The 55,933-nt window shown below is 68.0% G+C and carries 50 protein-coding genes (2 of these 50 running past the window's edge); 31 read left to right on the plus strand and 19 right to left on the minus strand.

Going from position 1 to position 55,933, the window contains the following annotated elements:
* Both WFQ67_RS24025 and htpG read left to right on the plus strand, forming a co-directional pair.
* Positions 1–600: the 3' portion of an MFS transporter gene (locus tag WFQ67_RS24025; RefSeq protein WP_337058409.1), read on the plus strand. The gene continues 648 nt to the left of window position 1, outside the view; the window shows 600 of its 1,248 coding nt (coding positions 649–1,248); its start codon lies off the left edge, out of view; its stop codon occupies positions 598–600.
* 135 nt (positions 601–735) lie between these two features.
* Positions 736–2,640 (plus strand): molecular chaperone HtpG, encoded by a 1,905-nt coding sequence (gene htpG / locus WFQ67_RS24030; protein WP_337058410.1) that lies wholly within the window; start codon positions 736–738, stop codon positions 2,638–2,640.
* 196 nt (positions 2,641–2,836) lie between these two features.
* Here htpG and WFQ67_RS24035 read toward each other — a convergent pair whose 3' ends face one another.
* Together WFQ67_RS24035 and WFQ67_RS24040 are read right to left on the minus strand one after the other, a co-directional pair.
* Entirely contained in the window at positions 2,837–3,424 is a 588-nt protein-coding gene (locus tag WFQ67_RS24035; RefSeq protein WP_213629220.1) for a hypothetical protein, read from the minus strand.
* Positions 3,421–4,023 carry a hypothetical protein gene (locus tag WFQ67_RS24040; RefSeq protein ID WP_213629221.1) on the minus strand — a complete coding sequence of 201 codons (603 nt, stop codon included), beginning with the start codon at positions 4,021–4,023 and terminating at the stop codon, positions 3,421–3,423. Before WFQ67_RS24040 ends, WFQ67_RS24035 begins: the two co-directional genes overlap by 4 nt.
* A 264-nt stretch (positions 4,024–4,287) precedes the next feature.
* Here WFQ67_RS24040 and WFQ67_RS24045 point away from each other — a divergent pair, with 264 nt between their 5' ends.
* From WFQ67_RS24045 to WFQ67_RS24055, 3 genes are all read left to right on the plus strand, one after another.
* Entirely contained in the window at positions 4,288–5,013 is a 726-nt protein-coding gene (locus WFQ67_RS24045; RefSeq protein ID WP_213629222.1) for a dienelactone hydrolase family protein, read from the plus strand.
* A gap of 150 nt (positions 5,014–5,163) precedes the next feature.
* Positions 5,164–8,862, plus strand: coding sequence for a PAS domain S-box protein (locus WFQ67_RS24050; protein ID WP_337058411.1), 3,699 nt, complete (start codon positions 5,164–5,166; stop codon positions 8,860–8,862).
* Positions 8,859–9,866 carry a two-component system response regulator gene (locus WFQ67_RS24055; RefSeq protein ID WP_337058412.1) on the plus strand — a complete coding sequence of 336 codons (1,008 nt, stop codon included), beginning with the start codon at positions 8,859–8,861 and terminating at the stop codon, positions 9,864–9,866. Before WFQ67_RS24050 ends, WFQ67_RS24055 begins: the two co-directional genes overlap by 4 nt.
* A gap of 40 nt (positions 9,867–9,906) precedes the next feature.
* On the opposite strand, the gene panB is transcribed toward WFQ67_RS24055, so the two are convergent.
* On the minus strand, positions 9,907–10,734 hold the full coding sequence (gene panB, locus WFQ67_RS24060; RefSeq protein WP_173179488.1) for a 3-methyl-2-oxobutanoate hydroxymethyltransferase: 828 nt from the start codon (positions 10,732–10,734) through the stop codon (positions 9,907–9,909).
* Between the two features lie 85 nt (positions 10,735–10,819).
* Here panB and WFQ67_RS24065 point away from each other — a divergent pair, with 85 nt between their 5' ends.
* A complete protein-coding gene (locus tag WFQ67_RS24065) occupies positions 10,820–11,620 on the plus strand; it encodes an AraC family transcriptional regulator (protein WP_337058413.1) in 801 nt (266 codons plus the stop codon).
* Here the strand turns inward: WFQ67_RS24065 and WFQ67_RS24070 are convergent.
* The 4 genes from WFQ67_RS24070 to WFQ67_RS24085 all read right to left on the minus strand — a co-directional run bounded on the left by WFQ67_RS24070 (position 11,617) and on the right by WFQ67_RS24085 (position 15,420).
* A complete protein-coding gene (locus WFQ67_RS24070; RefSeq protein WP_337058414.1) occupies positions 11,617–12,480 on the minus strand; it encodes a pirin family protein in 864 nt (287 codons plus the stop codon). The two genes, WFQ67_RS24065 and WFQ67_RS24070, sit on opposite strands and share 4 nt — an antisense overlap.
* A 66-nt stretch (positions 12,481–12,546) precedes the next feature.
* Entirely contained in the window at positions 12,547–12,966 is a 420-nt protein-coding gene (locus WFQ67_RS24075; protein ID WP_184490820.1) for an OsmC family protein, read from the minus strand.
* 79 nt (positions 12,967–13,045) lie between these two features.
* The gene (locus tag WFQ67_RS24080) at positions 13,046–14,434 is read right to left on the minus strand and encodes a methyl-accepting chemotaxis protein (RefSeq protein WP_213629226.1); all 1,389 of its coding nucleotides are present in this window, start codon (positions 14,432–14,434) and stop codon (positions 13,046–13,048) included.
* Between the two features lie 128 nt (positions 14,435–14,562).
* Positions 14,563–15,420 carry a substrate-binding periplasmic protein gene (locus WFQ67_RS24085; protein WP_213629227.1) on the minus strand — a complete coding sequence of 286 codons (858 nt, stop codon included), beginning with the start codon at positions 15,418–15,420 and terminating at the stop codon, positions 14,563–14,565.
* Between the two features lie 121 nt (positions 15,421–15,541).
* On the opposite strand from WFQ67_RS24085, the gene WFQ67_RS24090 reads away from it, so the two are divergent.
* Positions 15,542–16,573 carry an amidohydrolase family protein gene (locus WFQ67_RS24090; protein WP_337058415.1) on the plus strand — a complete coding sequence of 344 codons (1,032 nt, stop codon included), beginning with the start codon at positions 15,542–15,544 and terminating at the stop codon, positions 16,571–16,573.
* 153 nt (positions 16,574–16,726) lie between these two features.
* Here the strand turns inward: WFQ67_RS24090 and WFQ67_RS24095 are convergent, their stop codons facing one another.
* Positions 16,727–17,068 (minus strand): BRO-N domain-containing protein, encoded by a 342-nt coding sequence (locus tag WFQ67_RS24095; protein ID WP_173177670.1) that lies wholly within the window; start codon positions 17,066–17,068, stop codon positions 16,727–16,729.
* 660 nt (positions 17,069–17,728) lie between these two features.
* On the opposite strand from WFQ67_RS24095, the gene WFQ67_RS24100 reads away from it, so the two are divergent.
* From WFQ67_RS24100 to WFQ67_RS24125, 6 genes are all read left to right on the plus strand, one after another.
* Complete coding sequence (locus WFQ67_RS24100; protein ID WP_173178321.1) at positions 17,729–18,193, plus strand: DUF3859 domain-containing protein; 465 nt, start codon at positions 17,729–17,731, stop codon at positions 18,191–18,193.
* Positions 18,194–18,584: 391 nt separating this feature from the next.
* Positions 18,585–20,540, plus strand: coding sequence for a DUF1302 domain-containing protein (locus tag WFQ67_RS24105; RefSeq protein WP_337058416.1), 1,956 nt, complete (start codon positions 18,585–18,587; stop codon positions 20,538–20,540).
* 55 nt (positions 20,541–20,595) lie between these two features.
* Positions 20,596–21,966, plus strand: a complete 1,371-nt coding sequence (locus WFQ67_RS24110) for a DUF1329 domain-containing protein (RefSeq protein ID WP_337058417.1) — start codon at positions 20,596–20,598, stop codon at positions 21,964–21,966.
* A gap of 198 nt (positions 21,967–22,164) precedes the next feature.
* Positions 22,165–22,884 carry a response regulator gene (locus WFQ67_RS24115; RefSeq protein ID WP_111263457.1) on the plus strand — a complete coding sequence of 240 codons (720 nt, stop codon included), beginning with the start codon at positions 22,165–22,167 and terminating at the stop codon, positions 22,882–22,884.
* 309 nt (positions 22,885–23,193) lie between these two features.
* A complete protein-coding gene (locus WFQ67_RS24120) occupies positions 23,194–26,019 on the plus strand; it encodes a hybrid sensor histidine kinase/response regulator (protein WP_173178324.1) in 2,826 nt (941 codons plus the stop codon).
* Between the two features lie 91 nt (positions 26,020–26,110).
* On the plus strand, positions 26,111–26,842 hold the full coding sequence (locus WFQ67_RS24125; RefSeq protein WP_337058418.1) for an isoprenylcysteine carboxylmethyltransferase family protein: 732 nt from the start codon (positions 26,111–26,113) through the stop codon (positions 26,840–26,842).
* Between the two features lie 253 nt (positions 26,843–27,095).
* On the opposite strand, the gene WFQ67_RS24130 is transcribed toward WFQ67_RS24125, so the two are convergent.
* The 4 genes from WFQ67_RS24130 to WFQ67_RS24145 all read right to left on the minus strand — a co-directional run bounded on the left by WFQ67_RS24130 (position 27,096) and on the right by WFQ67_RS24145 (position 32,805).
* Positions 27,096–28,721 carry a methyl-accepting chemotaxis protein gene (locus WFQ67_RS24130; RefSeq protein WP_337058420.1) on the minus strand — a complete coding sequence of 542 codons (1,626 nt, stop codon included), beginning with the start codon at positions 28,719–28,721 and terminating at the stop codon, positions 27,096–27,098.
* A gap of 204 nt (positions 28,722–28,925) precedes the next feature.
* Positions 28,926–30,143 (minus strand): beta-ketoacyl-ACP synthase I, encoded by a 1,218-nt coding sequence (fabB, locus tag WFQ67_RS24135; protein WP_111263461.1) that lies wholly within the window; start codon positions 30,141–30,143, stop codon positions 28,926–28,928.
* Positions 30,144–30,154: 11 nt separating this feature from the next.
* Positions 30,155–30,670 (minus strand): 3-hydroxyacyl-[acyl-carrier-protein] dehydratase FabA, encoded by a 516-nt coding sequence (gene fabA, locus WFQ67_RS24140; RefSeq protein WP_021220691.1) that lies wholly within the window; start codon positions 30,668–30,670, stop codon positions 30,155–30,157.
* Positions 30,671–30,876: 206 nt separating this feature from the next.
* Positions 30,877–32,805 carry an ATP-binding protein gene (locus WFQ67_RS24145; RefSeq protein ID WP_337058421.1) on the minus strand — a complete coding sequence of 643 codons (1,929 nt, stop codon included), beginning with the start codon at positions 32,803–32,805 and terminating at the stop codon, positions 30,877–30,879.
* A gap of 330 nt (positions 32,806–33,135) precedes the next feature.
* On the opposite strand from WFQ67_RS24145, the gene WFQ67_RS24150 reads away from it, so the two are divergent.
* The 13 genes from WFQ67_RS24150 (at position 33,136) to WFQ67_RS24210 (ending at position 44,911) form a co-directional block, all read left to right on the plus strand.
* Entirely contained in the window at positions 33,136–34,158 is a 1,023-nt protein-coding gene (locus tag WFQ67_RS24150) for an NAD(P)H-dependent glycerol-3-phosphate dehydrogenase (protein WP_111263463.1), read from the plus strand.
* A 30-nt stretch (positions 34,159–34,188) separates the two neighbouring features.
* Positions 34,189–34,536 carry a DUF4389 domain-containing protein gene (locus WFQ67_RS24155; protein WP_111263464.1) on the plus strand — a complete coding sequence of 116 codons (348 nt, stop codon included), beginning with the start codon at positions 34,189–34,191 and terminating at the stop codon, positions 34,534–34,536.
* Positions 34,533–34,997 carry a phosphohistidine phosphatase SixA gene (sixA, locus tag WFQ67_RS24160; protein ID WP_213629236.1) on the plus strand — a complete coding sequence of 155 codons (465 nt, stop codon included), beginning with the start codon at positions 34,533–34,535 and terminating at the stop codon, positions 34,995–34,997. Before WFQ67_RS24155 ends, sixA begins: the two co-directional genes overlap by 4 nt.
* Before the next feature lie 24 nt (positions 34,998–35,021).
* Complete coding sequence (locus WFQ67_RS24165; protein ID WP_111263466.1) at positions 35,022–35,456, plus strand: hypothetical protein; 435 nt, start codon at positions 35,022–35,024, stop codon at positions 35,454–35,456.
* Positions 35,457–35,710: 254 nt separating this feature from the next.
* Entirely contained in the window at positions 35,711–37,378 is a 1,668-nt protein-coding gene (locus tag WFQ67_RS24170) for an AMP-binding protein (protein WP_337058422.1), read from the plus strand.
* A 55-nt stretch (positions 37,379–37,433) separates the two neighbouring features.
* A complete protein-coding gene (locus WFQ67_RS24175; protein ID WP_111263468.1) occupies positions 37,434–37,877 on the plus strand; it encodes a hotdog fold thioesterase in 444 nt (147 codons plus the stop codon).
* A 76-nt stretch (positions 37,878–37,953) separates the two neighbouring features.
* Positions 37,954–38,763, plus strand: coding sequence for a helix-turn-helix transcriptional regulator (locus tag WFQ67_RS24180; RefSeq protein ID WP_213629238.1), 810 nt, complete (start codon positions 37,954–37,956; stop codon positions 38,761–38,763).
* Positions 38,764–38,875: 112 nt separating this feature from the next.
* On the plus strand, positions 38,876–39,685 hold the full coding sequence (locus tag WFQ67_RS24185; RefSeq protein WP_111263470.1) for an alpha/beta fold hydrolase: 810 nt from the start codon (positions 38,876–38,878) through the stop codon (positions 39,683–39,685).
* Positions 39,682–40,545: an alpha/beta fold hydrolase gene (locus tag WFQ67_RS24190; RefSeq protein WP_111263471.1), complete on the plus strand. Its 864-nt coding sequence runs from the start codon at positions 39,682–39,684 to the stop codon at positions 40,543–40,545. Before WFQ67_RS24185 ends, WFQ67_RS24190 begins: the two co-directional genes overlap by 4 nt.
* A gap of 50 nt (positions 40,546–40,595) precedes the next feature.
* Positions 40,596–41,258: a glutathione S-transferase family protein gene (locus tag WFQ67_RS24195; protein ID WP_337058423.1), complete on the plus strand. Its 663-nt coding sequence runs from the start codon at positions 40,596–40,598 to the stop codon at positions 41,256–41,258.
* Positions 41,259–41,266: 8 nt separating this feature from the next.
* Positions 41,267–42,085: a DUF4892 domain-containing protein gene (locus tag WFQ67_RS24200; protein WP_337058424.1), complete on the plus strand. Its 819-nt coding sequence runs from the start codon at positions 41,267–41,269 to the stop codon at positions 42,083–42,085.
* 75 nt (positions 42,086–42,160) lie between these two features.
* Positions 42,161–43,234, plus strand: a complete 1,074-nt coding sequence (locus WFQ67_RS24205; protein WP_337058425.1) for an AI-2E family transporter — start codon at positions 42,161–42,163, stop codon at positions 43,232–43,234.
* 153 nt (positions 43,235–43,387) lie between these two features.
* The gene (locus WFQ67_RS24210; protein ID WP_337058426.1) at positions 43,388–44,911 is read left to right on the plus strand and encodes a YdgA family protein; all 1,524 of its coding nucleotides are present in this window, start codon (positions 43,388–43,390) and stop codon (positions 44,909–44,911) included.
* 242 nt (positions 44,912–45,153) lie between these two features.
* Here the strand turns inward: WFQ67_RS24210 and WFQ67_RS24215 are convergent, their stop codons facing one another.
* From WFQ67_RS24215 to WFQ67_RS24225, 3 genes are all read right to left on the minus strand, one after another.
* Positions 45,154–45,951, minus strand: coding sequence for an EF-hand domain-containing protein (locus tag WFQ67_RS24215; protein WP_337058427.1), 798 nt, complete (start codon positions 45,949–45,951; stop codon positions 45,154–45,156).
* 112 nt (positions 45,952–46,063) lie between these two features.
* On the minus strand, positions 46,064–47,089 hold the full coding sequence (locus tag WFQ67_RS24220) for an ATP-binding protein (protein WP_442969624.1): 1,026 nt from the start codon (positions 47,087–47,089) through the stop codon (positions 46,064–46,066).
* A complete protein-coding gene (locus WFQ67_RS24225; protein WP_337058471.1) occupies positions 47,089–47,838 on the minus strand; it encodes a response regulator in 750 nt (249 codons plus the stop codon). The genes WFQ67_RS24220 and WFQ67_RS24225 overlap by 1 nt, the downstream gene beginning before the upstream one ends.
* Positions 47,839–48,155: 317 nt before the next feature.
* Here WFQ67_RS24225 and WFQ67_RS24230 point away from each other — a divergent pair, with 317 nt between their 5' ends.
* Positions 48,156–48,893, plus strand: a complete 738-nt coding sequence (locus WFQ67_RS24230; RefSeq protein WP_213629245.1) for a ZIP family metal transporter — start codon at positions 48,156–48,158, stop codon at positions 48,891–48,893.
* Positions 48,894–48,975: 82 nt separating this feature from the next.
* Positions 48,976–49,674: an orotidine-5'-phosphate decarboxylase gene (gene pyrF, locus WFQ67_RS24235; protein ID WP_213629246.1), complete on the plus strand. Its 699-nt coding sequence runs from the start codon at positions 48,976–48,978 to the stop codon at positions 49,672–49,674.
* A gap of 287 nt (positions 49,675–49,961) precedes the next feature.
* Here pyrF and WFQ67_RS24240 read toward each other — a convergent pair whose 3' ends face one another.
* Positions 49,962–50,966: an NADP-dependent oxidoreductase gene (locus tag WFQ67_RS24240; protein WP_337058428.1), complete on the minus strand. Its 1,005-nt coding sequence runs from the start codon at positions 50,964–50,966 to the stop codon at positions 49,962–49,964.
* A 229-nt stretch (positions 50,967–51,195) separates the two neighbouring features.
* Here WFQ67_RS24240 and WFQ67_RS24245 point away from each other — a divergent pair, with 229 nt between their 5' ends.
* Positions 51,196–51,960, plus strand: coding sequence for an SDR family oxidoreductase (locus WFQ67_RS24245; RefSeq protein ID WP_111264108.1), 765 nt, complete (start codon positions 51,196–51,198; stop codon positions 51,958–51,960).
* A gap of 141 nt (positions 51,961–52,101) precedes the next feature.
* Complete coding sequence (locus WFQ67_RS24250; protein ID WP_213629247.1) at positions 52,102–52,986, plus strand: bile acid:sodium symporter family protein; 885 nt, start codon at positions 52,102–52,104, stop codon at positions 52,984–52,986.
* A gap of 280 nt (positions 52,987–53,266) precedes the next feature.
* Here the strand turns inward: WFQ67_RS24250 and WFQ67_RS24255 are convergent, their stop codons facing one another.
* Together WFQ67_RS24255 and WFQ67_RS24260 are read right to left on the minus strand one after the other, a co-directional pair.
* Positions 53,267–54,478, minus strand: coding sequence for a benzoate/H(+) symporter BenE family transporter (locus WFQ67_RS24255; protein ID WP_213629248.1), 1,212 nt, complete (start codon positions 54,476–54,478; stop codon positions 53,267–53,269).
* Positions 54,478–55,089 carry a LysE family translocator gene (locus WFQ67_RS24260; RefSeq protein WP_337058429.1) on the minus strand — a complete coding sequence of 204 codons (612 nt, stop codon included), beginning with the start codon at positions 55,087–55,089 and terminating at the stop codon, positions 54,478–54,480. The genes WFQ67_RS24255 and WFQ67_RS24260 overlap by 1 nt, the downstream gene beginning before the upstream one ends.
* A gap of 154 nt (positions 55,090–55,243) precedes the next feature.
* On the opposite strand from WFQ67_RS24260, the gene WFQ67_RS24265 reads away from it, so the two are divergent.
* Positions 55,244–55,876, plus strand: coding sequence for a hypothetical protein (locus tag WFQ67_RS24265; protein WP_337058430.1), 633 nt, complete (start codon positions 55,244–55,246; stop codon positions 55,874–55,876).
* Here the strand turns inward: WFQ67_RS24265 and WFQ67_RS24270 are convergent, their stop codons facing one another.
* On the minus strand, positions 55,877–55,933 hold the 3' portion of the coding sequence (locus WFQ67_RS24270) for a MarR family winged helix-turn-helix transcriptional regulator (protein ID WP_173178345.1). 402 nt of this gene lie beyond the right edge of the window; 57 of the gene's 459 nt are visible here — the last part of the coding sequence; its start codon lies beyond the right edge, outside the window; it ends in the stop codon at positions 55,877–55,879. It lies immediately after the preceding gene.

A 55,933-nucleotide genomic window follows, 5' to 3' on the forward strand; every position in this document is an offset into this window, starting at 1 on the left:
CTGAGCGGTGAGGTCGAGCTGTTCACCGACCGCCTGCGCTACCGGGACGGGCAGGTCGACCTGCGCCACGACTCCATGGACACCCTGCACTACGTCGCCCGCGACTACCTGCAGCGCCGTTTCGCCACCCGCCAGGTCGAAGTGGCACGGCTGCCGACCGCCAGCCTGCCCGCGCGCGAACTGGAGCTGGAAGTCGACGCCCGCATCGACGGCACCGCCCAGCGCCTGCCGCTGCAGTTCATCCGCAGCGACCTGCGCGGCTGGGCCATCCGGGGCGACCGCTTCCCGGCCTTGCCAGCGGTCGAAGCCAAGCCCGAGACCGCCAGCGCCAAGGCCGAGGACGCCCCGGCCGAACGCACCTCGCGTCCGGCCGACCGGCGCCAGCGCTTCTCCCTGGAGCGCCTGCTGAACAACCCCAACCACTACCAGAACCTCGCCATGCGCGTGCAGACCCAGCGTGGCAGCCTGGCCGAAGGGCGCTTCAACGGCATCAACGGTGCCGGCCAGATCATCATCCGCCGCAACATCTCCGGGCAGGGCGAGGCCAGCTTCGTGCTGCGCCCCGAAGAGATCGCCCGCATCGAGCTGCTCGAGCCCTGACCCCCGCCGTCACGGCCGCCCGCCCGGGCGGTCGTCGACGCCCTCCATGCAAGCCCTTGAAATTGAACAGCAAGCCCCCATCTGGATGACATCCGCCGCAGTCGCGGCCTATATCATCCGTGGAGTTAGACGACCATGAGTGTGGAGACTCAAAAAGAAACCCTGGGCTTCCAGACCGAAGTGAAGCAACTGCTTCACCTGATGATCCATTCCTTGTACTCCAACAAGGAAATCTTCCTGCGCGAGCTGATCTCCAACGCCTCCGACGCCGCCGACAAGCTGCGTTTCGAAGCGCTGGCCAAGCCGGAGCTGCTCGAAGGCGGCGCCGAGCTGAAGATCCGCGTGAGCTTCGACAAGGATGCCAAGACCGTCACCCTCGACGACAACGGCATCGGCATGAGCCGCGATGAAGTCATCGCCCACCTGGGCACCATCGCCAAGTCCGGCACCGCCGACTTCCTGAAGAACCTGTCGGGCGACCAGAAGAAGGACTCGCATCTGATCGGCCAGTTCGGCGTGGGCTTCTACTCCGCCTTCATCGTCGCCGACAAGGTGGACGTGTTCACCCGTCGCGCCGGCCTCTCCGCCGCCGAGGGCGTGCACTGGTCGTCGAAAGGCGAGGGCGAGTTCGACATCGCCAGCGTCGAGAAGGCCGAGCGCGGCACCCGCATCGTCCTGCACCTGAAAGCCGGCGAGGAAGAGTTCGCCGATGGCTGGCGCCTGCGCAACGTCATCAAGAAATACTCCGACCACATCGCCCTGCCCATCGAACTGCCGAAGGAGCACTACGGCGAAGAGAAGGACAAGCCGGCCGAGCCCGAGTGGGAGACCGTCAACCGCGCCAGCGCCCTGTGGACCCGTCCGCGCACCGAGGTGAAGGACGAGGAATACCAGGAGTTCTACAAGCACGTCGCCCACGACTTCGAGAACCCGCTGTCCTGGAGCCACAACAAGGTCGAGGGCAAGCTGGAATACACCTCCCTGCTCTACGTCCCGGCCCGTGCGCCGTTCGACCTGTACCAGCGTGAAGCGCCGCGAGGCCTCAAGCTCTACGTCCAGCGCGTATTCATCATGGACCAGGCCGAACAGTTCCTGCCCTTGTACATGCGCTTCATCAAGGGCGTGGTGGACTCCAACGACCTGTCCCTGAACGTCTCCCGCGAGATCCTCCAGAGCGGCCCGGTGATCGACTCCATGAAGTCGGCGCTGACCAAGCGCGTGCTGGACATGCTGGAGAAACTGGCCAAGAACGAGCCCGAGCAATACAAGGGCTTCTGGAAGAACTTCGGCCAGGTCCTCAAGGAAGGCCCGGCGGAGGACTTCGCCAACAAGGAGAAGATCGCCGGCCTGCTGCGCTTCGCCTCCACCAGCGACGAAAGCGGCGAGCAGAGCGTCTCCCTGGCCGACTACATCGGCCGCATGAAGGAAGGCCAGGACAAGGTCTACTTCCTCACCGGCGAATCCTACGCCCAGGTGAAGAACAGCCCGCACCTGGAAGTCTTCCGCAAGAAAGGCATCGAAGTGCTGCTGCTCACCGACCGCATCGACGAGTGGCTGATGAGCTACCTCACCGAATTCGACGGCAAGCACTTCGCCGACGTGGCACGTGGCGACCTCGACCTCGGCAAGCTGGACTCGGAAGAGGACAAGAAGGCCCAGGAAGAAGTGGCCAAGGCCAAGGAAGGGCTGGTCGAGCGCCTCAAGGCCGCCCTCGGCGATGACGTCTCGGAAGTGCGCGTCTCGCACCGCCTGACCGACTCCCCGGCGATCCTCGCCATCGGCGAACAGGACCTGGGCCTGCAGATGCGCCAGATCCTCGAAGCCAGCGGGCAGAAGGTGCCGGATTCCAAGCCCATCTTCGAGTTCAACCCCAGCCACCCGCTGATCGAGAAGCTGGACAACGAGCAGGATGAAGAGCGCTTCGGCGAGCTGTCCCACATCCTCTTCGACCAGGCCGCCCTGGCCGCCGGCGACAGCCTGAAGGACCCGGCCGCCTACGTGCGCCGCCTGAACAAGCTGCTGGTGGAACTCTCCGCCTGAGGCGTGTGAAGCACCCCGGAAAGGCCCGCGTAAGCGGGCCTTTTTCATGGGCGCAGCATGACGGTGCTCTTGGTCGGGTGGGTGGAGCGCAGCGAAACCGCGATTGCCAGGCCCCAGGCTCACCCATCCTCCGGCCCATCACCCCAAACGAAAAAGGCCCGCAATTGCGGGCCTTCTTCATGGCCTGGCGGGCGGGTCAGAACACGCCGTTCTTGCTGGCGTCGAGGATGGTCGCCTTGTTGTTGTCGTAGTGGATCTGGTTGATCTTGCTGAACGGGTTGGCAACCACGACGCCGGGGAACAGCAGGATCTGCATCCAGGTGCGCACGCTGTCCTGCTTGGTCACCTCGGCCAGCACCTTGCCGTCGCGGCTGCGGTAGGTGGTCTGGGTGATCACGCGGTCCTCGGCGGTGGACGGCACCACCATCAGGGTCAGGCCGCTGATGAAGGCCAGCGCCATGCTGCCGTGGCCGTCGTTGGTCACCTTCACCTCGGCGGTGATGTCGGCGTCACCGAAGCCTTCGGTGACCGAGGAGAACAGGTTCGATTCCTTGTAGGCCTTGCCGGTGATGTCCGACCAGGCTTTTACGGTGGCCGGCTGCACGGCGCCATCGACGTCGTTCATCTTGACCTTGCCTTCCACTACGTAGCGCAGCGAGGGCTTCTGTTCCCCGGCTTGCGGCCAGTTGCCGAGATTCTCGGTCTCGCCCGAACGGAAGCCGGCACAGCCGGTGAGCAGGGCCAGGCCCAGGAGGAGGGTGGTGATGCGCAGGACGTGGGTCATTTCGTTTGTTTTCCAAGATCGGATTGGTATTGGTCGAGCAGGTCGGCGAGTGCGCCCTGGCGTTCGGGGCCGCCACTGACCGGGCCCAGCGAGTAGAGCGAAATACTGCGCTCGCCGTACTGGCGGGTCTGGTAGCTGTAGAGCAGCTTGCCCTGGGCGTCGCTCACCTGGAGGCGGCCGCTGACGTTGGACTCGTCGATGTGGGTGGTGCCGCCGAACCAGATGTAGCCGGTCAGGGTCACGATGGCGAAAGGGAAGTACCCGCCGTAGGGACGACGGTGGACGTTGTAGGTGTCGAAGCTGAACGACAGCACCTGGTCGTCCGGGGCGATGGCCTGCCCGGGCATGCGCACGTCGCTGAAGCGGTTGCTGGCCTTGAGGTAGTTTCCCAGGCTCAGGGTCATGCCGTTGGACTCGGTCTTCCCGGCGTTCCACTTGACGAAGGTCTTGTCGGTCACCTCGACACGGGCGAGGGCGACGCTTTGCCGGGCAGGGCTGGCGGCTTTGTCGGGGGCGGGGAAGTCGGTGCCCTGGGGCACGGTCACGCAACCACCCAGCAGGGACAGGGAAAGAAGGACAGCGGCGAAAGGCCCCTTCATGTCACGCTCCTTGTGAGAAGAATTCGGTTGGAAGTCATGGATGCCGGAAAACCGGCGGCGGCATGATGCCAATCTGATGGCGGTGTCGCAAGTTGCAGCGCCACCCAGGAACCAGGAACGCGATCGGGCTCACGGCTTCGGGCGCCGCGTCATCGCCATCCAGCCCGTGCGTTCGCCTCCAAGCGCGGCTAAGCTCCTTCGCTCGGGCCAGGAGCCCCAGGCCAGAGCGGACGGCCGTCCCCCTTCCACGATGAGAGGTGATCCATGAGTCAGATCCGCGCCCACGCCATCAGCTATGAAGTCGACGGCCAGGTCTTCGAGGGGCAACTGGTCTATGACCCCAATGTCGAAGACCCACGGCCGGGCCTGCTGATGGCACCCAACTGGTTCGGCATCACCGAAAGCGCCATCCAGACCGCGCGCCAGGTGGCCGAGGAGAGGAGGGTGGTGCTGGTGGCCGACCTCTACGGCGCCGGGGTGCGGCCTGCCGATGCCCATGAAGCGGGGGCCGCCATGGCGCCGCTCAAGGAAGACCGCGAGCTGTTGCGCCGGCGCATGCTCGCCGCGCTGCAGGCCCTGCGCGAGCAACACGCGGTGACGGTCGACCCTCAGCGCCAGGCCGCCTTCGGCTTCTGCTTCGGCGGCACCTGCGCCCTGGAGCTGGCCCGCGCGGGGGCCGATCTCAAGGCCTTCGTCTCCTTCCACGGCGCACTGGACACGCCCGACCCGGCAGTCGCCAGGCGCATCAAGGGCGCAGTGCTGGTGCTCGATGGCGCCGCCGACCCACTGGTGCCCCGCGAGCAACTGCCCGCCTTCGCCGCCGAGATGAGCGCCGCCGGGGTCGACTGGCAACTGCTCAGCTACGGCGGCGCCGTGCACTCCTTCACCGACCCCGACGCCAAGCGCCCCGGCGTCGCCGAATACAATGCGCGGGTCGCCCGGCGGGCCTTCGCGGCCATGGATGCATTGCTGGACGAAGTCTTCACCTGACCGGTCGGACAGGTGGTTTTGCATTCGCACGCGGATGATGGCATTTTGCCGGTTATGCGCGCGTATCCACTGGCCGGCCCGACATTGACTGACGGGCCGCGACCGTGTTGATTCTTCAGACGCCCGCCCCGCCCGCGAGACCCGGATTCGATGCCCGATCTGTCCCCGTTCTTCTTTGATGCCAACCAGCCCAGCCTGCTGGTCTTCGGCCAGCACGACCCCTGGATGGTGCTGCTGTCGGTCCTGATCGCCATCTTCACCTCCGGCATGGCCCTGCAACTGGCTGGCGTCGCGCGCCTGAGCAGCAGTCGCCTGTATCGCCAGGTGGCCATCTTCACCGGCGCCGCCGCGCTGGGCGGTGGCGTCTGGGCCATGCACTTCATCGGCATGCTGGCCTTCCAGCTGTGCGCCGCAGTGCGCTACGACCCGGCTGTCACCGTGCTCTCGGTGCTGCCCAGCCTGTTCGCGTCCTGGGTGGCGCTGAACCTGCTGGCGCGCAACGAGGTCAGCGCCGTGCAGTTCATCGGCGGTGGTGTGCTGGTGGGGGCCGGCATCGGTGCCATGCACTACAGCGGCATGGCGGCGATGCAGATGGCCCCGCTGCTGCGCTACGACCCCTGGGGCTTCGCCCTGTCGATCCTGGTGGCGGTGGTGCTGGCGATCATCGCCCTGTGGGTGCGCTTCGGCCTGCGCCGCCACCTCGGCGGCGTCCCGGCCATCGTCGTCAGCGGCACGGTGATGGGCCTCGCCATCGCCGGCATGCACTACACCGGCATGGCGGCGGCGCGTTTCGTCGGCACCGAGGAGTTCGCGATGCCCCAGGGCGTGCGCGGCAGCTTCTACCTGGCGCTGGCCGTGGCCATGGCCACCATCTCCCTCAGCGTATTCGTCGGCGCCGCCAATGGCCTGCTGCGCTATCGCCACCTGTTCCGCGAGCTGGAGGCCGGGCGCAGCCACCTGTCCTCGCTGCTGGACGCGGCCTTCGAGGCCATCTTCACCATCGACGACGAAGGCGTGGTGCGCTCGGTCAACCACGCGGTGCTCGGCCTGTTCGGCTGGCCCCCCGAGGAACTGATCGGAAAGCACATGAGCGTGCTGCTGCCCAGCGCCTACTCACGGGACCTCGAACGCGCGCTGGAGCAGTACCGCAGTACCGGCGAGAGCCGCCTTTCCGGCTCCGAGCTGGAGCTGGTGGGCCTGACCCGTGACGGTCGCGAGATCCCCGTGCGCCTCAGCCTCGGCGTCTCCCACCGCGAGGGCCGGCCCTGGTTCGTGGTCTTCGTCGCCGACATCAGCGAGCGCAAGGGCATGGAGGCCGCCCTGCGCGACAGCGAGCAGCAGTACCGCTCGCTGATCCGCAACATCCCCGGCGTGTCCTTCCGCTGCCTCCTGGACGACGACTGGACCACCCTGTTCATCAGCGACGCGGTGGAGCGGCTCACCGGCTGGCCGGCCGAGGACTTCATCGCCCGTCGATGCACCCTCGCGCAACTGGCCCACCCCGACGACCGCGAACGTGTCGCCGACGAGGTCTACGCCGCCGCCCGCAAGGGCCGCAGCTATGTGGTGGAGTACCGCCTGCTGGATCGCGAGGGCCAGGAGCACTGGGTATGGGAAAGCGGCAGCGTCGAACTCGACGACCAGGGCCAGTCGCGCTGGGTCGATGGCGTGCTGCTGGACCAGACCGAGACCAAGCTGCGCAACGCCGAGTACGAAGGCAAGGTCAACGCCATCAGCAAGGCCATGGCGATGATCGAGTACGACCTCGATGGCCACGTGCTGGAGGTCAACGAGAACTTCCTCGACCTGTTCGGCTATTCCCGCGAGGAACTGCTAGGCCAGCACCACGGCCTCTTCTGCGACCCCGAGCTGGTGGCCAGCGAGCGCTACGCCCGCTTCTGGCAGGACCTGCGCCAGGGCATGTTCCGCTCCGGCGAATACCGGCGCTTCGGCAAGGGCGGCCAGGACGTGTGGATCCAGGCCACCTACAACCCGATCCTCGACGCCGACGGACGCCCCTTCAAGGTGCTCAAGCTGGCCACCGACCTGACCCCGCGGCGGATCATGGAGCAGGACCTGCGCAACGCCCGCGATCGTGCCGAACAGGCCGCAGCGGCGCGCAGCAGCTTCCTGGCCAACATGAGCCACGAGATCCGCACCCCGATGAACGCCATCATCGGTTTCTCCGAACTGCTCCTGGACACACCGCTGAGCGAGAGCCAGCGCCGCCACCTGCGCACCGTGCAGCACTCCTCGCGCTCGCTGCTGGGGCTGCTCAACGACATCCTCGACACCGCCAAGCTGGATCGCGGCGCCATCGAGTTGGAGCAGCTGGACTTTTCCCTGCGCGAGCTCTGCGAGCAGGTCTGCGCGGCCCAGCGCCTGGGCGCCGAGAAGAAGGGCCTGGCGCTGCACCTGGAGTACGCCGCGCACCTGGGCGACTTCTTCAAGGGCGATGCATTGCGCCTGCAGCAGGTGATCACCAACCTGCTGGGCAACGCCGTCAAGTTCACCGAGCGTGGCCAGGTGCGCCTGGTGGTGGACGGAGCCCCCGGCGCGCTGCGCCTGGCCATCCACGACACCGGCATCGGCATCGCCGAAGACCGCCTGGAAAAGATCTTCGACCCCTTCGCCCAGGCCGACGCCTCCATGAGCCGGCGCTTTGGCGGCACGGGCCTGGGCACCACCATCTCCCGGCAGCTGGTGGAGCTCATGGGCGGGCACATCCGCGTGCAGAGCCGCGAAGGCGAGGGCAGCGTATTCACAGTCGAGGTCCCCCTCGGCCGTGGCGCCCAGGTGCGCCAGGGCGAGCAGCGCCCGGTGGCGATCCCGGTACTGCCGCGCCTGCGCATCCTCGCCGCCGACGACGTGGCGCAGAACCTAGAACTGCTGGAGATCAACCTCAAGCGCCTCGGCCACGAAGTGAGTGGCGTCACTGACGGCCGCGCGGCGGTCGAGGCCTTTGCCGCGCAATCCTTCGACCTGGTGCTGATGGACGTGCAGATGCCCGGCATGGACGGCCTGGAAGCCACCAGCCTGATCCGTTGCTTCGAACGCCGCGAAGGGCGCCCGCCCGTGCCCATCATCGCCCTGACCGCCAGCGTGCTCGACCGTGACCGGCAGAACGCCCTCGACGCCGGCATGAATGGCTTCGCCAGCAAACCCCTGGATGTCCCTGAACTCGTGGCCGAGATGGCCCGCCTGCTGGAGGGCCGACAGGCCGTCGTCATCGACACCGTGCCCCTGGAGCGCGAGGTGGCCGCGCTGTTCGACTGGAACCGCGGCAAGGACCTCTGGGGCGGTCCGGTGCAGATGGCCGCCGCCATCGCCCGCTTCCTCAAGGAGCAGGACGACCTGCTCGCCCAGCTGCGCGCGGCGCTGGAACGCCAGGCCCTGGCGGATGTGGCGGCCATCGCCCACCGCCTGCGCGGCGCCGCCGCCAACCTCGGCCTGGGCCAGATGGCCAGCTGCGCCGGTGACCTGGAGCGCTGCGGGCTGGCCGGCAAGGTGGCCGAGCTGGAGCCGCTGCTGCACACCCTGGAGCGGGTGCTGGACACGGTACGCGACGCGCTGCCGCTGTTCCCCGGCAGCGCCGCGGTGCCGGTCGCCTCGGGCCCGGTGGACCTCACCCCCCTGATCCAGGCCGGCCGGGCCCTGGCCCAGGAACTCGAGCGTGGCGGGCTGGACGACGCCGCGCTGGAGACCCTGCGCCAGGGGCTGGAAGGCCGGCCCGGGCATTCGCGCTTGCAGGACCTGCAGGGTGCCATGGATGATTTCGACTTCGACCAGGCGCTGCGGCACCTCCACGACCTGCTGGCCTGGCTCGAGACGGGAGAGATTTCCGCATGACCGCTACCACCCCGGACAACCGCCTCTGCCTGCTGCTGGTGGACGACGAGCCCACCAACCTCCAGGTGCTGCGGCACATCCTCCAGGACGACTACCGCCTGCTGTTCGCCAAGGACGGGGCCAAGGCCCTGGAGCTGGCCGGGCGCGAGGCACCGGACCTGGTGCTGCTGGACGTGATGATGCCGGGCATGACCGGCCACGAGGTCTGCGCGCGGCTCAAGGCGGACCCCGCGACCAGCACCATCCCGGTGATCTTCGTCACCGCCCTGGCCGACGTCGAGGACGAGGCGCGGGGCTTCGAGGTCGGTGCGGTGGACTACATCACCAAGCCGGTGAGCCCGCCCATCGTCAAGGCCCGGGTGCGTACGCACCTGTCCCTGGTGCGCCTCGACGAGCTCAAGCAGACGCGCCTGCAGATCGTCCAGCGCCTGGGCCTGGCCGCCGAGTACAAGGACAACGAGACCGGCCTGCACGTCATCCGCATGAGCCATTACGCGCGCATCCTCGCCCGTGCCCTGGGCTGGAGCGAGTCGGCCTGCGAAGACCTGCTCAACGCCGCGCCGATGCACGACGTGGGCAAGATCGGCATCCCCGACGCCGTGCTGCGCAAGCCCGGCAAGCTGGATGACGAGGAGTGGCGGGTGATGCGCGAGCATGTACGCATCGGCGCCGAGATCATCGGCGAGCACCCCAGCGGGCTGCTGCGCATGGCCCGCATCATCGCCCTGACCCACCACGAGAAATGGGACGGCAGCGGCTACCCCAATGGCCTGCGGGGCGAGGACATCGCCATCGAAGGGCGCATCGTCGCCATCGCCGACGTCTTCGATGCCCTCACCAGCGAACGCCCCTACAAGCGGGCCTGGTCGGTGGAGGACGCCATCGCGCTCCTGCGCGAGCAGAGCGGCAGGCACTTCGATCCGAGCCTGGTGGAACTGTTCATCAGCCAGATGCCGGCCGTCCTGGAGGTGAAGGAGCGCTGGGCGGAAGGGCAGGTGCAGTAGCCGCCCGGGTGCCGCAGGGCGGGCCGGGCGGCCCTCCGGCTCAGCCCGCCGCCTTCACCCCGAAACAATGGCCCGGCTCCGGGAACCGCCCCGCACGTACATCCCCGGCATAGGCCGCCAGCGCCCGTTCGATCTGCGGCGCCAGCTCCGCGTAGCGCTTGACGAAGCGCGGCTGGTAGTCGCCGAACAGGCCCAGCACGTCCTCGCTCACCAGCACCTGGCCGTCGCAGGCGGGCGAGGCGCCGATGCCGATGGTGGGGATCGCCAACTCCTCGGTCAGCTGCCGCGCCAACGGCTCGGCGGTCCCCTCGACGACCACCGCGAAGGCGCCGGCCGCCTGCATCGCCAGGGCGTCGCGGCGTATCCGTCCGGCGCCGGCGGCGTCCAGCCCCTGGGCCTTGAAGCCACCCATGGCATTGACCTGCTGCGGCATCAGCCCGACATGGGCCAGCACCGGCACGCCACGGCGCACCAGGAACTCCACCGTGGCAGCCAGCTCCTCGCCGCCTTCGAGCTTCACCGCCGGGGCACCGGTTTCGCGCAGCAGCCGCGCGGCGTTGACGAAGGCCTGCTCGGGGCTGGCCTGGTAGCTGCCGAAGGGCAGGTCCACCGCCACGCAGGCGCGGCTGGAACCCCGCATCACCGCCTGGCCGTGGGCGATCATCATCTCCAGGGTCACGCCCAGCGTGCTGGGCATGCCGTAGAGCACCATGCCGACGGAGTCGCCGACGATGATCAGGTCCGCCTGGGCGTCCACCCAGCGCGCCATCGGCGTGCTGTAGGCGGTCAGCGCCACCAGGCTGCCGGCGCCCTTGCGCTGGCGGATGGCCGGGACGGTGAGTCGGGCGATGGGGCAATGGGTGCTCATGAAAGGCTCCTGGGCAGTGCACGGATGGGCGTGGCGCAGGCTAACATCGGCATTTTCCTGCTCACTTGAGCAAAAGGGACAGTCGATGTCGCCAGCGAGACAAGCACCGCCCGCCGTTCCCCCGATCCCCGACTACCCGCGCCTGCCGCGCCCGGTCTACCTGCGCATGTTCGATATCCCGGCGGGCCACCCCATCGAGATGCACAGCCACGACTGGGTGCATTTCACCTATGCCCGCGCCGGGGTGATGCAGGTGCTCACCGAAGGGCACAGCTACCTGCTGCCCCCGCAATGCGCGCTGTGGATTCCCGCCGGGGTCCGCCACACCGCCTACAGCGAGCGGGCCATCGAGTTCCGCAGCCTGTACCTGGACGCCTCGGTGCTGGACGGCTATCAGCGCGAGTGCGCCGTGCTGCAGGTGACGCCCCTGCTGCGCGAGCTCATGGAGCGGGCCTCGGGCTTCCCCCGCGACTACCCGGAGCAGGGCGCCGAGGCGCGGCTGTTGCGTGTGCTGGTGGATGAGGTGCGCAGCCTGGAGGAAGCACCCTTCAGCCTGCCGTTACCGCGCGATGCGCGGCTGCGGCGGATCACCGACGCCTTGCAGGCGGACCCGGCGGACAACCGTGGCATCGAGGCGTGGGCGGGGCAGGTGGGGGCCTCGCGGCGAACCCTGGTGCGGCTGTTCCAGGCCGAGACGCAGCTGTCGTTCCGCGAGTGGCGGCAGCGCCTGCGCCTGCTCGCGGCGCTGCCCCTGCTGGCCGATGGCATGAGCGTCACCGCCCTGGCCAGCGAGTTGGGCTATGACTCCCTCTCGGCCTTCATCGCCCTGTTCCAGCGCCACTACGGCTGCACGCCGGGCGTCTACGGAAGCCGCCTGCGCAGCTAGCGCGGCAGTTCGATGCGCGTGGTCTCGCCGGGCACGTGCGGCCAGTCGCCGGCGGCCCAGCGGGCGCGTGCCGCGTCGATGCGCTGCGGGTCGCTGGACACGAAGTTCCAGTTCATCCGCCTCGGGCCGTCCAGCGGGGCACCGCCGATGATCACCAGGTGCGCGCCGCCACAGGCGGCCAGGCTGAACTGCACGCCCTCGGGCAGCACGGTGAGGGTGTTGATGGCCAGCGGCTGGTCGTCCAGCAGCACCTCGCCGTCCAGCAGGTAGACCGCGCGCTGTGGGTGCTCGGTGGGCACCAGCAGGGTGGCGCCGGCCTCCATGTGCACGTCGGCGTAGAGCGTCGGGGAGAGCACCGGCACCGGCGACTCCAGGCAGAAGCCGCTGCCGGCGACCAGGCGGATGCGCACGCCGAGGGCGTCCTGCTGCGGCAGGCTGGCGGCGCTGTGGTGGCTGTAGCTGGGCGCGCTCTCCTCTTCCTCGCGGGGCAACGCCAGCCACACCTGCAGGCCGTGGATACGCGAGCCGCTGGCGACCCGCTCGGCCGGCGTGCGCTCGACGTGGGCGACACCGGCGCCGGCGGTCATCCAGCTGACATCGCCGGGCTGCACGCGCTGGTCCGAGCCGAGGCTGTCCTTGTGCTGCAGCTCGCCCTCGAACAGGTAAGTGAGGGTGGAGAGGCCTATGTGCGGGTGCTGGCGCACGTCCATGCCCTGGCCGGGCGGGTAGGCGCTGGCGAGCATGTGGTCGAAGAACACGAAGGGGCCGACGCTGCGGCACTGGGCCGCCGGCAACGGACGGAGGATGGGCAACCCGGCGACTTCTTCGGCGCGGGGGCGGAGGGTGAGGATGTCGTTCATGCTGGGCTTCCGGCGCGGTGGGTGCGCAAGCATAGCGCGTCCGCGCGGGAAGCCCAGAGGGGCGGGTTACTGGCTGAAGTCGCCTTCGGCCAGGCGGGTCTCGATCTTCACCTCGGTGGTGGTCATCAGCTTGTGCAGCGGGCACTTGTCGGCGATGCGCAACAGGGTGGCGCGCTGGTCGTCGGTGAGGGCGCCGCGCAGGGTGAGCTTCACGCTCATGCCGTACAGGCCTTCCTTCTCCTTGCTGCTGTCGTGGACCACTTCGACACCGATGCCGGTCAGCGGGATGTCGTGGCTGCGGGCGTAGAGGGTCACGGTGAGGGCCTTGCAGGCACCCAGGGCGACGTCGAAGTAATCGTGCGGCTCCGGCGCGCTGCCTTCGCCACCCAGGGCCTTGGGCAGGTCGGTGAACAGCTGGTGCTCCTCGCCGACCTTGATGCTGTGGCGATAGCCGTCCGCGGATTCGGTGGTGACGGTGATGGTCATTGGCAGTCCTCTGCGTGGTGTGGGTAGGCGGTCCTGTTCGCTTAGAGGCCGCCTACCGCCTGAGTGTTCCCGTGACCGTTCAGAGCAGCGCGCTGAGGCGTACATCGGCGCCAAGCACGCGTTGCAGTTCGCCACGGGGTCCGAAAACCGGCACCGAGACGGTGAAGCAGAAGTCGTCGGTGGCGGACGAACGGTACACCGGCGTGATGTGACTGGCGAGGCCATCGGCGACCGCGCGGAACCAGGGGCGCTGGGCCCAGTTGCGGCCCTTGCAGGAGTCGCCCTGGTGCGGCACGTCGAGGGCGAAGATGTTCTCCGAAAGCTGGGTGCCGGTGCGATCCACCAGGTAGAACAGCTCGATGTGCGCGTCACGCTTGAGCGTCTCGCCCAGCAGGGCCTCGGCCTGTGTGACCTCGCCCAAGAGCGCCGGCTCGCACGCCAGGCGCTCGATGCTGCGCTGGATGTCGCGGTGCATTTCCAGGCGGAAGTCGCCGAGGCCCTGCAGCAGGCGGTCGCCGTCCTCGCGCACGGCCTGGCTGTGGCGCAGCACCTGGCCGGCCTTGCCCAGCAGCTCGGCGGCCACCTGGGCGATGTTCTGCACGTCGCCGTTGATCGAACGCACGGCCTGGCCGATCTGCTCGGTGCCCGAGGCGATCTGGCCGACGCGGCCGTCCAGCTTGTCCATGGCCGCGCGGGTGCTGTCCAGGCCGGCGCCCACCTGCAGCATGCCCTGGTGCCCTTCGGCCACGGCCTGGTGCATGCGCTCACCGGCTTCGGCCAGCTGCGCCATGCCATCGCGGAAGCGTTCGATGATGCCGCTGACCTGGGTGGTGGCGTCGGTGGTGTGCCCGGCCAGGCGCCGCACCTCCTCGGCGACCACGGCGAAGCCACGGCCGTGGCTGCCGGCGCGGGCGGCCTCGATGGCTGCGTTGAGCGCCAGCAGGTTGGTCTGCTGGGAGATGCTGGCGATCACGCCTATCACCTTGCTGACTTCCTCCAGCTGGCCGGTGAGGTTGCCGATCACGCTGCCCAGTTGCTGTTCGCTGGTGCCGATGGCATCCACCTGGCGCAGCACGTCCTGGCCGTTGCGCTGGCACTGGCGCAGGGTGCTGGAGACATCGCCGGAGAGCTTCGCCACCTCGGCGGCGCCGGGCACCAGTTCGGCATCGAGGGTGGTGGTGACCTCTTCGCTGGCGCTGGCGATCAGCTCGGACGACTGCGCCAGCAGTTGCCCGCTCTGCTGGTTGGCAGCGGCGATGCGCGCCAGCTCGGGGGCGTGGGCGGCAATGCCGACGGCGGCGCCGAGGCTGGTGCGGATGCGCTGTTGCAGGCCATCGACGAAGCCGTTGAGGCGGGTCATCAGCGGCGTGCCGGTGGGCAGGCGGGTGGTCAGGTCATGGGCGGTGAACAGCGCGTCGAGCGCGCCTTCGTCCGTGGCGCGGCGTGCGGGGCGCAGAAGCTGCAGCATGGCGATATCCCTCTCGTTGGGTCTGCGGGAGGTGCTGCAAGCGAAGTGCCATTACGGCACGGCCGGGATTTGCCGGGCGAAGGGCCGCCCGGGCTGCACCGGCACGGGTCGGGTGGGGCGTCCAGGCGCTACTTGAGTGCAGCCGGGTGGTACCAGAGCTCGTCGCGCTCGATGGGCGTGCCTTCCGGTAGGTCGGGGTTCACCAGTTCGATCACCCGGCGCCTTTCCATGCGCGCGCGGCGCAGCGTCTCGCCGTGGTAGCGCTGGAACAGGTGCTCGAAACTGCCGTCGGCGATGGCCGCCTCCAGGCCGCGCTGGATGGCGGCGGCCAGCTCGGGGCGCTGGCGCGAGGTGAAGAAGTAGAAGGCGGTGGGGTAATGCAGCACCAGGTGGTCGTCCACGGCCAGGTGCAGGCCGTTGGCCTCGGCGCGGCGCTGTTCGTCCCAGGCCACCACCACTTCGCGGGGGAACAGCTCGAAGCGGCCGGCGTCGAGCATGCGGAACAGGTTCTCGTAGCCCGGCGTGGTCACCACGGTGAGACCGTTGGCGCGCAGGATGTCGGTGTCGGGCCAGTCATGGCGCTGGCCCATGCGCAGGGCCTCGAGCTGTTCGCGGCGGGTGACGCCGGCGAGCAGGTCGCGCTGGTCGGCGCGCACCAGGAACACGCGCCAACTGATCAGGCCCTTGTAGATGGGGATGCGGATCGGCAACAGGTCGGCTTCGCGCTCGCGGGTGGTCATGGTCCACATCAGTTGCACGCGACCGTCGTTGCGTTCCAGGGACAGCTGCGCGCGTGACTGCGGCATGGGTTCCAGCGAGGGCTCCAACTGGTAGTCGCCGCCGCTGTGGGCCAGGGCCAGCCGCAACAGCTCGACCACATAGGCTTCCGGGTCCTCGCCATTGGAGTGCAGGGGATAGACCAGGCGCTCGCCGGCAGAGGTGGCGAGGGCGGCGAAGCACAGCAGGAACAGGACGCAGCGCGGCATGATGGAATTCTTGTGGCGGAGCCTGCTGCAGCATAGTCGCAGTAGGCCATCAGAGCACCCACCTGAACCCGGCGGGCGTGGCGCCGGTCTACCTTTGCCATGACCGTCAGGAGGACGCCCCTTGCCCATCGCCCGCCATTGCCTCGCCGCCATCCTTGCCCTCTGCGCCTGCGCCGCCCAGGCGCGGGACTACCGCTACAGCGATTCGCACCTGCACTACGTGGACTTCTTCCAGGAAAGCGAGGGCATGCAGGGGCTGCTCGAAGCCATGGATGCGGGGGCCATCGACCACGTGATGATCTCCGGCATCCCGGTGGCCAAGAAGTGGCACGAGGACGAGCCCAAGCGCCCGCGCTACTACGCCGGCGACGATGCCGACGCCTACTGGTACACCGCAACCGATACGCTGGTGGCCGCTGCGGTGAAGACGCTGCCGGAGGACCAGCGCCACCGCTTCCATCCCTTCCTCAGCGGCTTCAACCCCAACGACAAGAACTCCGATGCGCACATCCGCCGCATGCTGGAATTGGACCCGGGGCTGTGGCAGGGCATAGGCGAGGTTTTCACCCGCCATGACGACCTCACCGCGCTGATCGACGGCGACACCCCGCGCGCCAACAACGAAGCCATGTCGCGCATCTACCACCTCGCCGCCGAGTACGACCTGCCGGTGATGCTGCACTCCAACATCACCTCCAAGCGCGAGCGCAACCCGCTGTACCTGGCGGAGATCGAAGAACCCCTGCGCAACCACCCGCACGTGCGCTTCATCTGGGCCCACGCCGGCACCAGCATGGAAATCCACCGCCACCAGAAGAAGCTCGACTTCCTCCTGCCCACCCTGAAGCGCATGCTCGGCGACTACCCCAACCTCTACGTCGATCTCTCCTGGACCGTGCTCCAGCCCTACCTCCTGGACAAGAACGGCAAGCCCGACCCGGAATGGCTGAAGCTGGTGGAGAAGTACCCCGAGCGCTTCATGCTCGGCTCGGACGTGGTCGGCCGCTTCGAGGGCCTGGGTGAGTACCTGCGCGCCTACGCCCCCTTCCTCGACGCCTTGCCCGAGGACGTGGCCAAGCGCGTGGCGCGGGACAACTTCCTCGCCGTGCTGCCGCGCAACCCCAAGCACCTGGAGCATGTCGCCGCCCCGTGATGCCGGGTTCAACCCGGCTTGCAGCGGCACGGTGCCGGGAGTGACATAGGGTGGAGGTCGCTTTTTACCTCCACCAATCGGCGTCCCTGGCTGCGCATTTTCTGCCGACTGACCGCGCTCTTCGTAGGTGGGCTTCAGTGTGTAGCCCGGGCTTCAGCCCGGGGTGCGGTACATCCACAATTCCGGGAGCACGGCCTGGGTGACCCAGCGCCGCAGATTGCGGTTTTCCGGGTGGTAGCAGTAGGTGAAGAGCAGGGCATGCAGGCCGGATTCGCTCACCACCGTTTCCTCCTCGAAGCCGCCATTGGCGGTGCGCAGGTGCACGCGCTGGCGCTGGTCGTCGCAGAGGTTGGCGAGCAGGCGTTCGTGGAGGTCGGTGTTGAGCAGGCGGCGCAGGTCGCGGGTGGAGAACCAAGCCTCGTGGCCGATGAGGAAGGCGCGCAGCTGGCGGCGGTAGCGCAGGAAGTGGCGCGGCGTGATCTGGGGAAGCGTCATGGCAATGCTCCGTCCATAGGGCTGGGGAGCCGCCACCGAATCCTTGAAGGGTGGCGGACCGTGCGAGTGTGGAAGTACCGGGCCAATCAAAACCGGGCCGGGCCGAAGCCCGCTCGCACAGTCCGCCATAGACTGCCGACGTGTTGCATGTCGCTATGGCGATTGATTGGCTATGTAGCGGGCTTCCACACCCGGTTGTGTCCCGAGGGGCACAACGGCGGGAACCCTAGCCAAGCCCCTTGTAGGCCGGCAATGCGGTCGTCGCGTAGGAATTTTCAGGCGGCACGCTTGTAGGGGCGACTTCAGTCGCCAAGCAGCCCGCAGGGCTGCCTCGGCACGGTGTTCCCAGGGAGCACCGCTGGTGGATGAAAAGAGCGTCATCCACCCTACGCATCGGCCAGCTCCTCACGTGATTTGGCGCACTGCCGTAGGTTGGCGCCGAGCGCAGCGAGGCCCAACGGTGCGGGGATCAACTTCGCGTGTTGGGCTTCGTACCTCAGCCCAACCTACGGAGGCCGTGTTTCCCTGCAGCACCGCCGGTGGATGAAAAGAGCGCCGTCCACCCAAAGCCCCGGTCAGCCTCGCAGTCGGGTCTCAACCTGTCATCAGTCGGTCATGAAGGTGTCATAGCCTCGCGCCATCTAAACCAAGGAGCGAGACATGAAAGCAACCCGACTGAGTGCACTGATCGCCCTCGGCCTGGCATCCGGCGTGGCGATGGCCGACGTACGGGTCGAGGGGCCGATCGAGTTCGGTGTCTTCGAAAGCCGTTACCAGGACTACCAGCCCGGCGAGCGCGTGCTCACCAGCAGCACCCAGAACATCCTGCCCACCGACCAGGTGCCGGCGAAGCTCGGCACCAAGTTCGGCATGCGCTACACGCTGGTGGGCAAGCGTGAGAACGACACCCCGCTGACCCTGCTCTACCTCACCCCGGGCGTGACCACCCCCGATGGCGTGCGCCACGACAAGTTCGAGGTGATCCAGAAGATGGCGCCCGGCGCGCCCCAGGACGTGATGGCCTACGAATTCACCGAGACCCACGAAGTGGTGCCCGGCGAATGGCGCTTCCTGGTGTTCCAGGGCGACCGCCTGCTGGCCGAGAAGCGCTTCGACGTGCGCTGACCGACCTGCGTTGCGAAGCGGACCCGGCCTTGTGCCGGGTCTTTTCGTTTCTGGCCGGATATCACTCGCCGTGATGATGTTTCGTGGTGGTTGGCGGTGAGTTCTTTCCTAAAAAATTACTATTTTTAGCCGAATTGGACGGTTGGCAGCACGTACACACTTTGTTACCTTGCCTGCACTATCGTACCAATTAGCGATTCCCGCTCATTACAAGAACAACAGCGTGACCGTCGCCGGCGTGCATCCCGCGACGAAGATGGATACCTGCGAGAGCGCCGCCGAGGCCTGCCTGAACCGCCCGGACGCCGCTCCGCAGCCGAGAGAAAACAACAAAAGGGCCGGACGTAGAGCCAGCCCAGAAATCTTGGCCGTCAAGGGAGGTACGTTTGCTATGAAGAGGCATATCCGCTTATCCGGACTCGGATGCAGGCCCATGCAGGCGGGGGCTGCCTTCGGGCTGTTGCCCCTGCTGATCGCCGGGCCCGCGCAGGCCGTCGAGTTCAGCCTGATGGACAACCAGCTCAGCGGCTCCATCGACACCACGCTGTCCTACGGCGCCATGTGGCGGGTACAAGGCCGCGACAAGGACAACATCAGCGACATCAACGCCGACGACGGCAACCGCAACTTCGACACCGGCCTGGTTTCCGAGGTGTACAAGGCCACCTCCGACCTCTCGCTGAAGTACGACAACTACGGCGCCTTCGTGCGTGGCACGGCGTACTACGACACCCAGATCATGGATAAGCGCAACGACTACTACGGCACCACCGGTGGCGTGGAGCGGCCCAGCCAGTCCTTCCCCGATGACGACCATTTCACCCAGGACACCCGCCATATCGCCGGGCGCAAGGGCGAGATCCTCGACGCCTACGTGTACGGCAGCTGGGATGTGGGCACCATGCCGCTGGGGGCCAAGGTGGGTCGGCAGGTGATCAACTGGGGCGAGGGCGTGTTCTACCGGGGCGGGGTCAACACGGTGAACCCGGTGGACGCGGCCAAGTTCCACCTGCCCGGCTCCGAGCTCAAGGAGGTGCTGGTGCCCATGGAGGCGCTGAGCTTCAACCTGGGGCTGACCGACAACCTGTCCATGGAGGCCTTCTACCAGTGGAAGTGGAAGGAGACGCGCCTGGACCCGGTGGGCACCTACTTCTCCGAGACCGACCTGTTCGCCGATGGGGGGCATACGGCGTATACCACCTCGACCGACCTGGCACCGCTGATGCCGCTGTATGACGTGTTCGCCGGCTTCGGCCTGCTCGGTAATGGGGCCAATGGGCCGAACGCCTACCTCAATGGCGATACTGGCGTGTTCAAGGTCGCCAATATCGGCAAGGACCTGCAGGCAGACGATTCCGGCCAGTTCGGCGTGGCCTTCCGCTACATAGCCGAAGAACTCAACTCCACCGAGTTCGGCTTCTACTTCGTCAACTACCACGCCAAGGAACCGCAGATCGCCATCGATCTGAATGGCTACCAGGGCGTCGACCTGGCTGCTCTGGGCGGTGCACTGGCAGGCAATAGCCTGCCACCCGAGTACGCCGGTGCACTGGCGACCTTCGACCTGGCGAGCAACGCCCAGGCGCGGCGGCGCTATGTCGAAGACATCCGCATGTACGGCTTCAGCTTCAATACCACGGTGGGGGATGCATCCGTCTCCGGCGAGATCGCCTACCGGCCCAATGCGCCCATCGCCATTTCCGCCACCGATGACCTGCTCAGCGACCTGTTGCTCCAGGGCATCAATGGTTCCGACCTGGTCAATTCCGGGGTCGCCAACGATGCCGCCTGCGCAGCCGTCTCCGGCAAGCAGCTCTGCCGCAGCTCGATCTTCGACAACTACGAGCGGGCCGAGACCTACAACCTCTCCCTGTCCACCATCTACAACTTCGGCCCGGCGCTGAGCTTCGACTCGGTGATCGGCGTCGCCGAGGTGGCCTCGCAGCACATCCGTGGCAGCAGCCTGAAGTACACCGCCTTCGACGGCTCGGTGCGCAAGTTCTCCAGTACGACCGACAAGGCCTACGAGGACGATCGCACCACCGACAGCGACCAGATCAGCCGCGACAGCTACGGCTACACGCTCCTGGTGTCCGGCAGCTGGAACGACGTCTACGCCGGGGTGAAGCTCTCGCCCTACCTGGTGTTCCAGCACGACTTCCAGGGCAATTCGGACCGCACCGGCAACTTCATCGAGGGCCGCAAGGCGCACACCCTGGGGATCGATGCCTCCTACCTGAACAGCTTCGAGGTGGGCCTGCAGTACACCGAGTACTACGGCGCCGGGCGCAACAACAGCACCCGCGACCGCGACAACGTCTCGCTCACCGCCAAGTACTCGTTCTGATGCCAAGCGCCCGGCCGTGATGCGCCGGGCCGTACAAGACAGGGAGATGCACCCCATGTTGAAGAAATACTCGTTGCTGCTGGCCGCCATCGTGCTCGCCGGCGGTGCCACCGACGCCCTGGCCGCGGTCTCCGCCGAGCAGGCCGCCACGCTCAAGTCGACCCTCACCCCGCTGGGCGCGGAGCGGGCCGGCAACGCCGCCGGCACCATCCCCGCATGGGCCGGCGGCATCAGCCAGGCGCCGGCAGGCTACAAGGGCTCGGGCCAGCACCACATCGACCCCTTCGCCGCCGACCAGCCGCTGTTCACCATCACCAAGGCCAACCTCGAGCAGTACAAGGCCAACCTCACCGACGGCGAGATCGCCCTGTTCAACGCCTACCCGGAAAGCTTCCAGATGCCGGTCTACCCGACCCGGCGCTCCGGCTCGGCGCCGCAGTGGGTCTACGACAACACCCTGAAGAACGCGACCACCGGCAAGCTGCTCAACGGCGGCAACGGCTTTGCCGACGCCTACGGCGGCATCCCGTTCCCCATCCCGCAGAACGGCCTGGAGGCGATCTGGAACCACATCACCCGTTATCGCGGCACCTACATCGTGCGGCGCTCGGCGGAGGCGGGGGTGCAGCGCAACGGCGCCTATTCCCTGGTCACCTCCGAGGACGAGGCGCTGTTCCGTTTCTACGACCCCAAGGGCAGCTACGCCGACCTGCAGAACACGCTGTTCTACTACATGACCTTCACCACCGCCCCGGCGCGCCTGGCCGGCAACGGTGCGCTGGTGCAGGAGATGCTCGACCAGGTCAAGGAGCCGCGCCAGGCCTGGGGCTACAACCCCGGCCAACGCCGCGTGCGCCGCGCGCCGACCCTGGCCTACGACACGCCGATCGAGTCCACCGACGGCCTGCGCACCGCCGATGACACCGACATGTACAACGGTGCGCCGGACCGCTACGACTGGACCCTGGTGGGCAAGAAGGAGATCTACATCCCCTACAACAACTACAAGCTCACCAGCCCGGAGGTGAAGTACAAGGACCTGCTGCTGCCCGGCCACGTCAACCCGAAATACACCCGCTACGAGCTGCACCGGGTGTGGGTGGTGGAAGGCAAGCTCAAGGCCGGGGCGCGGCACATCTACTCCAAGCGCACCCTGTACCTCGACGAGGACAGCTGGGGCGCCGCCGTGGTTGACCAGTACGACGGCCGCGGCGACCTGTGGCGCGTGTCCCTGGCCTACCTGAAGAACTTCTACGAGCTGCCCACCGTGTGGACCGCGCTGGACACCTTCCACGACCTGCAGGCGCGTCGCTATGGCGTGCAGTGGCTGGACAACGAAGAGGCGGGCACCGTGGACTTCAGCCAGCCATCCCCGGGCGACGCCGCCTTCAACCCCGCCGCGTTGAGGCGCAAGGCATCGCGCTGAGGGCCGTTCGAGTGGCCCCCGCGTGCGCGGGGGTGACGGGGTGTGCGGAGGTATTCGAATCCACCGTCATCCCCGCGAACGCGGGGACCCACTAAGCGCATCCGGCCTAGGTGTTTTTTAGTGGACCAGCAGGGCTGCTCGTCGCAGCGGCGCCGCGCTATATTCCCCGCGTTCGCATTGACGATGAGCGAGGGACCCATGGCCGGGCAGGTCAAGATTCTGGTGGTGGACGACGATTCCGAGGTACGCGAGTTGCTGCAGGACTACCTGGGCGGCCATGGCTACCAGGTGGAGCCCGCCTGCGACAGCACCGGCATGCGCGCAGCCCTGGCCGCCGGCCTGCCGGACCTGGTGCTGCTCGACGTCGGCCTGCCGGGCGAGGACGGGCTGAGCCTGGCGCGCTACCTGCGTGAGCACCACGACCTGCCGGTGATCATGGTCTCCGGCGCCGGCAGCCCGGTGGATCGCACCATCGGCCTGGAGGTAGGCGCGGATGACTACGTGGCCAAGCCCTTCGACCCGCGCGAGCTGCTGGCGCGGGTCAAGACGGTGTTGCGCCGTTACCAGCGCGTGCCCAGCGCCGTTGCCGTGGAGGCGCCCGCCGAGGCCGGCAACTGCCTGCAGCTGGGGGCCTGCCGCCTGGACCTGGACCGCCACCAGCTGTTCGATGCCAGTGGCGCGGAAATCCCCCTCACCGCCATGGAGTTCGACCTGCTCCAGGCCTTCGCCCAGCGCCCCAACCGGCCCCTGTCCCGCGACCAGTTGCTCAACCTCACGCAGAACCGCGACTGGAACCCCTTCGACCGCTCCATCGACATCCGCATCGCCCGCCTGCGCCGCAAGCTGGAGACCGACCCCGACAAGCCCCAGGTGATCCGCACCTTGCGCGGGGTGGGCTACATGTTCGTGCCGGGCTGATCACCTGGCCTCGCCGTCGACCGCCCCGTAGGAGCGAGCTCTGCTCGCGAAGCTTTGGTGCTCCCCGCTGTTTCCGGATGGGGCGGGTGGCGTTTTGGGGGCGATCGGGAGGTTCTGCCGGGCTTGAAGCGCCGCCTGATGGGTTTCGCTGCGCTCGCGGAACGCCGCCCGACCCATCCTACGAATACCGGGATACCGCGATACCGATCCGCCTTTGTTTCAATTGTTTCAACCGCGTTGTACCCCCTCAAAAGGCGGGGGCCGGCTCTCTATACTCCAGCCATCACCCAGGCTCGTGGAGGCCTTCCGATGAGCCAGACGGCACCCCGCCCGCTGTTCGATGGCGCCGCCGAGCACCAGCTGCGCCAGATCGTCGACAACAGCAGCGCGGTCATCTACGTGAAGGACCTGGATGGCCGGCTGCGCCTGGTCAACCGTGCCTTCGAGCAGCTGTTCCGGGTGCGCGCCGAGGAGGTCATCGGCCACACCGACCACGAGTACTTCCCGAAGGAGCTGGCCGACGTGCTGCGGGCCAACGACCTGCAGGTGGTGGAGCAGGGCCGCGAGCAGGAGTTCGAGGAGCGGCTGCCGTTCAACGGCGTGGTGCGCACCTACCTCTCCAGCAAGTTTCCGCTGTTCGACGGCGAGGGCCGGGTCACCGCCGTGTGCGGCATCTCCACGGACATCAGCTCGCGCAAGAGCGTGGAGGAAGTGCTGCGCTACGTCGCCCTGGGCATCTCGGCGGCCACCGGCAACGAGGTGTTCGAGGCCATTGCCCGCTACATGGTGCGTTCGCTGCACGCCGACTTCGCCTACGTCAGCCGCATCAGCGACGAGGGCCCGCACAAGCTCACCACCCTGGCCATGTACTACTCCGGCAAGCTGCGCCCCAACTCCACCTATGCGCTGGAGGGCACGGCCTGCAGCCACGTGCTGGGCAAGGCCTTCCACTTCGTCGGCAGCAACCTGCTGGAGTGCTACCCCGGGGATGCGGTGTTCCGCGCCTATGGGGTCGACAGCTACGCCGGCTACCCGCTGTTCGCCAGCGACGGGCGCCCGCTGGGGCTGATCGCCGCTGGGCGGATGGGGCCGATGAAGGAGCGCGAGCGGGCCGAGTCGGTGCTGCGCATCTTCTCCGTGCGCGCGGCGGCGGAGATCGAGCGGCTGGAGGCCGAGGCGAGCTACCGGGCGATCTTCGCCGGCTCCGAGGACGCCATCCTGGTGCTGGACATCGACAGCGGCGCGCTGGTGGATGCCAACCCGCGGGCCTGCTCGACCGTCGGCTACAGCTACGAGGAGATGCTGGGGCTGGACATGGACGCCTTCAGCGCCGGCTACGAGCCCTATACCGCCAGGCAGGCGGCGGGCTTCCTCGCGCGGGCAGCGGCCGGCGAGCCGCAACGCTTCGAATGGCACCGGCGCAACCGCGACGGCAGCCTGCACTGGGACGATATTTCGCTCAAGCGCGTGACCCTGTCCGGCGTCGACCGCATCCTGGTGTTCTGCCGCGAGATTACCCAGCGCAAGGAGGCCGAGCAGGCCCTGCGCGCCAGCGAACTGCAGCACCGCGCCATCGCCGACACGGCGCTGGACTGCTTCATCGGCATGGACCGCGCCGGGCGCATCCTGGCGTTCAACCCGGCGGCCGAGCGCTGCTTCGGCATCGCGCGCGACGATGCCCTGGGGCAGTGGCTGCTGAAGCTGATCATTCCCGAGCGCTTCCACGAGGTGTACGAGCGTGCCTTCGAGAGCTACGCCCAGACCGGCACCGGGGATTTCCTCGGCAAGCGCATGGAAGTGGTCGCCCAGCGGGCTTCCGGCGAGGAGTTCCCCGCCGAGCTGGCGCTGACCCAGGTGAGCGGGGACGAGGGGCCGCGCTACATCTGCTACCTGCGCGACATCACCGAGCGGCGCCAGGCCGAAGAGGAGAAGGCGCGCCTGGAGCAGCAGCTGCGCCAGGCCCAGCGCATGGAGGCCATCGGGCACCTCACCGGCGGTATCGCCCACGATTTCAACAACCTGCTGACCAGCATGCTGGGCTACACGGTGATGGCCCAGGAGCATGCCGAGTCCCTGCATGACGAGCGCCTGGGCAAGTACCTGACGCGGGTGCAGCGCTCGGCGGAGAAGGCCCGCGACCTGATCCAGCAGATGCTCACCTTCAGCCGGGGCAGCCGGGGCACGCCGCAGGTGGTGGCGCTGGACCTGCTGCTGGGCAACTTCATCCGCCTGGTGGATTCCACGCTGCCGGCCACGGTGGAGGTGGAGACGCGCCTGGCCCATGACCTGCCGCCGGTGCTGGCCGACCCGGTGCAGCTGGAGCAGGTGCTGATGAACCTGTGCATCAACGCCCGCGACGCCATGAGCGGGGTCGGCCGCTTGCGCGTGGGGCTGGAGCCGGCGCGCTTGCAGGCCGGCGTCTGCGCCTCGTGCCAGCAGCGCATCGACGGGCAGTTCGTCGCCCTGACCGTCAGCGACAGCGGGCCGGGCATCGATGCGGCGTTGCGGACGCAGATCTTCGAGCCGTTCTTCTCCACCAAGGCCAGCGGGCAGGGCAGCGGCATGGGCCTGTCGATGGTGCACGGCATCGTCCACGAGTACGGCGGCCACATCCAGCTGGACAGTTCGCCGGGGGAGGGCGCCACCTTCCGCATCCTGATCCCGGCCCACGACCAGGCGCCGCTGGCCGCACCGGCGGCGGGGCCCGTGTGCGAGGCGCTGCCGCCACGCTCTGCCCTGCGCGGGCGGGTGGCGGTGGTGGACGACGACCCCGTCGTCAGTGAGTTCATGGGCGAGTTGCTGGCCAACTGGGGGCTCGCCGCGCAACTGTTCGGCGACCCGGAGGAGGCCAGCCGGCAGCTGTGTGCCGACGCCTACGCCTGGGATCTGGTCATCCTCGACCAGAGCATGCCGCGCCTCACCGGCCTGCAACTGGCGCGGCGCCTGCTGGCGGCGCGGGCGGACCTGCCCATCGTGCTCTACACCGGTTTCAGCGACAGCCTGGTGGAGGCCGAGGTGCAGGCCCAGGGCATCAAGGCGCTGCTGACCAAGCCGCTGGACCAGGGGCGCCTGCATCGTCTGTTGCGCAACTGGCTGCCAGGTGCCGGCGACGGATACCAGACTGAAACAAACTGAGCGGTCGCTGCCATCGGGCAGATACAGGCGCGGGGCAATCTGGCCCTGACTGCAGAGCCCTGCAGTTCCAGACTCCCGGCAGGACCGCATCATGAACAGCACACTCGGACGTACCGCGACTTTCACCTTCGGCGTTATCAGCTACCTGGTCTTTCTCGCCGCGTTCATCCTTTCCATCGCCTTCGTGGCCAATCTCCCCTGGGCACCGGCCCGTCTCGACGGCGAGCCGTTGCTGTCGCTGGGCTGGGCACTGGCCATCGACGCTGCGCTGCTCGTCGCTGCGGGCCTGGTGTACCGGGTGAGCCGCGGCGCCGCCCAGAGCGCGCGGGTGCTGCTGGGCAGCCTGGCGACGCTGGCGTTGCTGGCGCTGTGGCAGCCGCTGGGCGGCGAGCTGTGGCGGGTCGAAGGGGCGGCGCTGCGCCAGGTGCTGGCGGCGGCCTTCGGCCTGGGCGGGGCGTTGCTGCTCTACGCGGTGCTGCTCGGTGACCAGTTGGCGGCGAGCGGTCTGCACGCCGCTGCACGGCGCCTGTTCGGCCTGGCCGAGGAGGGACGCGAGGAGGCCCGCGAGGAGTGGCGCCGCCAGCGTCGCGATGCATCGAGCCTGGGTGTGCTGCTGCTGGCCTGGGCCACGCCGGAACCGAGTGCCGTTCACCTGGCGCTGGCGCTGCTGGCGAGCCTGGCGGTCTACCTGGCCTGGCGCCGTCCGCTCGCCGGGCTGCCGGTGGAGGGCCGCATCGAGCCGCAGGCCATCCGCTCGCAGCGCCTGCTGCTGGTGGCCTCGCGCAAGGCGGGGACGCCGGTCGACCCGATGCGGGCGGCCTGAGGAGCGCTCGGATCGCCTCCAGCGGGTTGCCGGGAGCATTCGGGGTGGGCTTCGCTGCGCTCTACACACCCGACGGCAGGCGTTCATCCTGCTGGGTGCCCGATCGAATCGTCGCAGACGCCCCGGGGACGTGGTTTCCCAGGCTCGAATGAAGGGGCTGTGGAAACGAAAGAACCCCATCGCCGCGAGGTGATGGGGTTCTTCGTTTGCAGCCTGCCCTGCGCCTCCCTGGCGGCGGGCCATGCGGGTGCGATCATACGGTGAAGCGGGCCACCATGCCGTTGAGTTCGACGGCCAGGCGCGACAGTTCCTGGCTGGCGGCGGCGGTCTGGTTGGCGCCGGTGGCGGTCTGTACCGAGATGTCGCGGATGTTCACCAGGTTGCGGTCCACTTCGCGGGCGACCTGGGCCTGTTCTTCGGCAGCGCTGGCGATGACCAGGGTGCGTTCGTTGATCTGGCCGACCTGCTCGGTGATTTCCACCAGGGCGCGGCCGGCGGCTTCGGCGATCTCCAGCATCTGCCGGGCGCGCTGGTCGTTCTGGTTCATGGCGCCGACGGCTTCACCGGTGCCGCTCTGGATGCTGCCGATCATCTGTTCGATCTCGCGGGTGGATTCCTGGGTGCGGTGGGCGAGGGCGCGTACCTCGTCGGCGACCACGGCGAACCCACGGCCCTGCTCGCCGGCGCGGGCGGCCTCGATGGCGGCATTGAGCGCCAGCAGGTTGGTCTGCTCGGCGATGGCGCGGATCACGTCCAGCACCTTGCTGATGCTTTGCGCGCGGTCGGCCAGCCCCTCGACCAGGGTGGAGGTGTGGGCGACTTCCTGGCTCATGCTGCGGATCGCCTGGACCGTCTGCTGCACGCGGTCGCGGCCGGACTGGGCGGATTCCTCGGAGGCGCGCGAGGCGTCGGAGGTGGAGCTGGCGTTGCGCGCGACCTCTTCCACGGCAGCGGTCATTTCGTTGACGGCGGTGGCGGCCATCTCGATCTCGTCGTGCTGGCGGGTGAGGGAGCGGTTGCCTTCCTCGGTCACCGCGTTGAGCTCTTCGGCGGCGGAGGCCAACTGGGTGGCCGAGTTGCCGATCTGCTGGATGGTGCCGCGCAGCTGTTGCTGCATGCGCTGCAGGGCGGTGAGCAATTTCGCCGGCTCGTCGTTGCCGGCGGTGTCGATGCGCCCGGTGAGGTCGCCGCTGGCGACCACGCCGGCCACCAGCACGGCCTCGCCCAGCGGCACGGTGATGCTGCGGGTGAGGGCCCAGGCGAGGGCGACGGTGACCAGCGCGGCGATCACCAGCACGCTGATGACGGCGGTCGTGGCGCTGGCGTAGTCCTCGTCGGCCTTGGCGTTGGCGGCGTCGGCGCCCTGGGTGTTGTAGTCGGAAAGTTCGTTGAGTGCCTTGAGGGTGGTGCGGTAGTTGTCCAGCAGCGGGCCCTGGACCAGTTCGGTGGCGGCGGCCACTTCGCCGGCATTGGAGAGGGCGAGGAGCTTGTCGACGCCCGCGATGAAGCCTTTCTTCTCCTGCTGGTAGCGCTCGAAGAGCTGTTCGTCGCGGCCCGGGTCGATGCCGGCCTTGTAGGTGTCTTCGGCCTTGCCGAGCTGGGCGATGATCTCGCGCGTGCGTTGTTCGAGGAACTGCTTGGAGGGGGTGTCCGAGGCCAGCACGTGGCCGAGCTGGACCTGGCGCAACTCGGTCAGGGACAGGTTGATCTGGGCGATGGTGCGGACGCTGGGCAACCAGCTCTGGCTGATCACGGTGGAGGCGTCGTTGATCACCGACATGCGGTTGAGCGAGAACAGGCCGGTCAACACCAGAAGCAAGGTGATGATGGCGAAGCCGAAAGCCGCGCGTGGCGCGATGGGGAACTGGCGCAGGAACATGGGTCACTTCTCCGGGGGGCTGCGGTACGAACCAGGGAGGCTCGGAAAAAGTATAGGAAGCCCTCTGGGATACGCGTGAACTTCACCGCTGCGCTGGGCTTCGGAGCTTATGGAACGGAGGACTTTCCATGGTCCTGACGCAACCATGCCCGTATCGAACGATACGGGCATGGTGGGTGTTGCGTTCGCCTAGCGGCGCGGGTTTCAGGCCGAGAAGCGCTTGAGCACCAGGGTGGCGTTGGTGCCGCCGAAGCCGAAGCTGTTGGACATGATGGTGTCCAGCTTGGCGTTCTCGCGGGTCTCGCGAAGGATCGGCAGGTCGGCCACTTCCGGGTCCAGCTCGTCGATGTTGGCGGAGCCGGCGATGAAGTTGCCTTCCATCATCAGCAGGCAGTAGATCGCCTCGTGCACGCCGGCGGCGCCCAGGCTGTGGCCGGACAGGCTCTTGGTGGAGCTGATGGCCGGGGCCTTGTCGCCGAACACTTCGCGCACGCCACGGATCTCGGCGACGTCGCCGACCGGGGTGGAGGTGCCGTGGGTGTTCAGGTAGTCGATCGGGGTGTCGACGGTGGACAGCGCCTGCTGCATGCAGCGGATCGCGCCTTCGCCGCTCGGGGCGACCATGTCGTAGCCATCGGAGGTGGCGCCGTAGCCGACGATTTCCGCGTAGATCTTGGCGCCGCGCGCGAGGGCGTGCTCCAGTTCCTCGACCACCACCATGCCGCCGCCACCGGCGATGACGAAGCCGTCACGCTTGGCGTCGTAGGCGCGGGAGGCCTTCTCGGGGGTGTCGTTGTACTGGGTGGAGAGGGCGCCCATGGCGTCGAACAGGCAGCTCTGGCTCCAGTGTTCTTCTTCACCACCGCCGGCGAAGACCACGTCCTGCTTGCCGAGCTGGATCTGCTCCATGGCCTGGCCGATGCAGTGGGCGCTGGTGGCGCAGGCGGAAGAGATGGAGAAGTTCACGCCCTTGATCTGGAAGGGGGTGGCCAGGCACGCGGATACGGTGCTGCCCATGGTGCGGGTCACGCGGTATGGGCCGATGCGCTTGACGCCCTTCTCGCGCAGGGTGTCGATGGCTTCCATCTGGTTGACGGTGGAGGCGCCGCCGGAGCCTGCGATCAGGCCGGTGCGCGGGTTGGAGATCTGCTCGGGTTGCAGGCCCGAGTCCTTGATCGCCTGTTCCATCGCCAGGTAGGCGTAGGCGGCGGCGTCGCCCATGAAGCGGAAGATCTTGCGATCGATCAGCTCTTCGAGGTTCAGGTCGACCGAACCGGAAACGTGGCTGCGCAGGCCCATTTCGGCATAGGACGGGTTGTGGCGGATGCCGGCCCGGCCTGCACGCAGGTTGGCGGAAACGGTTTCCTTGTCATTGCCCAGGCAGGAAACGATGCCCAGGCCAGTGATCACGACACGACGCATGCGGATAACCCTTAAAAACTGTCAGTGGAAGTGAACAGGCCGACGCGGAGGCCTTCGGCGCTGTAGATCTCGCGGCCATCGACGCTGACGGTGCCATCGGCGATGCCGAGGATCAGCGAGCGGCTGATGGTGCGCTTGATCTGGATGTTGTAGGTGATCTTTTTCGCGGTGGGCAGGATCTGGCCGAAGAACTTCACTTCGCCCGAACCCAGGGCACGGCCGCGGCCGGGGTTGCCCTGCCAGCCGAGGTAGAAGCCGACCAGTTGCCACATGGCATCCAGGCCCAGGCAGCCCGGCATCACCGGGTCGCCTTCGAAATGGCAGGCGAAGAACCACAGGTCCGGATTGATGTCGAGCTCGGCGACGATTTCGCCCTTGCCGTACTTACCGCCGGTTTCGCTGATATGGACGATGCGATCGATCATCAACATGTTGGGGGCGGGCAGTTGCGCATTACCGGGGCCGAACAGCTCACCGCGACTGCAGCGCAGCAGGTCTTCCCGGGAATAGGCGTTTTGTTTGGTCATGCGAGCTCCTCAATGGTCCCCGTGCAGGGCTTGGCATTTCGTCCACACTGCCGCGCGCACAGGCGTCGAATCAGCAGACTAGTCATAGACTGTTGCGTTGCGGTGAAAGTCACAGAGTACAGTCGTTCACTTGTTCAAGGACGCTTGCGCCGTTGTTGCGGGCCCTTTCCGGCGCAAGCCTGCCGCACTTTAGCACTGTTGCCCACTCACCGAAGGTCGGGGGGGCAATCCGCCGCGCCACCCAGCCAGCGCTGCAGGACGCGCTGCAGGTCGGCCCGCTTGAAGGGCTTGGCGAGGTAGTCGTTCATGCCCGCGTCCAGGCAGGCTTCGCGGTCGCCCTGCAGGGCGTTGGCGGTGAGGGCGATGATCGGCGTGCGGGCACCCCCATTCATCTTGCGAATCTGCCGGGTGGCTTCGTAGCCATCGAGCACCGGCAGGCGGCAGTCCATGAGGATCGCCGAGAAGTGCTGGCGCGAGGCGCTCTGCACCGCCTGGGCGCCGTCGCCCACCAGGCTGACGCGGTAGCCGAGGCTGCGCAGCATGGCCTCTATCACCGTCTGGTTGACCGGGTTGTCCTCCACCAGCAGCACCTGCTGGCCGCTGCCGTTGGTGGTGTCGCCGGTGCTGCCCTCGCTGGCGCGGCGCTCCTGCTGGCGGAACGGCAGTGGGATTTCCAGGGTGAATATGGAGCCACGGCCTTCGAGGCTCTCCGCGCGCAGGGTGCCGCCCATGCGTTCGGCCAGGGTGCGGGCGATGGGCAGGCCGAGCCCGGTGCCGCCGTAGCGTCGGGAGATGGAGCTGTCGGCCTGCTGGAAGGCGTCGAACATGTGCTCCAGGCGTTCCGGCGGGATGCCGATGCCGCTGTCGTGCACGGCGCAGGTGAGCCACAGCACCTCGTCGTCCAGCGGCTGCCACTGGGTGAGGACGCGGATGCCGCCGTCCTCGGTGAATTTCAGGGCGTTGCCGACCAGGTTCACCAGGATCTGGCGGATGCGCGTCGGGTCGCCTTGCACCTCGATCTGCTCCAGGCCTTCCTGGGTTTCCAGGGTCAGCGCCAGGCCGCGCTGCAGGGCGCTGTGCTGGAACACCTGCACCGAGCCCTGGACCAGCTCCAGCAGGTTGAAGGAGATGCGTTCCAGTTCCAGTGCGCCGCGTTCGATACGCGAGAAATCGAGAATGTCGTTGATCACCTTGAGCAGGTGCTCGGTGGATTCGGCAGCCAGCGCGGCGTACTCGGCCTGTTCGCGGTTCAGTTCGGTTGTTTCAAGAAGTTGCAGCATGCCCAGGACGCCGTTCATGGGGGTGCGCAGTTCGTGACTCATCATCGCCAGGAAATCGGATTTGGCACGGTTGGCCTGCTCGGCGTCCTCACGTGCGCTGATCAGTTGGTCGATGGCCTGCTGCTGCTCGCGGCTGGCCTTGGCCAGGCCGTTGGCGAGGTTGTTGATGTGTCGCGCCAGGTCGCCCAGCTCGCCCTCGTCCACCACCGGCAGGCTGGCCTGGTAGTTGCCGCCCTGGATGGCCTCGACCGCCTCGCCCATGGCGCTGATCGGCTGCGACAGGCGGGTGGCCAGACGCCGCGCCAGGAGGAAGGTGAGCACCAGGGCGAACAGCGCCAGCACGGTGGCCTTGAGAAGGATTTCCTGCTGCCGGCTGCTGAAGGCGTCGTTGGACATGCCCACCACCACGCGACCCAGGTAGCCGGTGGCGAGCTTGCCGTTGCTGCGTTCGCTGTGGAACAGCGCCTCGCTGTCCAGCTTCATCTGCTGCATGCGGATCGGCGCGTGGAACACCTCAACCTGGGCCCCGGCCTTTTCCAGGCTGCCGGGCTGTTCGACGTAGACGAGGATGTTGTCTTCACGGTCGCGCACTTCGAGGAAGCGCACGTGCGGGGTGTCCAGGGTCGCCTTGAGCAGGCCTTCGAGTACCGGCAGGTTGCCGGCGATCACGCCGTATTCGGCGGCTGGCGCCAACTGGTTGGCGATCAGCTGGCCGGTGTGGTTCAGCTCCTGGCGCAGGTCCTGCAGGCGGGCGAAGGTGAAGAAGCCGGTGAGCAGCAGCGTCAGCAGCAGGGCCGGGCCCAGGCTGATCAGCTGCGTGCGGGTGTGGATGTCCCAGCCACGGCGCAGGTTCATCGGCAATCCCAGAGGCAGGTGCCCGGTGCGGCGGCGGTGGAGAAGAGGAGGGGGGCTGGGCGGCGGATCATCCGTGTGCCTCGTGACAGGCTCGTCCATGGAAAAGATGAATGCATGGGAAACTCTAGCTGGGCCTGCGCTCTGGTCGAATGGCATCCGTCGTGGCGGGTTGGGCACCCCGTTCGTCCGACGTGGTCATGGAAGGCTGAATTGTCGTGCCTGGGTTCACACTTGACCAGTGGCAGATGCCTCGTTTGAGACTGGCTGGTCGCTCGGCCCTCCGTATAATGCGCGCAACCGCCATCCCCGATGGCTCTACATGGACTGGTTATGACTCAACAGCAATCGATCGCGGTGCTGGGCGGCGGCAGCTTCGGCACCGCCATCGCCAACCTCCTGGCCGAGAACGGCAAGAGCGTGCAGCAGTGGATGCGCGATCCCGAGCAGGCCGAGGCGATCCGTGCCAACCGCGAGAACCCGCGCTACCTCAAGGGGGTGAAGATCCACCCCGGCGTCGAACCCACCACCGATCTGGATGCGGTGCTCGCCAGTTGCGAGCTGATCTTCGTCGCCATCCCCTCCAGCGCATTGCGCAAGGTGCTCGAACCGGTCGCCGGCCAGTTGAAGGGCCGCATGCTGGTGAGCCTGACCAAGGGCATCGAGGCGCAGAGCTTCCTGCTGATGAGCCAGATCCTCGAAGACATTGCCCCCGAGGCGCGCATCGGCGTGCTCTCCGGCCCCAACCTGGCCCGCGAGGTGGCCGACCACGCCCTCACCGCCACCGTGGTGGCCAGCGAAGACACCGAGCTGTGCCAGCAGGTGCAGGCTGCCCTGCACGGCAAGACCTTCCGCGTCTACGCCAGTGCCGATCGCTTCGGCGTCGAGCTGGGCGGTGCGCTGAAGAACGTCTACGCGATCATCGCCGGCATGGCCGCGGCGCTGGGCATGGGCGAGAACACCAAGAGCATGCTGATCACCCGCGCGCTGGCGGAGATGACCCGCTTCGCCGTGAAGCTCGGCGCCAATCCCATGACCTTCCTCGGCCTGGCCGGCGTCGGCGACCTGATCGTCACCTGTTCCTCGCCCAAGAGCCGCAACTACCAGGTCGGCCACGCCCTGGGCGAAGGCCTCAGCCTGGAAGACGCGGTGGCGCGCCTGGGCGAGGTGGCCGAGGGCGTCAACACCCTCAAGGTGCTCAAGGCCCGTGCCGAGGAGCTGCAGGTGTACATGCCGCTGGTCGCTGGCCTGCATGCCATTCTTTTCGAGGGGCGTACGCTGGCCCAGGTGATCGAGGCGCTGATGCGCGCCGAACCCAAGACCGACGTCGACTTCATTCCCACCAGTGGCTTCTGAGCCCCGCCAACTTCGGACAAGGAGATTCCCATGAGTGATGAGCGCGAAGACCTGCAGCGGGAGTCGATCCTGCTGCGCGTGTTGTGGATGCTGATCTTCGTCGTCGTCTGGCAACTGGCCGAGATCGTCCTCGGCGTGGTGGTCCTGGCGCAGCTCGGCTACCGGGCCTTCTACGGCGCGCCCAGTGGCGGCCTGATGGGGTTCGGCGACAGCCTGAGCCAGTACCTGGCGCAGATCGGCCGCTTCGGCACCTTCAATACCGAGGAAAAGCCCTGGCCCTTCGCCGACTGGCCCACGCCGCGCCCGCCGGAAGGCGAGGCCGCCCACGTGGTGCCGCCGGCCCCGCACCCCGCGCGCGACGAAGAGCCCAAGCTGTGAGGCTGTGGTTGCTGCGCCACGGTGAGGCCGAGCCCCGCGCGGCCACCGACGCCGAACGCCCCTTGACCCGCAATGGCCGCCAGGAAGTGCTGCATGCCGCCGCACGCCTGGCCGGTCGACCGCTGCAGGCCATCATCGCCAGCCCCTACCTGCGTGCCCAGCAGAGTGCCGAACTGGTGCGCGAGGCGCTGGATTTCCCCGGCGCGCTGGTGACGCAGCCCTGGCTGACCCCGGAAAGCGACCCGCGTGAAGCACTCGCGCGACTGGCCGAGCGGGAGGAGGGCGAGCTGCTGCTGGTGACCCACAATCCCTTCGTCGGTGAACTGGCGGGCCTGCTGATCCACGGTCATCGCCAGCAGCCGCTGCCCCTGGGCACCGCCAGCCTCGTCGAGCTGGAGGGCGACATGGCCCTCGCGGGCCTGATGGAGCTGCGCTCCCTGCACCACGCACACCGGACCTGACCCCCGCCCCAAGGACGACCCCCAATGCTCAGACGCATCACGCTCCGCGCCCTGATGGCGCTCGCCACCCTGCTGCCCGGTTCCACCCTCCTGGCGGCCGACAACCCGGACCCTTCCTTCTTCGTCGGCAACTACTGGATCGTCGGTCGCGACCTCGACACCGGCAAGCCCTACACCGGCGAGCTGGACATCTACCAGGACGAGGGCGAGCTGTCCCTGGCCTGGACCGTGGGCGAGGAGAGCTGGACGGGCAAGGCGCACTTCGAGAACTCCGAACTGGTGGACGGCGCCTCGGGACTGCGCATCGACTTCAAGCGCAACGGCAAGGAGTACCAGGGCACCATGCTCTGGCGCACCGACTGGGACAACTATGCGCGGGTGTCCGGGTACATCTACCGGCCCGGGCAGCAGACCGACAAGCCCGGGCTCGAGGCCTGGTTCGTCTCGCCGTCGAACTGATGGGCGCTCCTGCTCCGGAGCACTCGGCCCGCCCTGTGGTGGGCCCGCCCGTGTAGGGCGATTGCGGTCGCCGAGCGGCGCGTAGCGCCGCCGCCTGTTCCATCATTTCCCGCTGCAACCCCCGCCCCAGAGGCTCTCGGAGCCTGTGTCCGAGCCCGATACATTTCTTAACTTGCGCCGCTTCCTACTGCGTGGAATATTCGCCCAAGCAAGTGCTTGGTTGTCCCCAGAAAAACAAAAAAGGAGGAGGCCCTGTGGCTGATGCAGTCCGTTTGCCGCTCGATATGTTCTTCGAGCGAGAGGCACGTCACCCCAACAAACGCTACCTGGTCCAACCGCTGTCCGGCGGCAGGGTCGAGGAGTTGACCTGGGGCGATGTCGGCGACCAGGCGCGACGCGCCGCCAGCTGGCTGAGAGGGCGTGACCTGCCTCCCGGCAGCCGCATCGCCATCATTTCCAAGAACTGTGCTCACTGGATAGTCGCCGACCTCGCGATCTGGATGGCCGGGCACGTTTCCGTTCCCCTCTACCCCAACCTCACCGGCGAGTCCGTGCACCAGGTGCTGGCGCATTCGGAGACCGCCCTGGCCTTCATCGGCAAGCTGGACGACTGGCCCGCCATGGCCGGTGGCATTCCCGAAGGCGTGGCCACCATCGCGCTGCCGATCCACCCCGAGGGGACCTTCGACTACCAGTGGAGCGAGTTGCAGGCGCAGACGCCGATCCGCGACAACCCCAGGACCGCCGCCGAGCAGCTGGCCACCATCATCTACACCTCCGGCACCACCGGGACGCCCAAGGGCGTGATGCAGAGCTTCGGCAACTTCGCCTTCGCCGCCGGCCACGGTGTCGACCTGTTCAAGACCGGTGAAGACGACCGCCTGCTGTCCTACCTGCCGCTGTGCCATGTGGCCGAGCGCATGTTCGTCGAAATGGCCTCGCTCTATGCCGGGCAGACGGTGTTCTTCGCCGAGAGCCTCGACACCTTCCTCGAAGACCTCAAGCGCGCCCGTCCCACCGCCATCTTCGGCGTGCCGCGCATCTGGACCAAGTTCCAGATGGGGGTCTACGCGAAGATGCCGGCGCAGAAGCTCGACCGCCTGCTCAAGCTGCCGATCATCGGCCGCATCGTCGGCCGCAAGGTGCTCGCCGGGCTCGGGCTGGACGCCGTGCGCGTGGCCTTGTGCGGCGCCGCGCCGGTGCCCGAGGCGCTGCTGCACTGGTACAAGCGCCTGGGCCTGGACGTGCTCGAGGTCTACGGCATGACCGAGAACTGTGGCTACTCCCACGTGTGCCGCCCGGGCGAGCAGATGACCGGCTGGATCGGCCGCAACAGCCCCGGTGTCGAGGTTCGCATCAACGACGATGGCGAGGTGCAGGTGCGCAGCGGCGCCACCATGCAGGGGTACTACAAGGACCCGGAGAAGACCGCCGAGACCATCACCCCCGACGGCTTCCTGCGCACCGGCGACAAGGGCGAGCAGGACGCCGCCGGCAACCTGCGCCTCACCGGGCGCATCAAGGAAATCTTCAAGACCAGCAAGGGCAAGTACGTGGCCCCGGCCCCCATCGAGAACCGCCTGGCGGTGCATACCCGCATCGAGCAGGTGTGCGTGGTGGGCGATGGCCTGCCGCAGCCGATGGCGCTCTGCGTGCTTTCCGACGTCGGTCGCCAGGAAGCCGCCAACGGCACCCGCGCCGAGCTGGAGGGCAGCCTGCGCGAGTTGCTGGAGCAGGTGAACGAGGCGCTGGACAAGCACGAACGCCTGCTCGGCCTGGTGCTGGTGAAGGAGGTCTGGGCGGTCGACAACGGCTTCCTGACGCCTACCCTGAAGATCAAGCGCAACGTGGTGGAGGGCACCTACGGATCGCGCTTCCCCGAATGGATCGAGCGCCGCCAGGCGGTGCTCTGGCACGAGTGACCCCTGACCGCCGGGAGCCCTGGCCACCCCGGCGGCATTCTTGCGAGGAGCCGACATGAGCCTGTGGCGCCAGACCCCCGATCTCGAAAAACTCAATGCATCCCAGCAAGGCACCATCGGCGGCCTGCTGGACATCCGCTTCGAAGCCTTCGACGACGAATCGATCACCGCCAGCATGGTGGTCGACAGCCGTACCCACCAACCCTACGGCCTGCTCCACGGCGGCGCCTCGGTGGTGCTGGCCGAGAGCCTGGGCTCCACCGCCAGCTACCTGTGCATCGACACCAGCCGCTTCTACTGCGTGGGCCTGGAGGTCAACGCCAACCACCTGCGTGGCCTGCGCAGCGGCCGCGTCACCGCCGTCGCCCGTCCCGTGCACCTGGGCCGCACCACCCATGTGTGGGACATCCGCCTCAGTGGTGACGACGGCAAGCCCAGCTGCATCTCGCGCCTGACCATGGCCATCGTGCCCCTGGGCGAGCAGCCGCCGAAGGGGTGATCACGCGGCGTAGATTCCCGGCAGTCGCGCAATTTCATCCAAGCCGATCACCCCGCCACGCGCTAGAGTGGCGCCCATGGAGCGCATCAGTCATATCGTCAGCGGCCTGCCCGGCGTCCGCCTGATCGATGCCGAGTACCGCGATTTCGCCTTTCCCCGGCACTTCCACCTGGAGTACCACGTGGGCCTGCTGCTGAACGGGCGGCAGCGTTTCGTCTGCCGGGGCGAGTCGCGCCTGGCCGGGCGCGGCGACGCGCTGCTGATGGCGCCGGAGCAGATCCACGATGGCGCCAGCCAGGGCGGGGAGGGCTATCACATCCGCGTGCTGGCCATCGAGCCGCAATGGCTGGATGAAGCCAGCCGCGTGCTCAGCGATGGTCGCCAGGGGGCGCCCCGCCTGACCAGCGCGACCCTGCGCGACCCCACGCTGCAGGCGCGCCTGCAGGCCGTGCACGCAGGGTTTCTCGGCAACTCCCGCCTGGCCCTGGAGAGCCTGCTCTGGCCGGCGCTGGCCTGCCTGCTCGGGCAGGGCTCGACGCTGCGGGTCAGCGAGCCCGCCCAGGGCTTCGACACACGCACCTGGCAGCGCCTGCGCGAGTGGCTGGAGTCGCGCCTGGAATCGCCGCCGTCCCTGGAGGAGCTGGCGGCCTTCTGCGGCCTCAGCCCCTGGCAGGCGCTGCGGCGTTTCCGCCAGCACTGCGGCCTGCCGCCCCACCAGTGGCTGACCCAGCTGCGCCTCGAACGGGCCCTGCCGCTGGTGCTGCGTGGCCAGCAACCGCTCAGCGACGTGGCCCTGCAGCTGGGCTTCTACGACCAGGCGCACTTCTCCCGGCTGTTCCGCCGCACCTACGGCGTGCCGCCGGCACGCTTGCGCACGCTGGGTTGAGGGCCGTCCGCTGCTGTGGCAATAGCGCCATCATCACTGGCAGTTACGGTCATTGCCGGGGGCGCCGGGCTGCCGGAAAATCCCCGGCAGTCCACCCACAGCCGGCATCGCCATGTCCCAGACGATCTTCTTCGCCCATGCCAACGGCTTCCCGTCGGCCACCTATGCCAAGCTGTTCCAGGCGCTGGGCCCGGACTTCCGCATCCGGCACCTGGACCAGCACGGCCATGACCCGCGCTTCCCGGTCAACGACAACTGGGAAAACCTGGTGGACGAGCTCATCCACCACCTCGAGGCCCACGGCGAGCCGGTGTTCGGCGTCGGCCACTCCCTCGGCGGCGTGCTGCACTACCACGCGGCACTGCGCCGCCCGGACCTCTACCGCGGCGTGGCGATGCTCGACTCGCCGGTGCTGACCCTGGCCGACCGCATCGTCATCCGCGCGGCCAAGCGCTTCGGCTTCATCGACCGCATCACCCCGGCCGGCCGCACCCTGGGCCGGCGCGAGGAGTTCGCCGACCTCGACGAGGCGCGCCTGTACTTCTCCGGCAAATCCCTGTTCCGCCGCTTCGACCCGGACTGCCTGGAAGCCTACGTGCGCCACGGCTTCACCGAGACCGGCAGCGGCCTGCGGCTGAAGTTCGACCCGGCCACCGAGATCAGCATCTACCGCAGCGTCCCGCACAACAGCCCGGGCCGCCCGCAGCAGCTCGAGGTGCCCCTCGCGGTGGTGCGCGGCCGCCACAGCCGCGTGGTGCTGCCCCATCACGCACGCCTGGTCAAACGCGTGCCCAAGGGGGAGTACCTGTCCCTGCCGGGCGGCCACATGTTCCCCCTGGAGCGCCCGCAGGACACCGCCGAACTGCTGAGGAACCTCTTCAACCGCTGGGAAGGCCAGCGCACCGACCGGGAGCACGCATGACCGCGCACGTCGAGGAAATCCGCCTGAACCTGCCCCACGTCGAACTGGCGGCACACATCTTCGGGCCCGAGGACGGCAAGCCCGTGCTGGCCCTGCACGGTTGGCTGGACAACGCCATGACCTACGCGCGCCTGGCGCCGAAGCTCCAGGGGCTGCGCATCGTCGCCCTGGACTTCGCCGGCCACGGCCATTCCGGGCACTACCCGGCCGGCTCCAGCTACCAGCTGTGGGAATACGCCGAGGACGTGTTGCTGGTGGCCGAGCAACTGGGGTGGGAGCGCTTCTCGCTGATGGGCCACTCCCTCGGCGCCATCGTCTCGGTGCTGGTGGCCGGTTCCCTGCCCGAGCGCATCGAGCGCCTGGCGCTGATCGACGGGCTGATTCCCTACACCGGCGAGGCCGACAGCGCGCCCAAGCGCCTGGGTGATGCACTGAAGGCGCGGCTGGCGCTGCGCGAGAAGCGCAAGCCGGTGTACACCGACGTCGAGCGCGCGGTGGAGGCGCGCATGAAGGGCGTGGTGGCGGTGAGCCGCGAGGCCGCCGAACTGCTCGCCAACCGTGGCCTGATGCCGGTGCCCGGCGGCTACACCTGGCGCACCGACATGCGCCTGACCCTGCCGTCGCTGATGCGCCTGACCTTCGCCCACGCCACCGAGTTCGTCCGCGCGGTACGCTGCCCCACCTCCCTGGTGCTGGCGGAGCAGGGGCAGATCCGTGCCGAGCCGCGTATCGCTGAACTGCTCCAGGGTCTAGGCTTCGACGTGCACTACAAGCCGGGCGGCCACCACCTGCATCTCAATGACGAAAGCGGCGCCCAGGCGGTAGCAGACTGTTTCAATAGCTTCTTCGCCTCGCCTTGACTTGATCGGGGCAACCGGGAAGGCTGGGCGCCTTCCCAAGGAGAGCCCGGATGATCGATCTCTATACCGCTGCCACGCCCAACGGGCACAAGGTCTCCATCGCCCTCGAGGAACTGGGCCTGTCCTACCGGGCCCACGCGCTGTCCTTCGAGCGCAAGGAACAGAAGGCGCCATCCTTCCTGGAGATCAACCCCAACGGGCGCATCCCCGCTATCGTCGACCGTGATGAGGGGGACTTCGCCGTGTTCGAGTCCGGCGCCATCCTCCTCTACCTCGCCGAGAAGACCGGCCGGCTGCTGCCCGCCGACGCCAAGGGCCGCTCCGTGGCCATGCAGTGGCTGATGTTCCAGATGGGCGGGGTCGGGCCGATGCAGGGCCAGGCCAACGTCTTCTTCCGCTACTTCCCGGAAACCCTCCAGCCGGCCATCGACCGCTACCAGCACGAGACCCGCCGCCTCTACGAGGTGCTCGATTCGCGTCTGGCGCTGGTGGAATACCTGGCCGGCGACTACGGCATCGCCGACATCGCCACCTTCCCCTGGGTGCGCCTGCACGACTGGGCCGGCGTGTCGGTCGAGGGCCTCGTCCACCTGCAGCGCTGGCTGGCGGCCATCGAGGCCCGGCCTGCCGTGCAGCGTGGCCTGCAGGTGCCCAGGCGCCAGGAAACCGCCGAGACAGTGGTCAAGTCCGCCCAGTCCATGTTGATTCGCTAAGGATGCGCATGCGCTCTTTCATCGTTACAGGCCTGTTCCTGGCCGCGTCCCTTCAGGCGATCGCGGTGCACGCCGCCGACCTGCCCGACAGCCACGACCTCAGCGCGCTGCCGCGCTTCCCCCACGCCGAGATCGTCGACTTCAAGGAAGCCGGCGACCAGGAGCGCATCTACCCGCAAGGCTCGATCCGGCGCATCAGCAACCAGCTGCGCTTCGAGCAGAAGATCGACGCCCAGGGCCGGCAGACCTCGGTCACCTACCTGCTGCCCAGCGGCCATGGCTCGGGCGAGGCCTTCGACAACGCCCGGGTCGCCCTGCTCGACAAGGGCGCCGTGCCCCTCTACTGGTGCCAGGGCCGCGACTGTGGCTCCAGCAGCCTGTGGGCCAACTCGGTGTTCGGCAACGCACGCCTCTACGGACCGGACGAGCAGCAGGCCTACTTGCTGGTGCGCCTGGCCGAACCGCAGCAGGACAGCCTGCTGGCGCTGTACGCCATCACCCGGGGCAACCGCCGCGCCTACCTGCACGCCGAGCAGCTGGATTCCGCCGCGCCCCTGGGCGAGATCCTGCCCACGCCCGCCACCCTGATGCGCGAGCTCAAGAGCAGTGGCGAACTGCACCTCACCGGCCTGCCGGAGGTGCCCACGCCTGCCTGGGCGACCCTGCTGGCGCGCTGCCTGAACCTCGACAGCACCCTGCGCATCAGCCTGTCCGGCGCGGGCGGCGAAGCCTGGCGCCAGGCCCTGGTGGAGCAGGGCGTGCGCGCCACGCGCCTGGAGCTGGGCGAAAACACCGCCGAAGGCCTGCACCTCGCGTGGCTGCGCTGAAGCGCAGCGTCCATGCTTGTCATCCGTGGCGCCCGTCGGCGCCACGGTCGCGTTTTGCCACGGAGTGCCCCGTTCATGCTGAATAACGATCGCCTGCTGGTGCAGATACTGCTGCTCGCGTTGCTGGGCGCCTGCATCTGGGTGCTGGCCCCTTTCTGGTCGGCGCTGTTCTGGGCGGCCGTGCTGGCCTTCGCCAGCTGGCCGCTGATGCGCCTGCTCACGCGGCTGCTGGACGGACGCGTGTCCACGGCTGCGGGGCTGCTCACCGCCGGCTGGATGCTGCTGGTGGCGGTGCCGCTGGTGTGGATGGGCTTCAACCTCGCCGACCACATCCGCGATGCCACAGAACTGGTCAAGAACGTCCAGGTGGAAGGCCTGCCGCAGCCACCGGAATGGCTGGGCGAGCTGCCCCTGGTGGGTGAGCGCCTGGTGGCGCTGTGGCAGCGGGTCGACGCCCAGGGCGCGGCTTTCTTCACCAGCCTCAAGCCCTATATGGGCCAGGCCGGCAACTGGATCCTGGCGCGCAGCGCACAGATCGGCGGCGGCATGCTGGAACTGGCCCTGAGCCTGGTGCTGGTGTTCTTCTTCTACCGCGACGGCCCGCGCATGGCGCTGTTCGCCGAGCGTGCCCTGGAGCGCCTGATCGGCGAGCGCGCACCGCACTACCTGGAACTGGTGGCCGGCACCGTGCAACGGGTGGTCAACGGCGTGATCGGCACCGCCGCCGCACAGGGCCTGCTGGGGCTGATCGGTTACTGGATCGCCGGGGTTCCGGGGGCGCTGGTGCTGGGCCTGGCCACCTTCGCCCTGAGCCTGATTCCGATGGGGCCGCCGCTGGTCTGGGTGCCCGCCACCGCCTGGCTGTTCTGGCACGGCGACTACGGCTATGGAGTGTTCCTGGCGATCTGGGGCTTTTTCATCATCAGCGGCGTGGACAACGTGCTCAAGCCCTACCTCATCAGCCGTGGCGGCAACCTGCCGCTGGTGGTGGTCCTGCTCGGCGTGTTCGGCGGCATCCTCGCCTTCGGCTTCATGGGCCTGTTCCTCGGGCCGACGCTGCTGGCGGTGGCCTACAGCCTGATCTCCGACTGGATCGGCCGGCCCCAGCCGCTGGTGATCGACAAGCTTGACGGGCCCGGCCCGCACTGAACGTCGACTGGCCAGCAGAACCGCAGGCCGCCGCTTGGAGGCGCGATGGCGCAGTGATAGCCTTTGCGCCGCATTTTTCCGCGCCGCTTTGCATCGGCCCCGCTTGCGGATGCAGGGAAGCAACATTCACATGGATACTCCGCGAGTCGAACAATGAGCAAAACCGTAAAGATCGCCCTGGGCGCAGTCGTCGCCATCGCCGCTGTTTCCGCCGCGGGGGCCTGGTACACCGGCACCCAGCTGCCCGCCGTGCTGGACACCTCCATCAAGGAAGCCAATGCGCAGCTTAAGCTGTCCGCGCCGGCCTTCGGCACTTCCGCCTCGATGGAGCTGGTCTCCCTCGAACAGGGCCTGTTCAGCAGCACCGCCCATTACCGAGTGCGCGTCGGCGAGGAAGGCCAGGGCCTGGAGCTGTTGTTCGTCGACAACATCGAGCACGGCCCCTTCCCGGTGTCGCGCCTGAAGGCCTTCAAGCTGGCGCCGGTGATGGCCGCCAGCAACTACGCCCTGGAGTCCAGCCCCAGCGTCGAGAAGTGGTTCGCCGCCAACAAGGGCGCCGCGCCCCTGGTCGGTGACGTCAGCATCGGCTACGACCGCTCCATGAGCGGCAGCCTGGCCCTGCTGCCCCTGGAGATGCAGATGGACGACGAGTCCCACCTGAGCTTCTCCGGCCTGAACCTGGAGCTGCGCAGCGATGCCGGCGGCAGCAGGGTCGCCGCCATCGGCACCATGGACAGTCTCAAGGTCGACGCCGTCTCCGAGCAGGGTGAGCAGGTGCACGTCCTGTTCCAGGGCCTGTCCCTGGCCAGCGACCAGAGCCGCTCCACCAGCGGCCTGTACGTGGGCAAGAGCGATTTCACCCTGAAGACCGCCAACGTCATCGTCGGTGAAAACCCGGGCGTGCAGCTCACCGACCTGGCCCAGCGCCAGGACACCCGCGAGAATGGCAGCAACATCGAAGGCAGCCTGATGCTCGATGCCGGCAGCATCAGCTACGCCGACAAGCCCATCGGCAGCGCGCAGATGCTCTGGACCATGAAGAACCTCGACTCGGTCGCGCTGAAATCGCTGGCCGACTTCTACGGCGCGCTGTACCAGCAGGTCGGCCAGGCTGGCGACTCTGGCCTCGGTGAGCTGACCGAAGCGCAGCAGGAGCAAGCCAAGGCCGACCTCGTCAAGCTGCTCGAAGGCAAGCCGCAGTTCGCCCTGGAGCGCCTGAGCCTGAAGACCGCCAACGGCGAGAGCCGCTTCAGCCTGGCCATGCAACTGGCCAAGCCGGCGTCCTTCGACCTGCCGCCGGACCAGATCGCCCGCGAAGCCATCACCAGCCTCGACCTGGACCTGAGCCTGTCCAAGCCGATGATCAGCGACCTGGTCAGCGTGCAGGCGGTGCTCCAGGGCCAGGAAGACCAGGAAGCCATCGCCCAGCAGGCCTCGATGACCACCGAGATGGCCAGCGGCATGATGCTCTCCACCCAGCTCGTGGCCCTGGAAGGCAATGACATCCGCGCCCGCCTGCACTACGCCGACGGCCAGGTGGAGTTCAACGGCAAGAAGATGACGGTCGAGGAGTTCGCCGGCCTGGTCATGGCCAGTGCCGGTGGCCTCGGCGGCGCCATGGGCGGCGAGCAGCCGGCCTTCCCGGACGAAGAGATCCCGATGCCGACCGAGGAATAATCTTCCCACGGCAATCCCCAAAGGGCCGGTCGCCATAAGGCGCCGGCCCTTTTTCATGGGCGAAATACCGCCTTGTAGGATGGCGTAGAGCGCAGCGAAACCCATCGATTCGGAGCCTCCAGCCACATCGTGTACACCGGCTGACACATCGATTCGAACCCACCATCGGGCTGATCGCCGAAGCAAAGAGCCGGCCACTGCGCGTGAGCGCAGCGGCCGGCTTTCCTTTCGCGGGGCGGGCCTCAGGCGGCGATGCTGAGCTGGCTGCCGACACGGGCCTCATAGGTGCCGGCGCTGCTCTCGTATTGCTTGAGCAGGGCGGCGGCGAGGCGGGCATAGACGTCGTCGCTGCTGGCGGTGGTGCTCCCGGAGTCACCCTGTTCGCCACTGCCGGCCTGGCTGAACAGGCTGCCCAGCTCGTCCTGGCTGATGCTGCCATTGCCATCGGCGTCCAGGGCGCTGAACAGCTCCTCGCTGTTGCCGCCGAAGCCACCGGCCGGCGGTGGGGGAGGTGGCGGGGCGAGGGCGGCGGTTTCGTCGACGTCGAGGCTGCCGTCGCCATCGCTGTCGAGGCTGGCGAACAGCTCGCTGCTGTCGATGCCGCTGTTCTCGCCCAGGGCGCTGCTCAGCTCGCTTTCGTCGATGGCGCCATTGCCGTCGGCATCCAGCTCGGCGAACAGGTCCTCGGGGTTGGCACCGCCACGCGGCGGTGGCGGGGGCGGGGTGAGGGCGGCGGTTTCGTCGAGGTCGATGGAGCCGTCGCTGTTGGCGTCGAGCTGGGCGAACAGCTCGTCGATATCGACGGTGATGCCGCTGTCGCCTTCCTTGGCGTTGGCCAGCGCGGTGCCGAGTTCGTCCTTGGCGACGCTGCTGTCGCCATTGCTGTCCAGCAGGCTGAACAGTTTCTCCTGCAATTTCGATTGTCCCGAGGCGCAGCCGCCACTGCTGCTGGTGCCGCTGGCGGTGCTTTTCGAGGAGAGCGCCGAGCCGTAGCCGCCGTAGCTGCTGTAGCCCGAGTAACCACTGACGCCACTGATCATGGGAGTCACTCCTGTGCGTGATGGCAAGGCCGGAGTGGGTTCTCCGGTCCTCGTAGGTTCAGGCGCAAGCGTGTCGGGGGTTTATGCGCTTTGTATCGGCACGGAGACAGGGTCAGGCGCGGGGGATGGTGAGGGTGGCCAGCAGGCCGCCGCCGGGATTTTCGCCCAGGACCAGGTCGCCGCCCTGGCGCCGTGCGGCCTCGCGGGCGATGGTCAGGCCCAGGCCGACGCCACCGGAGCTGCGGTTGCGCGAGCCTTCGAGGCGGAAGAAGGGTTCGAACACCGCTTCGCGCTGTTCCGGGGCGATGCCGGGGCCGTGGTCGCTGACGCAGATGCGCACCTCGGCGGGGCCGTCTTCCAGGCGGATCAAGGCATGCCCGGCGTAGCGCAGGGCGTTCTCCACCAGGTTGCTGATGCAGGAGCGCAACGCCATGGGCTGGGCCCGCAGGGGCGCGCACTGGCCTTGCGCGCGCACGTCGGCGCCGCGGTCCTGGGCGTCTTCGGCCATGGATTCCACCAGGGCCTGGAGGTCGAACATCTGCAGGGCTTCGTCGGCGCGTTGCTGGTGCAGGTAGCTGAGGGTGGCGTCGAGCATGGCGACCATCTCGCCGAGGTCCTGGTCCATGCGCTGGCGCAACTGGGTGTCCGTCACCTGCTCGGCGCGCAGCTTGACCCGGGCGATGGGCGTGCGCAGGTCGTGGGAGACGGCGGCGAGCATGCGGCTGCGCTGGGCGACCTGCTCGCGGATGCGCTGCTGCATCAGGTTGAAGGCGTGGGCGGCCTGGCGCACCTCGCGCGGGCCTCGCTCCTCCAGGGGCGGGGCCTGGAGATTCTCGCTGAGGCGGTCGGCGGCGCTGGCCAGGCGCTGGATGGGCCGCGACAGCACGCGGGCGCCGTACCAGGCGGCGACGATGAGGGTCAGCAGCTGGAAGGTCAGCGGCACCAGCGGCCCGCCGAACAGCGGGCGCGGAGGCGGGGGCTGCCGGGGCGGCGGGCCCTCGGCGGCGTTCTGCGGTGGCGGCTGGGGCGGTGGGTTGCCGTACTGCTGGAACCAGAGGAAGGCCAGCAGGTGGGCGAGGACGATGGCGGCCAGGAAGATGCCGAACAGGCGTGCGAACAGCGAGTCGGCCTGGCGCATCAGCCGATCTCCCGCGCGTCGAACAGGTAGCCCTCGCCGCGCACCGTCTTGATCAGGCGCGGGGACCGGGGGTCGTCGCCAAGCTTCTGCCGCAGGCGCGAGACGAGCAGGTCGATGCTGCGGTCGAAGGCTTCGATGGAGCGGCCCCGGGCGGCGTCCAGCAGCTGTTCGCGGCTGAGCACCCGGCGTGGGCGCTCGAGGAAGACCCAGAGCAGGCGGAATTCGGCGTTGGACAACGGCACCACCATGCCCTCGGGGGATTGCAGCTGGCGCAGCACGCCGTTCAGGCGCCAGGTGTCGAAGCGGATGCTGGCGCGCTGGTCGGCACGCAGGCCTTCGCGGTCGTCGCGCACGCGACGCAGGATGGTCTGGATGCGCGCCACCAGCTCGCGTGGCTCGAAGGGCTTGGCCATGTAGTCGTCGGCGCCCAGTTCCAGGCCGATGATGCGATCGGTGGGCTCGCAACGGGCGGTGAGCATGAGGATCGGGATGTCGGATTCGCTGCGCAGCCAGCGGCACAGGGAGAGGCCGTCTTCACCGGGCAGCATGAGGTCCAGGACCACCACGTCGAAGGGGGAGTCGGCCAGCGCTTCACGCATCGCCTCGCCGTCGTCCACGCCCACCGCCTCGATGTTGAAGCGAGCGAGGTAGTCGCAGAGCAGGTCGCGGATCGGCACGTCGTCGTCCACCAGCAGGGCGCGGATGTTCCAGCGGCGGTTGTCGAGGGGGGCGGGGGCTTGGTTGTGCATGGGTGTGTTGCCATCTGGCGGGTCGACCGGGCCGGTGGACCCCTGTTCTTCGCGTCTGGCGGCGGGCGTCGAGCGGCGGACCGTGGGCATCCATCGGGCGCATCCTACTCCGCCGTCCTGCCAGCGGCCATCGCGGCGAGAGACTCGCCGATGGCGGTGTCGCCAGCGTGTCGGCTTTGTACCGGCTCTGATACAAAGCGGCGTTGCATTCGGAAAGCACCGGCAGGGTGTGGGGGAAGTGCGCGGCTGCTTTCTGCGGGCGGATGGGGTACTTATGTCGCGCCGCATCCGGACCTGTCGTCGATAAAGGAGTTGTCATGCAGATTTCCACCACCCTGCTCGCCGGTTTCTGGGGCTGGCTGGCCGCCAGCAGCCTGTTGCTCGGCGCCGCCATCGGCTTCTGGGTGACGCTGCCCAGGGCGGTCACCGCCTCGGTGATGGCCTATGGCAGCGGGGTGTTGATCGCGGCGCTGTGCTTCGGGCAGATCCCCGAGGCCGAGCGCCTCGGCGGGCTGGGGCCGACCTTGGCGGGCATGCTCGCCGGCGGCGCGCTGTTCGTCCTCGCCAGCCAGTTGCTGGACCGCTGGGAAGCGCATCACCGCCAGCGCAGCGGCGGCGCCGGCTCCATGGTGGCGCTGCTGATCGCGGTGGGCGCCTTCCTCGACGGCATTCCCGAATCCCTGGGGCTCGGCCTGGGCCTGCTGGACGGCGGCGAGGTGAGCCTGCTGATGCTGGTGGCGATCTTCCTCTCCAACCTGCCGGAGGGGCTGGCCAGCGCCGCCGGGCTGCGCGAGGAGAAGCGCAGCGGCCTGTTCGTGTTCTGCCTGTGGGGCGGCATCGTCCTGCTGTCGGGCCTGGCGGCCATGGCCGGCCCGGGGCTCATGAGCGACCTGCCGCCGGCCTGGCTGGGCTTCGCCCTGGCGTTCTCCGCCGGTGCGGTGCTGTGCATGCTGGTGGACACGCTGATCCCCGAGGCCTTCGAGAGCACCCACGCCTGGACCGGGCTGATCACCCTGGCCGGCTTCATGACCGCCTTCGCCCTCGACCATCTCTAGTCGGCGGCGATCACCGGAGCAGCGGCGGGCACGGGCTTCCGCTACAATGCGCGCCGTTTTCGACTTGCCAGAGAGCCCGCCCATGTCCGCCTGCCAGACGCCCATCATCGTCGCCCTCGATTTCCCCACCCGCGAAGCCGCGCTGAAGCTGGCCGACCAGCTCGACCCTGCGCTATGCCGGGTGAAGGTGGGCAAGGAGCTGTTCACCAGCTGCGCATCGGACATCGTCGCCACCCTGCGCGAGCGCGGCTTCGAGGTGTTCCTCGACCTGAAATTCCACGACATCCCCAACACCACCGCGATGGCGGTGAAGGCGGCGGCGGAGATGGGCGTGTGGATGGTCAACGTGCACTGCTCCGGCGGCCTGCGCATGATGGCGGCCTGCCGCGAGACCCTGGAGCGGTTCAACGGGCCCAGGCCGCTGCTGATCGGCGTCACCGTGCTGACCAGCATGGAGCGCGAGGACCTGGCCGGCATCGGCCTGGACATCGAACCCCAGGAGCAGGTGCTGCGCCTGGCGGCCCTGGCGCAGAAGGCCGGGATGGACGGCCTGGTGTGCTCGGCCCAGGAAGCGCCTGCCTTGAAGGCGGCGCACCCGGCCCTGCAACTGGTCACCCCCGGCATCCGCCCGGCGGGCAGCGCCCAGGACGACCAGCGCCGCATCCTCACCCCGCGCCAGGCGCTGGACGCCGGTTCCGACTACCTGGTGATCGGCCGCCCCATCAGCCAGGCCGCCGACCCGGCCAAGGCGCTGGCGGCGGTGGTCGCCGAGCTTTCCTGAGGCCCGATCCCATAGGTTGGCGCCGAGCGTAGCGAGGCCCAACGCCCTGGTGTCCTGGTGAGCGTCGATGCGTTGGGCTTGCCTCAGCCAACCTACGAACTGTGGTCGCCGAGCTGGCCTGAGGCTCGATCGGTGGCCCAGGTGTTCAGGGCCGTCACGGGTAGGGCGGGTGAAACCCGCGTGATCCCGTGCGATGGATCGTCGGGTTGCACCCGACCTACGTGACCCCAAATAAAAATGGCCCGGACTGCATTGCAGCCCGGGCCATTTTCATTGGTACGGACGGGTTACTTGACCTTCAGCACCAGCTTGCCGAAGTTCTCGCCGCTGAACAGCTTGCCGAGGGTCTCGGGGAAGGTTTCCAGGCCTTCGACGATGTCTTCCTTGCTCTTGAGCTTGCCGGCGGCCATCCAGCCGCCCATTTCCTTGGCGGCGCTGGCGAAGTTGGCGGCGTGGTCCATCACCACGAAGCCTTCCATGCGTGCGCGGTTGACCAGCAGCGACAGGTAGTTGGCCGGGCCTTTCACCGCTTCCTTGTTGTTGTACTGGCTGATGGCGCCGCAGATGACGATGCGCGCGCGCGGGGCCAGGCGGCTGAGCACGGCGTCGAGGATGTCGCCGCCGACGTTGTCGAAATACACGTCCACGCCTTTCGGGCATTCGCGCTTGAGGCCGGCGACGACGTCTTCGTTCTTGTAGTCGATGGCGGCGTCGAAGCCGAGTTCGTCGATCAGAAAGCGGCACTTGTCGGCGCCACCGGCGATGCCGACCACGCGGCAGCCTTTGATCTTGGCGATCTGCCCGGCGATGCTGCCGACCGCGCCGGCGGCGCCGGAAAGCACCACGGTTTCGCCGGCCTTGGGCGCACCGACGTCGAGCAGGGCGAAGTAGGCGGTCATGCCGGTCATGCCGAGGGCGGAGAGGTAGAGCGGCAGCGGCGCGCGGCTCGGGTCGACCTTGTAGAAGCCGCGCGGCTCGCCGACGAAGTAGTCCTGCACGCCGAGCGCGCCGTTGACGTGGTCACCGACGGCGTAGTCGGGATGGTTGGAGGCGATCACCTTGCCCACGCCCAGGGCGCGCATCACCTCGCCCAGGCCCACCGGCGGGATGTAGGACTTGGCGTCGTTCATCCAGCCGCGCATGGCGGGGTCGAGGGACAGGTAGAGGTTCTCCACCAGGATCTGGTTCGGGCCGGGCTCGCCCACCGGTTTCTCGACGTAGGAGAAGGTGTCGCGGGTGGCCGCGCCGACCGGGCGTTTGGCGAGCAGGAACTGGCGGTTGAGCTGGGGCATGGCAGGGCACTCCGAATAGGGAAAACACCGGTTTAGTCCGCACGGCGGTGGAGGGCAAGCTTAGTCGCGCCAGGGAATGTGCGGCCATGAATGCCAATGATCATCGAGGGCGGGTTTCATCAGTCAACTGGATGCAGTACCCACCACGGACCTGATGATGCTGACGCTGGCCGCCCGCCAGTGGCTAGACTTCCCGCCGGTTCCCATCCTTCCTTCCGAGGTTTCACAGATGAGCATGACTTTCTCCGGCCAGGTCGCCCTGGTGACTGGCGCCGCCAACGGTATCGGCCGCGCGACCGCGCAGGCATTCGCCGCCGAGGGGCTGAAGGTGGTGGTGTCCGATGTCGACGCCGCCGGCGGCGAGGCCACTGTGCAACTGATCCGCGATGCCGGTGGCGACGCCACCTTCATCCGCTGCAACGTCACCGTCGACGCCGAGGTGAAGGCCCTGGTGGAGGGCACGGTCGCCGCCTATGGCCGTCTCGACTACGCCTTCAACAACGCCGGCATCGAGATCGAGAAGGGCAAGCTGGCCGAGGGCTCCGAGGCGGAGTTCGACGCCATCATGGGGGTCAACGTCAAGGGCGTCTGGCTGTGCATGAAGTACCAGATCCCGCAGATGCTGGCCCAGGGCAGCGCCGGCGCCATCGTCAACACCGCGTCCGTCGCCGGCCTCGGCGCGGCGCCGAAGATGAGCATCTATGCCGCTTCCAAGCACGCGGTGATTGGCCTGACCAAGTCGGCTGCCGTCGAGTACGCGAAGAAGAAGATCCGCGTCAACGCGGTGTGCCCGGCGGTGATCGACACCGACATGTTCCGCCGTGCCTACGAGGCCGACCCGAAGAAGGGTGAGTTCGCCGCCGCCATGCACCCGGTGGGGCGCATCGGCAAGGTCGAGGAAATCGCCGGCGCGGTGCTCTACCTGTGCAGCGACGCCGCAGGCTTCACCACCGGCCATTCCCTGGCCGTGGACGGTGGCGCCACCGCCATCTGACCGGCTACGCGGTCATGCAGGGGCGCCTTCCGGCGCCTGTTTGCATTCTGTTACAGGTCGGGCCCGGGCTGGCTCGCGAGGCCACTATCCAGCCACGTGGCGCGTGCGCAGAATCCGCCGAGGTCCGACAAGGAGAACAACATGACCGCAAGCCCCCTGGTAACGATCTTCCTGCCCCTGGCGCTGGGCATCATCATGCTCGGCCTCGGGCTGTCCCTGACCCTGGCGGACTTCGCCCGGGTGGTGAAATTCCCCAGGCCGGTGCTGATCGGCCTCGGCTGCCAGATCCTCCTGCTGCCGCTGGCGTGCTTCCTGCTCGCCAAGGGCTTCCAGCTGGAGGCGGCGCTGGCGGTGGGCATGATGCTGCTGGCGGCGTCCCCCGGCGGCACTTCGGCCAACCTCTACAGCCACCTGGCCCATGGCGACGTGGCGCTGAACATCACCCTGACGGCGGTGAACTCGGTGATCGCCATCCTCACCATGCCGCTGATCGTCAACCTGTCCCTGGCCCATTTCATGAGCGGCGACCAGGCCATCCCGCTGCAGTTTTCCAAGGTGCTGCAGGTGTTCGTCATCGTCCTCGGCCCGGTGGCCATCGGCATGTTCCTGCGCAGCCGCTTCCCCGGCTTCGCCGTGCGCATGGAGAAGCCGGTGAAGATCATCTCCGCGCTGTTCCTGCTGCTGATCATCGTGCTGGCGGTGGCCAAGGACTGGCGCACCTTCGTCGACTACGCCCCGGTGGTGGGCCTGGCCGCGCTGGCGTTCAACCTGATCAGCCTGGCGGTGGGCTATTTCGTGCCGCGCCTGTGCCGCCTCAGCCAGCGCCAGGCGGTGGCCATCGGCATGGAGATCGGCATCCACAACGGCACCCTGGCCATCGCCCTGGCGCTGAGCCCGATGCTGCTGAACAACCCGACCATGGCGATCCCGGCGGCCATCTACAGCATCATCATGTTCTTCACCGCCGCCGCCTTCGGCTGGTGGGTCAACCGCGTGCACGGGCGCGAGCTGGCGGCGGAGGCCTGAGGGCGCCTGCCAGGGTCCCGGGCTGAAGCCCGGGCTCTGCTGCGGTGGACCGGTGAAGCGCAGTCCTCCCTACATTCCCAAGCGGTGCCGGCCGGGGCACAGGAGACACCGTAGGTTGGGCTGAGGTACGAAGCCCAACGTCGCGAGGCCGGACATCGCACCGTTGGGCCTCGCTGCGCTCGGCGCCAACCTACGAAGCTGATCGGTGTGTCGGGTGGATGACGCTCTTTTCATCCACCAGCGGTGCCAGTCGTTACACCGAAGCCAGGCCGCCCGCGCTTCAGTCCTTGCCGGTATTCCAGTTGAGGATCACCAGCGTCAGCACCCCGGCGATCAGGCCCCAGAAGGCCGAGCCGATGGACAGCAGGCTCATGCCCGAGGCGGTGACCATGAAGGTGATCAGCGCGGCCTCGCGTTCCTTGGGTTCGTTCATCGCCACGGTCAGGCCGTTGCTGATGGAGCCGAACAGCGCCAGGGCGGCCACCGACAGCACCAGTTCCTTGGGGAAGGCGGCGAACAGCGCGGCGAGGGTGGCGGCGAAGATGCCGGCGATGCCATAGAAGACCCCGCACCACACGGCGGCGGTGTAGCGCTTGTTGCGGTCCTCGTGGGCGTGCGGGCCGGTGCAGATGGCGGCGCTGATGGCGGCCAGGTTGATGCCGTGGGAGCCGAAGGGCGCCAGCAGCAGCGAGGCGAAGCCGGTGGCCGAGATCAGCGGCGAGGCCGGCACCTGGTAGCCGTCGGCGCGCAGCACGGCGATGCCGGGGATGTTCTGCGAAGCCATGGCGACGATGAACAGCGGGATGCCAATGCTGATGATGGCGGTGAGGGAGAAGCTCGGCGTGGTCCACACCGGCTGCGCCAGGGCGAAGCTGAAGCCACTGAAGTCGAGCAGCCCCAGCGCCGCCGACATGCCGCAACCCACCAGCAGCGCTACCAGCACCGCGTAGCGGGGTTGCAGGCGCTTGAGCAGCAGATAGCTGAAGAACATCGCCAGCACCAGGGCGGTGCGGTGCTGCGCGGCGACGAAGATCTCGCTGCCGATCTTGAACAGGATGCCGGCCAGCAACGCGGCGGCCAGGGAGCCGGGCAGGCGGCGCATCAGGCGCTCGAAACCGCCGGTGAGGCCGACCAGGGTCAGCAGCACGGCGCAGACGACGAAGGCACCGATGGCCTCGGCGTAGGGCACGCCCGGCAGGCTGGTGATCAGCAGTGCGGCGCCGGGGGTCGACCAGGCCACGGTGATGGGGGTGCGAAAGCGCAGCGACAGGCCGATGCTGCAGACCGCCATGCCGATGGAGATGGCCCAGATCCACGAGGAAATCTGCCCGGCGCTGAGGCCGGCGGCCTGGCCCGCCTGGAACATCAGCACCAGCGAGCTGGTGTAGCCGGTGAGCATGGCGATGAAGCCCGCCACCACCGCCGACAGTGACGAGTCGGCCAGCGGGCGCAGGCGGGGCAGGGGGGCGCTGGAATCGGAGGCCTGGGTCATCACACGGTTCCCTTGATGTCGACGAGGATCGGATAGAGCGAGGCCACCAAGAGCAGGGCCATGCCGATATTGAAGGCGCGCAGCACCCGTGGCGAGGACAGCCAGCGGCGCAGCAGGCTGCCGGCGACGGTCCAGAGCCCGACGCTGGGGCAGTTGATCAGGGCGAACAGCGCGGCGATCAACAGGGCGTTGGTGACGAAGTTCTCCTGGGGGGTATAGGTGGTGATGGCGCCGATCGCCATGACCCAGGCCTTGGGGTTGACCCACTGGAAGGCGGCCGCCTGGAGGAAGGTGAAGGGGCGCGCGCCGCTGTCGCGGCTGTCAGGGGCACCGGAGCCGGCGATCTTCCACGCCAGGTAGAGCAGGTAGGCCGCGCCCAGGTAGCGCAGGGTGGTGTAGAACACCGGCACCTGCTCGAAGACCTGGTGCAGGCCGAGGCCGACCGCCATCACCAGGACCATGAAGCCCAGGCTGATGCCGAGCATGTGCGGCACGCTGCGGCGCACGCCGAAGTTCACCCCGGAGGCGAGCAGCATCATGTTGTTGGGGCCGGGCGTGACCGAGGTGACGAAGGCGAACAGGGCGAAGGCGAGCAGCAGTTCCAGGCTCATGGCAGGGCACTCTTTTTGGAATGCTGGAAGCCTACGGCGTGGCGCGTTGCCGCGCCCCGTACAGCGAAGCGCGCAAAAAGCGATACAGTCGCGTGACGAGTGCGGGAAGAGCCATTACTGTTCCGGTTTTCAGTTTTCCCAGGAGCCCCACGCCATGGACGAGAATCCCTACGCCGCCCCGCAGACCGACCTGGTCGATGCCCAGGCCCCCCGCGAACTGCCTGACTGGAGCCCAGGGCTGCTCAACCTGCTGGGCTGGCTGTGCCTGGTCTCGGCCCTGGGTTCGGTGGTGGTGCTGGTGTTCATCTTCCTGGGTGATTTCATCGGCCTCCAGGGGGCCTCGCTGGTTGCCGAATGGCTGGGCCTGGCGGTGATGTTGCTGGGCAGCTACCTGAGCCTGCGCCTCAAGGGCTTCGCCGAGGCGCGTTTCGCCGCCGTCGGCCTGGCCTGGCCGACCTGGCTGGTGATCCTGGCGGGGATGCTGACCCAGGTGATGCTCATGCTGGTGAGCGACCAGGCCCTGGCGAAGCTGGGCTGGGAGCTGGGCTCGTACCTGGCGCTGATGGTCGGCTACGGCGCGGTCACCGTGTGGCTGGCGGTGCGCCTGCTCAAGGTGCAGAACGTCTACCCGGTGTTCCGGGTGATGGCCTGGCTGCTGCTGGTGGGCGGGGTGATGATGGCGACCGTGCTGCTGGTGATGGTCGCCCTGCTTCCGCTGCTGGCCTCTTCCGTCGCCATGGCCCTGGTGTTCTTCCAGGGCGCGCGGGACATGATCGGGCGCGCCTGATCAGGCCGCTTCTTCGCTCTCGCCCGGACGGGCGCTGGACAATGCCTGGTTGACCTT

Origin of the sequence: Pseudomonas sp. USHLN015, assembly GCF_037153275.1 — a bacterium.
GTDB classification, from domain to species: Bacteria; Pseudomonadota; Gammaproteobacteria; order Pseudomonadales; family Pseudomonadaceae; genus Metapseudomonas; species Metapseudomonas tohonis.

Bases quoted from the DNA above. Each gene is read 5' to 3' on its own strand.
- htpG (WP_337058410.1), top strand. From the start codon at position 736: ATGAGTGTGGAGACTCAAAAAGAAACCCTGGGCTTCCAGACCGAAGTG.
- WFQ67_RS24035 (WP_213629220.1), bottom strand. From the start codon at position 3,424: ATGACCCACGTCCTGCGCATCACCACCCTCCTCCTGGGCCTGGCCCTG.
- WFQ67_RS24040 (WP_213629221.1), bottom strand. From the start codon at position 4,023: ATGAAGGGGCCTTTCGCCGCTGTCCTTCTTTCCCTGTCCCTGCTGGGT.
- WFQ67_RS24045 (WP_213629222.1), top strand. From the start codon at position 4,288: ATGAGTCAGATCCGCGCCCACGCCATCAGCTATGAAGTCGACGGCCAG.
- WFQ67_RS24050 (WP_337058411.1), top strand. From the start codon at position 5,164: ATGCCCGATCTGTCCCCGTTCTTCTTTGATGCCAACCAGCCCAGCCTG.
- WFQ67_RS24055 (WP_337058412.1), top strand. From the start codon at position 8,859: ATGACCGCTACCACCCCGGACAACCGCCTCTGCCTGCTGCTGGTGGAC.
- panB (WP_173179488.1), bottom strand. From the start codon at position 10,734: ATGAGCACCCATTGCCCCATCGCCCGACTCACCGTCCCGGCCATCCGC.
- WFQ67_RS24065 (WP_337058413.1), top strand. From the start codon at position 10,820: ATGTCGCCAGCGAGACAAGCACCGCCCGCCGTTCCCCCGATCCCCGAC.
- WFQ67_RS24070 (WP_337058414.1), bottom strand. From the start codon at position 12,480: ATGAACGACATCCTCACCCTCCGCCCCCGCGCCGAAGAAGTCGCCGGG.
- WFQ67_RS24075 (WP_184490820.1), bottom strand. From the start codon at position 12,966: ATGACCATCACCGTCACCACCGAATCCGCGGACGGCTATCGCCACAGC.
- WFQ67_RS24080 (WP_213629226.1), bottom strand. From the start codon at position 14,434: ATGCTGCAGCTTCTGCGCCCCGCACGCCGCGCCACGGACGAAGGCGCG.
- WFQ67_RS24085 (WP_213629227.1), bottom strand. From the start codon at position 15,420: ATGCCGCGCTGCGTCCTGTTCCTGCTGTGCTTCGCCGCCCTCGCCACC.
- WFQ67_RS24095 (WP_173177670.1), bottom strand. From the start codon at position 17,068: ATGACGCTTCCCCAGATCACGCCGCGCCACTTCCTGCGCTACCGCCGC.
- WFQ67_RS24100 (WP_173178321.1), top strand. From the start codon at position 17,729: ATGAAAGCAACCCGACTGAGTGCACTGATCGCCCTCGGCCTGGCATCC.
- WFQ67_RS24105 (WP_337058416.1), top strand. From the start codon at position 18,585: ATGAAGAGGCATATCCGCTTATCCGGACTCGGATGCAGGCCCATGCAG.
- WFQ67_RS24110 (WP_337058417.1), top strand. From the start codon at position 20,596: ATGTTGAAGAAATACTCGTTGCTGCTGGCCGCCATCGTGCTCGCCGGC.
- WFQ67_RS24115 (WP_111263457.1), top strand. From the start codon at position 22,165: ATGGCCGGGCAGGTCAAGATTCTGGTGGTGGACGACGATTCCGAGGTA.
- WFQ67_RS24120 (WP_173178324.1), top strand. From the start codon at position 23,194: ATGAGCCAGACGGCACCCCGCCCGCTGTTCGATGGCGCCGCCGAGCAC.
- WFQ67_RS24125 (WP_337058418.1), top strand. From the start codon at position 26,111: ATGAACAGCACACTCGGACGTACCGCGACTTTCACCTTCGGCGTTATC.
- WFQ67_RS24130 (WP_337058420.1), bottom strand. From the start codon at position 28,721: ATGTTCCTGCGCCAGTTCCCCATCGCGCCACGCGCGGCTTTCGGCTTC.
- fabB (WP_111263461.1), bottom strand. From the start codon at position 30,143: ATGCGTCGTGTCGTGATCACTGGCCTGGGCATCGTTTCCTGCCTGGGC.
- fabA (WP_021220691.1), bottom strand. From the start codon at position 30,670: ATGACCAAACAAAACGCCTATTCCCGGGAAGACCTGCTGCGCTGCAGT.
- WFQ67_RS24145 (WP_337058421.1), bottom strand. From the start codon at position 32,805: ATGAACCTGCGCCGTGGCTGGGACATCCACACCCGCACGCAGCTGATC.
- WFQ67_RS24150 (WP_111263463.1), top strand. From the start codon at position 33,136: ATGACTCAACAGCAATCGATCGCGGTGCTGGGCGGCGGCAGCTTCGGC.
- WFQ67_RS24155 (WP_111263464.1), top strand. From the start codon at position 34,189: ATGAGTGATGAGCGCGAAGACCTGCAGCGGGAGTCGATCCTGCTGCGC.
- WFQ67_RS24165 (WP_111263466.1), top strand. From the start codon at position 35,022: ATGCTCAGACGCATCACGCTCCGCGCCCTGATGGCGCTCGCCACCCTG.
- WFQ67_RS24175 (WP_111263468.1), top strand. From the start codon at position 37,434: ATGAGCCTGTGGCGCCAGACCCCCGATCTCGAAAAACTCAATGCATCC.
- WFQ67_RS24180 (WP_213629238.1), top strand. From the start codon at position 37,954: ATGGAGCGCATCAGTCATATCGTCAGCGGCCTGCCCGGCGTCCGCCTG.
- WFQ67_RS24185 (WP_111263470.1), top strand. From the start codon at position 38,876: ATGTCCCAGACGATCTTCTTCGCCCATGCCAACGGCTTCCCGTCGGCC.
- WFQ67_RS24190 (WP_111263471.1), top strand. From the start codon at position 39,682: ATGACCGCGCACGTCGAGGAAATCCGCCTGAACCTGCCCCACGTCGAA.
- WFQ67_RS24195 (WP_337058423.1), top strand. From the start codon at position 40,596: ATGATCGATCTCTATACCGCTGCCACGCCCAACGGGCACAAGGTCTCC.
- WFQ67_RS24200 (WP_337058424.1), top strand. From the start codon at position 41,267: ATGCGCTCTTTCATCGTTACAGGCCTGTTCCTGGCCGCGTCCCTTCAG.
- WFQ67_RS24205 (WP_337058425.1), top strand. From the start codon at position 42,161: ATGCTGAATAACGATCGCCTGCTGGTGCAGATACTGCTGCTCGCGTTG.
- WFQ67_RS24210 (WP_337058426.1), top strand. From the start codon at position 43,388: ATGAGCAAAACCGTAAAGATCGCCCTGGGCGCAGTCGTCGCCATCGCC.
- WFQ67_RS24215 (WP_337058427.1), bottom strand. From the start codon at position 45,951: ATGATCAGTGGCGTCAGTGGTTACTCGGGCTACAGCAGCTACGGCGGC.
- WFQ67_RS24220 (WP_442969624.1), bottom strand. From the start codon at position 47,089: ATGCGCCAGGCCGACTCGCTGTTCGCACGCCTGTTCGGCATCTTCCTG.
- WFQ67_RS24225 (WP_337058471.1), bottom strand. From the start codon at position 47,838: ATGCACAACCAAGCCCCCGCCCCCCTCGACAACCGCCGCTGGAACATC.
- WFQ67_RS24230 (WP_213629245.1), top strand. From the start codon at position 48,156: ATGCAGATTTCCACCACCCTGCTCGCCGGTTTCTGGGGCTGGCTGGCC.
- pyrF (WP_213629246.1), top strand. From the start codon at position 48,976: ATGTCCGCCTGCCAGACGCCCATCATCGTCGCCCTCGATTTCCCCACC.
- WFQ67_RS24240 (WP_337058428.1), bottom strand. From the start codon at position 50,966: ATGCCCCAGCTCAACCGCCAGTTCCTGCTCGCCAAACGCCCGGTCGGC.
- WFQ67_RS24245 (WP_111264108.1), top strand. From the start codon at position 51,196: ATGAGCATGACTTTCTCCGGCCAGGTCGCCCTGGTGACTGGCGCCGCC.
- WFQ67_RS24250 (WP_213629247.1), top strand. From the start codon at position 52,102: ATGACCGCAAGCCCCCTGGTAACGATCTTCCTGCCCCTGGCGCTGGGC.
- WFQ67_RS24255 (WP_213629248.1), bottom strand. From the start codon at position 54,478: ATGACCCAGGCCTCCGATTCCAGCGCCCCCCTGCCCCGCCTGCGCCCG.
- WFQ67_RS24260 (WP_337058429.1), bottom strand. From the start codon at position 55,089: ATGAGCCTGGAACTGCTGCTCGCCTTCGCCCTGTTCGCCTTCGTCACC.
- WFQ67_RS24265 (WP_337058430.1), top strand. From the start codon at position 55,244: ATGGACGAGAATCCCTACGCCGCCCCGCAGACCGACCTGGTCGATGCC.